General features: G+C 63.2%; 50 protein-coding genes (2 of these 50 only partly in view). 36 read left to right on the top strand and 14 right to left on the bottom strand.

Annotated features, from left to right (window positions below; translation table 11 throughout):
• The 8 genes from J2S96_RS04755 to J2S96_RS04790 form a co-directional block, all read left to right on the top strand.
• On the top strand, positions 1-787 hold the 3' end of the coding sequence (locus J2S96_RS04755) for an ABC transporter ATP-binding protein (RefSeq protein WP_306860428.1). Its footprint begins 947 nt before the window's first position; only the last 787 of its 1,734 coding nucleotides appear in the window; its start codon lies off the left edge, out of view; it ends in the stop codon at positions 785-787.
• On the top strand, positions 784-2,880 hold the full coding sequence (locus tag J2S96_RS04760) for an ABC transporter ATP-binding protein (RefSeq protein ID WP_306860429.1): 2,097 nt from the start codon (positions 784-786) through the stop codon (positions 2,878-2,880). The genes J2S96_RS04755 and J2S96_RS04760 overlap by 4 nt, the downstream gene beginning before the upstream one ends.
• A 26-nt stretch (positions 2,881-2,906) precedes the next feature.
• On the top strand, positions 2,907-3,323 hold the full coding sequence (locus J2S96_RS04765; RefSeq protein WP_306860638.1) for an acyl-CoA thioesterase: 417 nt from the start codon (positions 2,907-2,909) through the stop codon (positions 3,321-3,323).
• Positions 3,324-3,370: 47 nt separating this feature from the next.
• A complete protein-coding gene (locus tag J2S96_RS04770) occupies positions 3,371-4,111 on the top strand; it encodes a copper homeostasis protein CutC (RefSeq protein ID WP_306860430.1) in 741 nt (246 codons plus the stop codon).
• 140 nt (positions 4,112-4,251) lie between these two features.
• Positions 4,252-6,183, top strand: a complete 1,932-nt coding sequence (locus J2S96_RS04775) for a DUF5107 domain-containing protein (protein ID WP_306860431.1) — start codon at positions 4,252-4,254, stop codon at positions 6,181-6,183.
• A gap of 142 nt (positions 6,184-6,325) precedes the next feature.
• Positions 6,326-8,560: an McrB family protein gene (locus tag J2S96_RS04780; protein WP_306860432.1), complete on the top strand. Its 2,235-nt coding sequence runs from the start codon at positions 6,326-6,328 to the stop codon at positions 8,558-8,560.
• A 100-nt stretch (positions 8,561-8,660) separates the two neighbouring features.
• Positions 8,661-9,851, top strand: coding sequence for a 5-methylcytosine restriction system specificity protein McrC (locus J2S96_RS04785; protein WP_306860640.1), 1,191 nt, complete (start codon positions 8,661-8,663; stop codon positions 9,849-9,851).
• Between the two features lie 93 nt (positions 9,852-9,944).
• The gene (locus tag J2S96_RS04790; protein WP_306860434.1) at positions 9,945-10,181 is read left to right on the top strand and encodes a PLDc N-terminal domain-containing protein; all 237 of its coding nucleotides are present in this window, start codon (positions 9,945-9,947) and stop codon (positions 10,179-10,181) included.
• On the opposite strand, the gene J2S96_RS04795 is transcribed toward J2S96_RS04790, so the two are convergent.
• Positions 10,123-10,590: a very short patch repair endonuclease gene (locus J2S96_RS04795; protein ID WP_306860436.1), complete on the bottom strand. Its 468-nt coding sequence runs from the start codon at positions 10,588-10,590 to the stop codon at positions 10,123-10,125. The two genes, J2S96_RS04790 and J2S96_RS04795, sit on opposite strands and share 59 nt — an antisense overlap.
• Before the next feature lie 100 nt (positions 10,591-10,690).
• Complete coding sequence (locus tag J2S96_RS04800; RefSeq protein ID WP_306860438.1) at positions 10,691-12,358, bottom strand: sensor histidine kinase; 1,668 nt, start codon at positions 12,356-12,358, stop codon at positions 10,691-10,693.
• 99 nt (positions 12,359-12,457) lie between these two features.
• On the opposite strand from J2S96_RS04800, the gene J2S96_RS04805 reads away from it, so the two are divergent.
• The 3 genes from J2S96_RS04805 to J2S96_RS04815 all read left to right on the top strand — a co-directional run bounded on the left by J2S96_RS04805 (position 12,458) and on the right by J2S96_RS04815 (position 14,931).
• Positions 12,458-13,201 carry a response regulator transcription factor gene (locus J2S96_RS04805; protein WP_306860440.1) on the top strand — a complete coding sequence of 248 codons (744 nt, stop codon included), beginning with the start codon at positions 12,458-12,460 and terminating at the stop codon, positions 13,199-13,201.
• Positions 13,202-13,402: 201 nt separating this feature from the next.
• Complete coding sequence (locus J2S96_RS04810; protein WP_306860441.1) at positions 13,403-14,671, top strand: glycosyltransferase family 2 protein; 1,269 nt, start codon at positions 13,403-13,405, stop codon at positions 14,669-14,671.
• A 2-nt stretch (positions 14,672-14,673) separates the two neighbouring features.
• Positions 14,674-14,931 carry a hypothetical protein gene (locus tag J2S96_RS04815; RefSeq protein WP_306860442.1) on the top strand — a complete coding sequence of 86 codons (258 nt, stop codon included), beginning with the start codon at positions 14,674-14,676 and terminating at the stop codon, positions 14,929-14,931.
• 30 nt (positions 14,932-14,961) lie between these two features.
• On the opposite strand, the gene bsaP is transcribed toward J2S96_RS04815, so the two are convergent.
• Both bsaP and bioB read right to left on the bottom strand, forming a co-directional pair.
• Positions 14,962-15,195, bottom strand: coding sequence for a biotin synthase auxiliary protein BsaP (gene bsaP / locus J2S96_RS20270; protein ID WP_442319932.1), 234 nt, complete (start codon positions 15,193-15,195; stop codon positions 14,962-14,964).
• Positions 15,192-16,220, bottom strand: coding sequence for a biotin synthase BioB (gene bioB / locus J2S96_RS04820; protein ID WP_306860443.1), 1,029 nt, complete (start codon positions 16,218-16,220; stop codon positions 15,192-15,194). Before bioB ends, bsaP begins: the two co-directional genes overlap by 4 nt.
• A gap of 234 nt (positions 16,221-16,454) precedes the next feature.
• Here bioB and J2S96_RS04825 point away from each other — a divergent pair, with 234 nt between their 5' ends.
• From J2S96_RS04825 to J2S96_RS04845, 5 genes are all read left to right on the top strand, one after another.
• A complete protein-coding gene (locus J2S96_RS04825) occupies positions 16,455-18,206 on the top strand; it encodes a purine-cytosine permease family protein (protein ID WP_306860445.1) in 1,752 nt (583 codons plus the stop codon).
• Between the two features lie 220 nt (positions 18,207-18,426).
• Positions 18,427-19,062, top strand: coding sequence for a DUF6318 family protein (locus tag J2S96_RS04830; protein ID WP_306860447.1), 636 nt, complete (start codon positions 18,427-18,429; stop codon positions 19,060-19,062).
• A gap of 461 nt (positions 19,063-19,523) precedes the next feature.
• Entirely contained in the window at positions 19,524-20,006 is a 483-nt protein-coding gene (locus J2S96_RS04835) for a hypothetical protein (protein ID WP_306860448.1), read from the top strand.
• Positions 20,007-20,162: 156 nt separating this feature from the next.
• Positions 20,163-21,233: an alkene reductase gene (locus J2S96_RS04840; protein ID WP_306860450.1), complete on the top strand. Its 1,071-nt coding sequence runs from the start codon at positions 20,163-20,165 to the stop codon at positions 21,231-21,233.
• 316 nt (positions 21,234-21,549) lie between these two features.
• The gene (locus J2S96_RS04845; RefSeq protein ID WP_306860452.1) at positions 21,550-23,286 is read left to right on the top strand and encodes an MFS transporter; all 1,737 of its coding nucleotides are present in this window, start codon (positions 21,550-21,552) and stop codon (positions 23,284-23,286) included.
• A gap of 1 nt (position 23,287) precedes the next feature.
• On the opposite strand, the gene J2S96_RS04850 is transcribed toward J2S96_RS04845, so the two are convergent.
• The 3 genes from J2S96_RS04850 to J2S96_RS04860 form a co-directional block, all read right to left on the bottom strand.
• A complete protein-coding gene (locus J2S96_RS04850; protein ID WP_306860454.1) occupies positions 23,288-26,935 on the bottom strand; it encodes a TM0106 family RecB-like putative nuclease in 3,648 nt (1,215 codons plus the stop codon).
• A 134-nt stretch (positions 26,936-27,069) separates the two neighbouring features.
• Entirely contained in the window at positions 27,070-28,155 is a 1,086-nt protein-coding gene (locus J2S96_RS04855; RefSeq protein ID WP_306860456.1) for a DUF1648 domain-containing protein, read from the bottom strand.
• Positions 28,152-28,544, bottom strand: coding sequence for a GntR family transcriptional regulator (locus J2S96_RS04860; RefSeq protein WP_306860458.1), 393 nt, complete (start codon positions 28,542-28,544; stop codon positions 28,152-28,154). Before J2S96_RS04860 ends, J2S96_RS04855 begins: the two co-directional genes overlap by 4 nt.
• A 78-nt stretch (positions 28,545-28,622) precedes the next feature.
• On the opposite strand from J2S96_RS04860, the gene J2S96_RS04865 reads away from it, so the two are divergent.
• The 4 genes from J2S96_RS04865 to J2S96_RS04880 all read left to right on the top strand — a co-directional run bounded on the left by J2S96_RS04865 (position 28,623) and on the right by J2S96_RS04880 (position 33,823).
• A complete protein-coding gene (locus J2S96_RS04865; RefSeq protein WP_306860460.1) occupies positions 28,623-29,081 on the top strand; it encodes a nucleoside deaminase in 459 nt (152 codons plus the stop codon).
• 132 nt (positions 29,082-29,213) lie between these two features.
• Positions 29,214-29,651: a CBS domain-containing protein gene (locus tag J2S96_RS04870; protein ID WP_306860462.1), complete on the top strand. Its 438-nt coding sequence runs from the start codon at positions 29,214-29,216 to the stop codon at positions 29,649-29,651.
• Positions 29,652-29,775: 124 nt separating this feature from the next.
• Positions 29,776-32,208, top strand: coding sequence for a Tex family protein (locus J2S96_RS04875; protein WP_306860464.1), 2,433 nt, complete (start codon positions 29,776-29,778; stop codon positions 32,206-32,208).
• A 118-nt stretch (positions 32,209-32,326) separates the two neighbouring features.
• Positions 32,327-33,823: a sensor domain-containing phosphodiesterase gene (locus tag J2S96_RS04880; RefSeq protein ID WP_306860466.1), complete on the top strand. Its 1,497-nt coding sequence runs from the start codon at positions 32,327-32,329 to the stop codon at positions 33,821-33,823.
• Between the two features lie 39 nt (positions 33,824-33,862).
• On the opposite strand, the gene J2S96_RS04885 is transcribed toward J2S96_RS04880, so the two are convergent.
• On the bottom strand, positions 33,863-34,768 hold the full coding sequence (locus J2S96_RS04885; RefSeq protein WP_306860468.1) for an MSMEG_6728 family protein: 906 nt from the start codon (positions 34,766-34,768) through the stop codon (positions 33,863-33,865).
• Between the two features lie 177 nt (positions 34,769-34,945).
• Between J2S96_RS04885 and J2S96_RS04890 the strand changes: the two genes are divergently transcribed.
• From J2S96_RS04890 to J2S96_RS04905, 4 genes are all read left to right on the top strand, one after another.
• A complete protein-coding gene (locus J2S96_RS04890; RefSeq protein WP_306860470.1) occupies positions 34,946-35,302 on the top strand; it encodes a ParB N-terminal domain-containing protein in 357 nt (118 codons plus the stop codon).
• Between the two features lie 200 nt (positions 35,303-35,502).
• A complete protein-coding gene (locus J2S96_RS04895; RefSeq protein ID WP_306860472.1) occupies positions 35,503-36,528 on the top strand; it encodes an adenosine deaminase in 1,026 nt (341 codons plus the stop codon).
• 180 nt (positions 36,529-36,708) lie between these two features.
• Positions 36,709-37,515, top strand: a complete 807-nt coding sequence (locus J2S96_RS04900) for a pullulanase X25 domain-containing protein (RefSeq protein ID WP_306860474.1) — start codon at positions 36,709-36,711, stop codon at positions 37,513-37,515.
• A 123-nt stretch (positions 37,516-37,638) separates the two neighbouring features.
• On the top strand, positions 37,639-37,992 hold the full coding sequence (locus tag J2S96_RS04905) for a GNAT family N-acetyltransferase (RefSeq protein WP_306860476.1): 354 nt from the start codon (positions 37,639-37,641) through the stop codon (positions 37,990-37,992).
• A 17-nt stretch (positions 37,993-38,009) separates the two neighbouring features.
• Here J2S96_RS04905 and J2S96_RS04910 read toward each other — a convergent pair whose 3' ends face one another.
• From J2S96_RS04910 to J2S96_RS04920, 3 genes are all read right to left on the bottom strand, one after another.
• The gene (locus tag J2S96_RS04910; protein ID WP_306860642.1) at positions 38,010-38,765 is read right to left on the bottom strand and encodes an ArsR/SmtB family transcription factor; all 756 of its coding nucleotides are present in this window, start codon (positions 38,763-38,765) and stop codon (positions 38,010-38,012) included.
• An 85-nt stretch (positions 38,766-38,850) separates the two neighbouring features.
• Positions 38,851-40,530, bottom strand: a complete 1,680-nt coding sequence (locus J2S96_RS04915; protein ID WP_306860478.1) for an HNH endonuclease signature motif containing protein — start codon at positions 40,528-40,530, stop codon at positions 38,851-38,853.
• A gap of 147 nt (positions 40,531-40,677) precedes the next feature.
• A complete protein-coding gene (locus J2S96_RS04920) occupies positions 40,678-41,001 on the bottom strand; it encodes a hypothetical protein (RefSeq protein WP_306860480.1) in 324 nt (107 codons plus the stop codon).
• A gap of 133 nt (positions 41,002-41,134) precedes the next feature.
• Between J2S96_RS04920 and J2S96_RS04925 the strand changes: the two genes are divergently transcribed.
• Both J2S96_RS04925 and J2S96_RS04930 read left to right on the top strand, forming a co-directional pair.
• Positions 41,135-41,473: a hypothetical protein gene (locus tag J2S96_RS04925; RefSeq protein ID WP_306860482.1), complete on the top strand. Its 339-nt coding sequence runs from the start codon at positions 41,135-41,137 to the stop codon at positions 41,471-41,473.
• 58 nt (positions 41,474-41,531) lie between these two features.
• On the top strand, positions 41,532-42,035 hold the full coding sequence (locus J2S96_RS04930) for a mycothiol transferase (protein WP_306860484.1): 504 nt from the start codon (positions 41,532-41,534) through the stop codon (positions 42,033-42,035).
• Positions 42,036-42,044: 9 nt separating this feature from the next.
• On the opposite strand, the gene J2S96_RS04935 is transcribed toward J2S96_RS04930, so the two are convergent.
• Positions 42,045-43,466: an MFS transporter gene (locus tag J2S96_RS04935; protein ID WP_306860485.1), complete on the bottom strand. Its 1,422-nt coding sequence runs from the start codon at positions 43,464-43,466 to the stop codon at positions 42,045-42,047.
• A gap of 115 nt (positions 43,467-43,581) precedes the next feature.
• Between J2S96_RS04935 and J2S96_RS04940 the strand changes: the two genes are divergently transcribed.
• The 7 genes from J2S96_RS04940 (at position 43,582) to J2S96_RS04970 (ending at position 52,051) form a co-directional block, all read left to right on the top strand.
• Positions 43,582-44,130 carry a TetR/AcrR family transcriptional regulator gene (locus tag J2S96_RS04940; protein ID WP_306860487.1) on the top strand — a complete coding sequence of 183 codons (549 nt, stop codon included), beginning with the start codon at positions 43,582-43,584 and terminating at the stop codon, positions 44,128-44,130.
• 237 nt (positions 44,131-44,367) lie between these two features.
• A complete protein-coding gene (locus J2S96_RS04945; protein ID WP_306860489.1) occupies positions 44,368-45,288 on the top strand; it encodes a hypothetical protein in 921 nt (306 codons plus the stop codon).
• Positions 45,289-45,405: 117 nt separating this feature from the next.
• The gene (locus tag J2S96_RS04950) at positions 45,406-46,773 is read left to right on the top strand and encodes an MFS transporter (protein WP_306860491.1); all 1,368 of its coding nucleotides are present in this window, start codon (positions 45,406-45,408) and stop codon (positions 46,771-46,773) included.
• 80 nt (positions 46,774-46,853) lie between these two features.
• Positions 46,854-47,414 (top strand): hypothetical protein, encoded by a 561-nt coding sequence (locus tag J2S96_RS04955; RefSeq protein WP_306860494.1) that lies wholly within the window; start codon positions 46,854-46,856, stop codon positions 47,412-47,414.
• A 414-nt stretch (positions 47,415-47,828) separates the two neighbouring features.
• Positions 47,829-50,390: a LuxR C-terminal-related transcriptional regulator gene (locus tag J2S96_RS04960; protein WP_306860495.1), complete on the top strand. Its 2,562-nt coding sequence runs from the start codon at positions 47,829-47,831 to the stop codon at positions 50,388-50,390.
• A 654-nt stretch (positions 50,391-51,044) separates the two neighbouring features.
• Entirely contained in the window at positions 51,045-51,332 is a 288-nt protein-coding gene (locus tag J2S96_RS04965) for a hypothetical protein (protein WP_306860496.1), read from the top strand.
• A gap of 158 nt (positions 51,333-51,490) precedes the next feature.
• Complete coding sequence (locus J2S96_RS04970) at positions 51,491-52,051, top strand: YceI family protein (protein WP_306860497.1); 561 nt, start codon at positions 51,491-51,493, stop codon at positions 52,049-52,051.
• Positions 52,052-52,094: 43 nt separating this feature from the next.
• Here the strand turns inward: J2S96_RS04970 and J2S96_RS04975 are convergent, their stop codons facing one another.
• Positions 52,095-52,763 (bottom strand): response regulator, encoded by a 669-nt coding sequence (locus J2S96_RS04975; protein WP_306860499.1) that lies wholly within the window; start codon positions 52,761-52,763, stop codon positions 52,095-52,097.
• Positions 52,764-52,989: 226 nt separating this feature from the next.
• Between J2S96_RS04975 and J2S96_RS04980 the strand changes: the two genes are divergently transcribed.
• From J2S96_RS04980 to J2S96_RS04990, 3 genes are all read left to right on the top strand, one after another.
• The gene (locus tag J2S96_RS04980; RefSeq protein WP_306860501.1) at positions 52,990-53,847 is read left to right on the top strand and encodes an ABC transporter ATP-binding protein; all 858 of its coding nucleotides are present in this window, start codon (positions 52,990-52,992) and stop codon (positions 53,845-53,847) included.
• 83 nt (positions 53,848-53,930) lie between these two features.
• Positions 53,931-54,728 (top strand): ABC transporter permease, encoded by a 798-nt coding sequence (locus J2S96_RS04985; RefSeq protein ID WP_306860504.1) that lies wholly within the window; start codon positions 53,931-53,933, stop codon positions 54,726-54,728.
• Positions 54,729-54,794: 66 nt separating this feature from the next.
• The gene (locus J2S96_RS04990; RefSeq protein ID WP_306860506.1) at positions 54,795-55,916 is read left to right on the top strand and encodes an ABC transporter substrate-binding protein; all 1,122 of its coding nucleotides are present in this window, start codon (positions 54,795-54,797) and stop codon (positions 55,914-55,916) included.
• Positions 55,917-56,009: 93 nt separating this feature from the next.
• Here J2S96_RS04990 and J2S96_RS04995 read toward each other — a convergent pair whose 3' ends face one another.
• A protein-coding gene (locus tag J2S96_RS04995) for an S-layer homology domain-containing protein (RefSeq protein WP_306860507.1) crosses the window boundary here: on the bottom strand, positions 56,010-57,392 show its 3' portion. The gene runs 111 nt beyond the window's last position; 1,383 of the gene's 1,494 nt are visible here — the last part of the coding sequence; the start codon falls outside the window, past its right edge; its stop codon occupies positions 56,010-56,012.

A 57,392-nucleotide genomic window follows, 5' to 3' on the forward strand; every position in this document is an offset into this window, starting at 1 on the left:
TTCCATCCACAATCCGCAGGCGCCGGTAGCGCCTGCGGAAATGAAGGGTCGCGTCGAATTCCGCGACGTCACTTTCAAATACCCCGGCGCTGAAGCTCCCGTCTTGAGCAACATTTCCTTCACGGCGGAACCAGGCCAGACCCTGGCCATCATCGGCTCCACAGGCGCGGGCAAGACCACCTTGGTCTCGTTGCTGCCGCGCCTGTACGACGTCGCGTCCGGCGATGTATTGCTCGACGGCGTTCCGGTCACCAGCCTGGACCGCGACGAAATCACCAGCCGGGTGGCCACGGTGCCGCAGAAGCCGTACTTGTTCTCCGGAACCATCGAGCACAACCTGCGCTTCGGCAAGACCGACGCCACGGACCAGGAACTGTGGGATGCGCTGGAAACGGCCCAGGCCAAGGACTTCGTGATGGAAAAGTCCGCCGGCCTCAACCGAAGGGTCGCCCAGGGCGGGACCAACGTCTCCGGCGGCCAGAGGCAGCGCCTCTGCATCGCCCGGGCGCTGGTGACCCAGCCCAAGGTCTACCTCTTTGACGACTCGTTCTCGGCCTTGGATGTGGCCACGGACGCCCGCCTTCGCAGGGCACTGAAGGAAAAGACGCGGGATGCCACGGTCATTATCGTGGCCCAGCGCGTCTCGACCATCGCGGACGCGGACCAGATCCTGGTCCTGGACAACGGCAGAATCGTTGACCGCGGCACCCATGAAGAACTCTTGGAAACGTCACCCACCTACCAGGAGATCGTCGAATCCCAGCTGAGCGCGGAGGAAGTGGCATGAGCGAGCAGGATCAGCAAAAGCGCGGCTGGGCCGCGAAAGCCAAAGCAGCGAAGGCCGCGCGCGAAACCGCGGAAGCGAAGGACGCAGCCGCAAGCGATGCCGTCACGGCGGTGGACGATGACGACATCGAAGAAACCGAATACACCCCTGGCGAAGCCGACGGCGGCATGTTCGGCAGCCTGCCGGCCAAGAAGGCCAAGGCGTTCGGCCCCTCAGCCAAGCGGCTCCTCGGACTGCTCAAGCCGGAGGCTGCCGGAGTGGTCTTCGTCATCTGCCTCGTGGTGGTCTCGGTCGTCCTGAACGTCATCGCCCCGAAGATCCTTGGCAGCGCCATGGACGTCATCTTCGGCGGTGTCATGGGCAAGCAATTGCCGCCCGGCGTCAGCCAGGCAGCCTTCGCCGAAGGGCTCCGCCAGGCCGGCCAGAACAATTTCGCGGACATGGTCTCCAAGATGGAGCTCACCAACGGGATCAACTTCTCCAAGCTCACGTTCCTGATCTCGATCGTGCTCTTGATGTACTTCGTGGCGAACATCTTCCTGTGGGCCCAGGGCTACATCCTGAACAAGATCGTCATGAAGGTCATCAACCGGCTCCGCAACGACGTCCAGGCCAAACTCAACCGCCTGCCCTTGAACTACTTCGACACCCGCCAGCGCGGAGACATCCTCTCCCGCGTGACCAACGACGTCGACAACGTCCAGCAAGGGCTTCAGCAGGCGTTCGCGCAGCTGGTCAGCTCAGTGCTGACGGTCTTCGGAATCACCATCATGATGTTCATCGTGTCCTGGCAGCTGGCCCTGATCGCGCTGGTAGCCCTGCCGCTCTCCGGTGTCCTTGCCGGAGTGATCGGCTCGCGCAGCCAGAAGCTCTTCGCTGCCCAGTGGAAGAACACCGGCTCGCTCAACGGCCAGATCGAGGAATCGTTCTCCGGCCACGAACTCGTCAAGGTCTTCGGACGCGACGCGGACATGCTGGAGCGTTTCGACGAACGCAACGAAGCCCTATACAAGGCCTCGTTCGGGGCGCAGTTTGTTTCCGGCATCATCTTCCCGGCCATGAACTTCGTCTCGTACCTCAGCTACGTGGGCATCGCCGTCGTCGGTGGCCTGCGAGTGGCCTCCGGTTCCATGAGCCTTGGCGACGCCACGGCGTTCATCCAGTACTCACGCGAATTCACCCAGCCCCTCGGCCAGATCGCCGGCATGGCCAATATGCTCCAGTCCGGTGTGGCTTCGGCCGAGCGCGTCTTCGAGTTCCTGGATGCCGATGAGGAAATGCCCGAGAACGCGGCCCGCCACCTGCCTCCGCGCACGGACGGTCATGTCGAGTTCGAGAACGTGTCCTTCAGCTACGTTGCCGACAAACCGCTCATCGAAAACTTGTCGCTGAGCGCGGAGCCCGGACACACGGTGGCGATCGTCGGACCCACAGGGGCGGGCAAGACCACGCTCGTCAACTTGGTCATGCGTTTCTACGAGCTCAACTCGGGCCGGATCACCTTGGACGGCGTGGACATCAAGGAGCTCAGCCGTTCCGAGCTTCGCGCCAAGGTGGGAATGGTGCTCCAGGACGCCTGGCTGTTCGGTGGGACCATCTACGACAACATCAAGTACGGCAACCTTGACGCCACCGAGGAACAGATCATGGAGGCGGCCAAGGCGACGTACGTGGACCGTTTCGTGCGTGCACTGCCGGACGGCTACCAGACCATCATCGACGAGGAAGGCAACAACGTCAGCGCGGGCGAGAAGCAGCTCATCACCATCGCGAGGGCTTTCGTCTCCGATCCCTCGCTGTTGATCCTGGACGAGGCCACGAGCTCGGTGGACACCCGTACCGAGTTGCTGTTGCAGAAGGCCATGGCGGCCCTGCGCACGGATCGCACCAGCTTTGTCATCGCCCACCGCTTGTCCACCATCCGCGACGCCGACACCATCCTGGTGATGGAAAACGGCAGCATCGTGGAACAGGGCAACCACAACCAGCTGCTCTCATTGCAGGGCGCGTACTACCGCCTGTACATGTCGCAGTTTGCCGGTGAGGATGCCGAAGAAACCGTGGTGGATGACTCGACGGCGGTGCACAGCTGAGCGCGCGAATAACCGTCCAGGTGCCGATGCGTTGGGGAGACATGGATGCGTACGGGCACATCAACAATGTCCAGATCGTGCGCATGCTCGAAGAGGCGCGCGTCGCGGCCTTCGGCCCGCCTCGCGGTGCCGGACTCCCCGGAGTGGAACCGCCGGTCTCTGTCTTCGACTCGGTTGAAGACGGGGTCATGAGCCTCGTGGTGGAGCACAAGGTCCGGTACGTCCGGACCCTGGAATACCGGAACATACCGGCAGTCGTCGAGATCTGGGTAGGCGCTGTGAAGGGGGCCAGCTTCGACCTTCACTATGTCATCAAGGATCCCGTGACCGGAGAGGACTGCGTCAAGGCAAGTACCCATCTGGCATTCGTCGACGAGGCCACCGGAAGGGTCCGCCGGCTCACTCCTGAGCAGAAGCAACAGTTGGAGCCCTACCGGGCGTAGCTCCTGTACGACGATCTGGGGACCGCCGGTGGCCGTAGAGTTTCCCCATGAAACTCGAGATCGTCGCCGTCGGTGCCCAGGGCGCCGCTGTTGCCGCAGAAGAAGGCGCAGACCGGATCGAACTGTGCAGCGCCTTGGAGCTCGGGGGACTGACCCCGAGCCAAGGCCTCATGGAGGCCGCGCAGGAGGCTGCCGGTGGGCGGCTGGAGATCCACCCGCTCATCCGCAGCCGGCCCGGCGATTTTCTGTACTCCAGCGCCGATGTGGACACCATGGACCGCGAGATCCGATTCCTGCTCACCCAGGGAGCCCAGGGCGTGGTGATCGGAGTGCTCACGGCCGCTGGCGACATCGACGTGCGGACCACCCGAAAGCTCGCAGACACGGCACTGGAGACCAACCCCAAGGCCCAACTGACATTCCACCGGGCCATCGACCAAACCCCGGACCCGGCCGCCGCCGTCGAGCAGCTCGTGGACCTTGGGTTCACGCGAGTGCTCAGCTCCGGGGGAGCGCCCACCGTTGGGGCCGGGATCGCGACTCTCGAGCGCATGGTCCAGCGGGCAGCAGGCCGGCTTGAGGTCATGGCAGGCGGCGGACTCGCCCTGGACGATATCCCCGCCCTGCACAGGGCAGGACTGAGTGCCGTCCATCTGTCCGCCAAGGCCACGGTTTCCACGTGGAAGAACCCGGCGGGCGCCACCGATAAACCGGCTGCTTCAGACCCGACGGCGTACATGGTCACCGACCGGGAGCTGGTGAGGGCCGCACGCGCCGCGGCGGGGTGAGCTCCGCAGCGGACGCGCACTTTTCCGTTCATAACGACATTAACTGCGAGCCAGTTGGGTAGGGCCCTTTACAAGGCGGTGACTTGGGCCAAAGATGGATGAAACATTGCGATTGAAAATGCCATCCGGGAGTCATAAAGATGCAAAACCTGAGCTTCTCCACTATTACCCTGAACATGGCGGAGTTGGGCCCCAATAGCCCGTTGCCAGTGGTCGCGGCGGAAATGGACCAGCCGTACAGAATCGGCGACGGCGTCCCGGAGGAACTGCAGGCCGCGGCACGCTACGGTCAAGTGCCGAACATGTTCCCCTACTTGATACAGGACGGCTACTCCCGTGAGCGGACCGCCCATGAAGTGCCAGCCGTGGTGCTCGAGAACAGCAAACTGCGTGCCGTCGTCCTCCCCACCTTGGGCGGCCGGCTGTGGGAACTCTTCGACAAGGCCTCGGGAAAGCACCTCCTGCACACCCACGGGACCCTGCAGTTCGCCAACATCGCGCTGCGTAAAGCGTGGTTCGCCGGCGGGCTCGAATGGAACATCGGGACCCGCGGGCACTCACCCACCACTTGCGATCGGCTTCACACGGCCATCGTCAAAACACCCGAGGGCCACGACGTCTTGCGCATGTGGGAGTTCGAGCGCCTTCGCGAGGTGGTTTTCCAGGTGGACATGTGGCTTCCGGAGGACTCGGACGTCCTGCTGACTGCGGTCCGGATCCGGAACCCCCATGACCATGAGGTCCCCATGTACTGGTGGAGCAATGCCGCTGTTCCCGAGACGGCGGAAACGCGCGTGGTCGCGCCCGCCTCGGAAGCTTTCGGCAGCGACTACACCACCGATATCGCCCGCGTCCGGCCCACGGAACACGAAGGCATGGACGCCACCTGGCTGGTCAATAGCACGCACGCCGCGGATTTCTTCTTCGACATCCAACCGCGACACCGGCACTGGATCGCCGCAGTGGACCGCGACGGCGACGGCCTGGCCATGCTGTCCACAAGCCTCCTGCGCGGGAAGAAATTGTTCGTGTGGGGCCAGGGCGACGGCGGCAAGCGCTGGCAGGAATGGCTCAGTCCCGGAGCCGGCCACTACGCGGAGATCCAGGCCGGGTTGGCGCAGACCCAGTTCGAGCATCTGGCCATGCCTGCCGGCGCCGAGTGGAGTTGGGTGGAGGCCTACGGCAACGCCAAGCTGGATCCCGCACGGTCCCACAGCCAGGATTGGGATGCTGCCGTGACCCACGCCAGCGCCCGGCTCGAAGAGCTTGTCCCGGACTCGGAGCTCGAAATCGCCCTCGCGGAAGCCGCGCGGAACTATGCGCTGCCCCCGGCCGAAATGCTGGTTCGCGGCAGCGCTTGGGGTGCTTTGGAAAGTGCCCGATGGCGACACTGGGGCCGCGAGTGGTTGGACGAAAACGGCACTCCCTTTGCCGAAGATCCAACCCCTGAAGCGATCGAGGAAACAGGCCCGTGGCACAGCCTGCTGGATGGAGCGAGTTTCCTGGGCTCCGGGACCTTCGTGGCTGGAGCCGATTGGGAAGAACTGCTGGCCAAGGATGGCGGGGCGGAAGCGCAGTTCCACCTGGCCACCATGAAGCACGCCCGCCAGGACCTCCAGGGGGCGCTCGCCGGATACGGCACGGCTTTGATCGCCGATAACCTTTCGCCACGTTCCACGGTGCTCGCCCATCGGGGACGAGCCCTTGCGCTCCTGGCCACCGGCAACATTGAGGAGGGCGTGGCTGAACTTGCCGCAGCGAGCCGATTGGAACCATCCAACGTCCCGTTGCTCAGCGAAGCCATGACACTCAGCATCCGGCACGGAAACCCGGCCCAAGCGCTCGCCTTGGCGAGCGAGGCACCTGCCGGAATGTCCGACGTCGGACGCATCCGCTTCCTGACGGCGCTCGCCCTCGCGGGCCTCGGCAGGGGCCAGGACGCGGCAGCGGTGCTGCGGTCCGGCGTCGAGATACCCGACATCCGGGAAGGTGAAGACGGGATCGCGGCCCTGTGGCAGGAGGTCTGCCCTGGGGAGCCGGTGCCTGCCGACTACCGCTTCGCAATGCATTGAGTTCCGGGGTGCACTCGGGCGGGACGCGTGCGGCAGGAGACGAGATGTGGGACCCATGTGGCAGAACGCGTGAGGCGGGACGCATGTGGCGGGGGTGCTGGCTTTGCTGATGCCAGCCCCAAGACAAACCATGTAAGTTGGCATGGTGACTCCCTCCACCAAAACCCCACTGACCCGTGCCCCCGGTATCTCCAAGGAGATCGAAGATGCGGCGTGGTTCGTGTTGGGCCCGGGGCTGCAAGGCAAGGCTTCGGCGCTCGACGCCAGCACCCGCACTTGGACGGTGGACGCTGCCGCCGAGCTCTTGGAGCGTTTGGAACGCGGCGTCGGAGATGCCAAGGCGCCCATGATGACCAACCTGCGCCACAACCTGGAAGGCGCCTCGCGCGAGGCCAAGCTGCTCGCCGTCGAACTCCTCTTTCTCCAGTCCCTGCCGCTCGCCCACGAGGTCAAATCCCTCAAGGTGAAGCGCGCCCGCGTTGCCGAGGCGGCGTCCTGGCTCGATCCCGAGCTCGAGCTCCCGAAGGAGCTGTACAAGGGGATGACCGATCACGGCGTCATCCGTGACCGGACTGCCGAATTCAACTGGACGATCTGGGACCACCTGACCTGGTTGTGCCGCTTCGTGGCGCACGTGGATGGCCAGACCAACGCGAGCATCAACAAAGCCCTCAAGGACCCGCTCAAATTCCACGAACTCGCGGCGGCAACCCCCGGCGATCAGCCCGCCATCCGGCGAAGCATCGAATACTTGGCGTGGCCCAGTTACTTCGAGCCCGTGGTTGCCGACGTTGAGCGCCGCGAAATCCGGGACGCTTTCGCTTCGCTCGTTGGCGGTGCCCACGGCGAGAGCGAAACCGACATCACCGCGGACATCCACCGCATCCGCTTGTATCTGGACGAACAGGCCGGCCAGCGGATCGATTGGTACGATCGCCAGCTCGTCAGCCAGTGGCGCAAAGTGGGAGATCCCGGCCGCCGTGCGTGGCTGCTGCGCACGCACCAGGACTCCGCCGAGCTCCTCGCCGCCTGGCGGGACGAGGAAAAGGCGACGCTCGACGCCGAACACCTCCGCGAACTAGCCCCCGGCGTGACGGCAGGCCTGGTCCAGCATGCCGTGGACGAAGACTACAAGCACCTCGGTTACGTGGAACGGGAGGACACCAAGACGGCTGTTTTCGCGTTCCTGACCGTGATGAAGCCCGGCGACCTCGCCCTGTTCCAAAACTCAGGAGCCATCAGGATCGGCGTGGTCCTGGGTGAGCCGGAACACAACGAGGATAATCGCCGGCTCCGCCGGAAGGTGCGTTGGTTCGACGAGACCCACCCGATTGCCGAGGCGCCGCGGCACGTCCAGCGCCAGCTCTCCACCTCGGGGATCGTCGTGGACGTCACCAAGGTCATCCAGTCGCTGCAGGCCCTCCTGCCCGCCGAAGCTGAATCCGACGGCGAGGAAACCGCCGCCCCGGACGCCGTGGGCGAGCCCGTGATTGAAGGGTTCCGACCCCTCACGGAAGAGTTCGCAGCTTCCCTCCACATGGAGCTCGAGCCGCTCACCGAGATCGCCGAGCTCCTCGAAGAGAACCGCCAACTGGTGCTCTACGGCCCTCCGGGAACGGGAAAGACCTACCTCGCCAAGCACTTGGCCGCCGAGCTCGCTGGAGACAGCACCGATGAGCGCGTCAAACTGGTGCAGTTCCACCCGTCCTACGCCTACGAGGACTTTTTCGAGGGATATCGGCCGGACAAGACCGACGACGGCCAGGTCTCGTTCAAGCTCGTGGCCGGACCGCTGCGTCGCCTTGCGGAAGAAGCCGCGAAACCCGGGAACTCCAATAAGCCGTACTTCCTCATCATCGACGAGATGAACCGGGCCAATCTGGCGAAAGTGTTTGGTGAGCTGTACTTCCTGCTGGAATACCGCGACGACCGTATCTACCTCCAGTACAGTCCCAACGAACCGTTCAGCCTGCCGGACAACCTTTACATCATCGGCACCATGAACACGGCGGACCGCTCGATCGCCATGATGGATGCGGCCATCCGCCGTCGCTTCGCGTTCGTGGAATTGCATCCGAAGGTGGAGCCGATCCGCGGATCACTCCGGCGGTTCCTCACGGCCCGCGGCCTGGACACCCTCAACGCGGACCTGCTTGACGCCCTGAACGACTCCATCGACGACTGGGACCGGGACCTGATGATCGGCCCCTCGTACTTCATGAAGAACGCGGCCCAGAACCCCGCCGGGCTGCGCCGGATCTGGAAGTACGAACTCATGCCGCTCCTCGAGGAGCACTACCACGGTCAGCTGAACCGGGCACAACTGGAGGAGCGCTTCGGTCTGGACCAGTTGTTGGGTCGACTTGCGCTCCGCTAAGGCCGCTCCGCCGCGGCCGACCCGGGCTCCCGGGGTCGGATCCCCGGGCAGGCCTGCTATCCGCGCTTCCACGAAGGCTCCGGCTGTGCGGCACCTCGTCATGGACGAGCTCTCCGGCGGCATCGTGGACAAGCTTGATCCGGAAACCGCCGCGGTCCTCAACTCGAGCGGGCTTGCGAAGGCCTCGCCCATGGGGATGGGCCTCTACCGCATAGAGCCTGTGGGCAAGGTCGGCTCGGTGCGGACGCAGACCGTCCAGTTTGAGGTACGGCCCAAGGACCGCCTGGGCTTGAACCGGCTGCTGTTCCTCCTCAGCTACGCCGGGGACCAGGGGTTCCGTGAAGACTCCGTGGCCGCCGTCGAGCACCAGGACCTGTGGAGCGCACTCGCGGAGTCCCTCGCCCAGTTGGCGGAGCGGGCACTCAGCCGGGGTCCGCTGCAGGGTTATCTCACCGTGGACGAGTCCCTCCGGACGGTCAAGGGCCGCATCCGCATCTCGGACCAGATCTCACGCCGCCCGGGGATGCTGGTACCGCTGGAAGTCTCCTATGACGAGTTCACCGAGGACATTGCGGAGAACCGCATCCTGCGCGCCGCGCTTGAGCGGATGGGCAAGGTTCCCGCCGTACGGCAGAATGTCCTGAGCCGCTTGCGGCAACTCATGGGAAAGCTCGACGCCGTCACGCGGCTCCAGTCCGGAGCGCCCCTCCCGAAGTGGAAAGCGAACCGGATGAACCTCCGCTACCATACTGTCCTCCGCTTGGCCGAGCTCATCCTGCGGAATTCCTCTGCCGAAGCGGGGGAGGGCAAGCAGCAGACCGCCTCGTTTGTGGTGGACATGTCGACTGTGTTTGAGGAATTCGTGGGTGTGGCTTTGCGTCACGCCATGCGGGCACATCCAGGTGAAATGCGGCTCCAATACGGCGCCACCCTCAACGAAGCAGTCCGGGATTCGGACCGGCTCACAGTTCGCCCCGACGCCGTGCACTTCCTGGGTGGCAGGCCCGTGGTGGTGTACGACTCCAAATACGCCTCGGCGACGGACTCCGGAGCATCGCTGAACGCGGACCACTACCAGCTCCTGGCCTACTGCACTGCCCTGCAGGTGCCCACTGCGTGGTTGGTCTACGCGGGCAAGGGCGAGATGAAGCTGCGGCGGATCCTCAACACGGACATCGACATTGTCGAGTACCCCCTGGACTTGTCGCTGCCACCGGCGGAGATCCTTGCCGCCGTCACGGATCTCGCCCAGCAGTCCTGGGGAGAAGTGGTGCGGCAGGCGCGACTGTGAGGACGGCCGTGGGACCGGTTCCGTTCGCGGTGGTTCCGTCAGCGGGGCAGGCGGACTAGCCTGAGAGGGCAGTCATTCCCAGATGGAGGCATCATGCACAGCAAGAAAAAGAAGAAGTCCTGGAAGGAAATGACCCCGGGGCAACGGGTAGGCGTGGTGGTGATGGGTGCGGGACAGATGGGGTTGCTCGTCGCGGCACAACGCAGCATCTCCAAGACACCCGCTGCCCAGATCCGCGGCAACAAAGCCCTATGGCGGGCCGCAAGCTTCATCAATTTCTTTGGACCGCTGAGCTACTTCCTGTTTGGCCGTCGTCGAGGAACTGTGTGAGCTGATTCTCCAAAGCCGAACGGTCCCGGAGTCCGCATTCCCACACGGTGAGGACCTCCCATCCCGAGGCTCTCAGCAGTTCCCGCTGTCCGGCGTCGCGCTCCCGCGTGCGGTTGCGCTTGGCTGCCCAGAAATCCGCGTTGCCCGCGGGTGCGTGCTGGCCTGCCTTGCAATCGTGGAAGTGCCAGAAGCATCCGTTCACGAAAATCACCTTGTGTCGGCTGGCAAACACGAGATCCGGGCTGCCGGGCAACTTCCCGCCCGCGGCCCGGCCATGGAGTCGGTAACGGTAACCCTTGGCATGCAGGAGCCGGCGCACCAAGAGCTCGGGCTTAGTGTTCTTTCCCCGGATCTTGGACATGTTCAGGCTGCGTTGCTCAGGCGTCAGTAGGTCGCGGCTCTCGCCCATGTCCTCAGTCTACGCAGCGCCCCCTCCGACGCCCGGTCCGATATGTCGGTTTTTGGCGTGACGCCCGGTCAGATATGTGCGTGCTTTCTCCGACGCCCGGTCAGGCCGGAACGCGGAACGTGAACGTTGTTCCTTCGCCGGGGACACTCTGGAGGTCAATGGTTCCGCCGTGGGCATCGACGATTGCCTTGCAAATGGAGAGCCCCAAACCGACGCCTTGGATGCCCGTATTGCGTACGTTTCCGGCCCTGAAGTACCGGGTGAAGGCGTCCGCTTGGTCCTGCTTACCCATGCCCATGCCGGTGTCTTTGACCCGACACATTACCGCGTTCTCCTCCCGCAGCAGCGTGACGTGGACATCGCCACCGTCGGGGGAGTATTTGATGGCATTGGAAATGAGGTTGTCCAAGACTTGCGAGATGCGGTTGGCATCCACATGCGCCTCCAAGCGTCCCGGTACGTCGACGTGAAGCCGCACCCCGCCGTCGTCCGCTTTCGGCCCGGCCGAGGCGACACTCGACTTGACGAGTTCGCACACGTCTACCGCGTGCGGCTGAACGATCAGGTGGCCCGCGCGCACGGCTAACAGGTCCGAGACCAAGGAGAGGAGCCGGTCCGCGTTTCGTTGCACGATCCCAAGTTGCTGCACCACCCAGGACGGCAGGTTTTCAGCCTCTTCCAGCATAAGGTCCACGTACCCCGTAATGGACGTCAGCGGGGTGCGGAACTCATGGGAAACGTTCGAGACGAAGTCGTCCTTCGCAGCCAGGGCGTCCACCAGGGCAGTGACATCGCCGAAGACGATCACCGAACCCAAGTAGTTGCCGTCGTCGTCGTGCATGGAGCGGGCGCTGGTACTCAAGGCGCGCTGCTCCCCGGCCGTCCCTACCCACACCAGGTAGTCGGTGAATTCCTGTCCCAAGGCGGCCCGCCGCATCGGCCGGCGATCCGCCGCAGTGGGTGTCACCCTGTCCGCGTCGAAAACCAAAAGCTGTGGCCCGCCGTGGTGGTCGGTTTCTCCGGGAGTCGCAAGCACCTGGTTTTCCCGCTGCTTACGGTTTGCCATCATTTCGCGCCCCTCCGCGTCGATGGCCACGACGCCGAGGTGGACGGTTTCAAGAACGGTGTTGAGCAATCGTTCCTTCTGCTGGCTGTCCGCCAGGGCCCGGAGCAACGCGGCGTCCCTCTCCTCGAGGCGCTTTTGCTGCGCGACCATGCTCTGGGTCATCACGCTGATGGACGCCCCGATGCCGAGCATCATGATGGGCAGCAGCAATCCGCGCAGCAGATCCTGCGGCGTGTACGTGCCATGGATGAATTGTGGCGTCCAAATCATGGCGAGCGGTCCGAGGAAGGAAACAGCCAAGGCAGAACGTCGATACAGTCCCGAAGCGCAGAGCCAAATGACGGGAAAGACGGTCAGAAGGCTGATTCCGAGGGGGCTGTCTTGCCCTCCCTCACGTCCTAGCCCGATGGAAATGATATCGAGGAGCGGTATGGCCAGGAACGCCGGAAAGGGGAGTCGGTCCCACGGAACGGCGTAGCAGAGGACCCAGGCTGCAGCTTGGGTGGCCACGAAGATGGCAAAAAGGGGATTGCCGAGGGTCGCGGGGAAATAGAGGCCAACCAGGATCGCCGTGAGGCACACTGTCACGGTCAGCGGCAATTGGCTGAGTGCGACGCGATCCTTGAGCGAGTACTCGTGGAAGGCGTGCTGGAAGAACATCACCCGGCCGCTTTTGGCATCCCACTCAATCGGACGTTTCATCGGGCCAAAATTCGCATTCCTTCAAGGTGGCGTCGCATGCCAGAAAGGATACCGGCAGCCCGATATACTTCCATTCGTAGCGGGCTGGGAGGGCTGCAAATGACTGAATTGCGGGTTGGGCTTGTCATAGAAGACGATCACGACATCCGGGAATTGGTCCGCGTCGTCCTCAGCCAGGCCGGCTTCGAAGTTCATCTGGCAACGAGCGGGGCAGCCGGTATCCGGGCAGCGCGTGACTTGCAGCCACACGTCATCACTTTGGACTTGGGCTTGCCGGACATTGATGGCTTCGAGGTAGCGCGCCAGGTCCGGAACTTTTCCGATGCATATATCGTCATGCTGACGGCCAAGGGCGATGAGCTGGACACCCTCCTGGGCTTGGAATCGGGCGCAGACGACTACTTGACCAAGCCTTTCCGGCCCCGCGAGCTTCGCGCCCGGGTAGCCGCCATGATGCGACGGCCACGCTCCGGAGCGACGGCGGGCCGTCCGATAGACGTTCCGCCTACCCAGCGGACCTTCCGGCACAACGGGTTGGTGTTCAGCTACGCGACGAGGACCGTTTCCATCGACGGCCAGGACGTGCGCCTGACCCCCACGGAGTTCGACCTCCTGTATTCATTGCTTGAGGCAGGCCGCACGGTCTTGAGTAAAGCGGACCTTGTGCGTCGCCTCCGGAACGAAAGTTACGACGTCGGGATCTACACGAGTGACGCCGACGAACGGTCCATCGAGGTCCATATTGGCAATCTTCGCCGCAAGCTCGGCGACGACGCGCAGAACCCGCGTTGGCTGCAAACTGTGCGCGGTGTGGGCTATCGACTGGCGCCGGCAAGGACTTAAATTCTTCACCCGGCGAACGACTGATAGCATTCGCCGGTGAGTCAAGGGATTTTTCAGCGTTTGGTTGGCATTGTTATAGCGGTAACCGCGGGCGGTGCGGCGGCCCTCTTATGGTTCGCCATTGTATTGACGGGGAATTCAGCAGTCGAGTCGCGGGCTGAGGGTATCGTCCTTGGCGTCTGGAGGGTCCTCTATGATTCCGTGGCGCCGCAACCTCGCGTAATTCTCGCGGCCATCGCCTTTGCGCTTCTGCTTTCCGTTGGAGTGGCTTTGTTGGAGCGGCGCATCGCCAACAGATCACGCCGCTCCGCGAATCCGCGGAACCCGCTGGCCCCAAAAATCGTCATGGCGGAAACCCGCGGTGTATATGCTGGCCCGGTCACGGTGACCGTCTTGATCCCCGCTCACAATGAAGAAGCTTCGTTGCCGGCCACCATTTCCTCTCTTTTGTCCCAATCGCATCGCCCGGAACGCGTAATAGTGGTGGCCGACAACTGCACTGATGCAACCGTCGCCCTTGCCCGCGAGGCGGGGGTTGAGGTTTTCGAATCGGTGAACAACACGCAGAAGAAGGCCGGCGCCCTCAACCAAGCGCTGAAGTGGCTGCTCCCTGGCCAAGGGGACAACGACGTCGTCATGGTGATGGACGCCGACACAGCCCTCGACGACGGGTTCCTGGAGGTCGCTGTTGCCCGTATGACCAATGACAGGGCGCTGATGGCCGTGGGGGGCCTCTTTTATGGGGAAGAAGGGCACGGAATCGTCGGCCAGTTCCAGCGCAACGAATATATCCGGTACTCCCGGGAAATCGGCCGACGGCGTGGCCGCGTTTTTGTCCTGACCGGTACCGCCTCGCTCTTCCGGCCCCGCGCATTGCGCACTGTTGCCCAGAGCCGCGGTGAATCGATCCCCGGAATTCAAGGAGACGTTTATGACACGGCGTCATTGACCGAGGACAACGAGCTGACGATTGCCTTGAAGTCCCTCGGTGGCCTCATGATTTCTCCCATGCAATGCACCGTGGTTACCGAGTTGATGCCGAATTTCCGCACATTGTGGGCTCAGCGGCTCCGTTGGCAGCGGGGAGCCCTGGAAAACCTCGGTGCCTACGGAGCCACGCCGCAGACACTTCGCTATTGGGCACAGCAGTTCGGCATTGGCTATGGAGTCATTGCCCTCAGCGCTTATCTCCTGCTGATCCTCTTGATGGTCTTGTCTCTGGACAACTGGGTCTGGTTCCCGTTCTGGCTGGGTATCGGCGTCGTGTTCTCGATCGAGCGTGTGGTCACGGCGTGGAAAGGCGGTTGGCGGGCACGCCTCCTGGCCGCCACGCTCTTTCCTGAGTTGTTCTTCGATATGTTCCTCAACGTGGTTTATATCAAGGGAATCATCGACATCTCCCTGGCCAAGCAAGCCACGTGGAAACACCTCAACCATTCACAGGCCAGTGAATTTTCGAAAGCAGCATGACCATGACTATTTCCGCGTCCCTTCCCGCGGGGATTTTGTTTCCCGAAGGGATTCTCCATTCCGATTGGTTTGCCATCTTGGCGACCTTCGTTGCCATCAATACCTTGATGTATGGCGCGTTGGCCATCGCCAAGATCTTTCCCAAAGTGCACCCTAGTGACTGGATTCGCACCCGGAATCAGCGCTCGGAGACCCGGAGCATCCACCCGGATGCTCCGGCGGTGAACCACGCCACGGACTTTCGCAAAGCCCGACGCTGACCCGTGCGTCGTGCCGGGCATGTAGCGCGCTCAGGGCGTGACCTGTCCGTGGCGCGAGCATTCGGCGGTCCAGCCGAGCGGTGTGACCTGGACTTTCATGCGGCGACGGCATTGGGCGCAATAGCGTGGTGGCTCCATCGCGAGGCGCTGCTGGCAGCTCCGGTGAGCGTCCGACGTCGGGCACTCACCGTGCGTCAACAGCTCGCCTTCTAGCGAGGGTTCGCCGCAGAGGCCGCAGTAACTCTCCGGGATCACTGTGTTCACAGCGACTTCTGGAGTTCCTTGATGGGCATGTTCAGCTCCACGAGGAGGTTGAGGTCTGCATCGGCGGGACGGCCCAGGGTAGTGAGGTAGTTGCCGACGATGACTGCGTTGATTCCGCCCATGAGGCCTTCCCTTGTGCCGAGGTCGCCCAGGGTGAGCTCCCGTCCGCCGGCGTAACGGAGGACGGTCCTGGGCATCGCGAGGCGGAACGCCGCAATCGCGCGGAGGGCGTCCTTGCCATCCATGATTCCTTGGTTTTCCAGGGGCGTCCCGGGGCGGGGATTGAGGAAGTTCAGCGGGACTTCGTGGGGTCCCAGGGCTGCGAGCTGGCTGGCGAGTTCGGCTCGCTGGGCGGTGGATTCGCCCATGCCGATCAAGGCGCCGCAACAGAGTTCCATGCCGGCCGCCTTGACCATGTTGCAGGTGTCCAGGCGCTCCTCGTAGCTGTGGGTGGTGACGACCTCGGGGAAGTAGCTGCGTGCGGTTTCGAGGTTGTGGTTGTAGCGGTGCACGCCCCATTCGGCGAGTTGGTCAACCTGGCGCTGGGTGAGCATGCCCAGGGAGCAGGCGATGTTGATGTCCACTTCTTGGTTGATGCGGTCGATCGCGAACTTGATCTGGTTCATGAGCTTGATATCGGGGCCGCGGACGGCGGCGACGATACAGAACTCCGTGGCCCCGGTGGCGGCGGTTTCCTTCGCGGCTTTGACAAGCTCGGGAATGTCGAGCCAGACTCCGCGGACCGGACTGTCGAAAAGGCCCGACTGGCTGCAGAAATGGCAATCCTCAGGGCATCCTCCGGTTTTGATGGAGATGATTCCCTCCACTTCCACGTCTTCGCCGCAGTGCTTCAGGCGGACCTCGTGGGCAAGCTGCAAGGCGTCGGGGATGGCCTCGTCGGGGAGCTCCAGGATCTCAAGAAGCTGGGATTCGCTGAGTCCTTCGCCTTTCGCGAGGACCTGCTCGCGCGCTGTTTCCAGGATCGGATACGCGGACGTACGCCTCGGGTTTAGCTGGGTGGTCATGATGCTCCTCGGCCGTTTCTTGCTGGGAAAGTGCGTTCCTTCACGACGCTAGCTGGGCCATGGGATCGGGATTTTGTTGGACATCCATAAACCCGGGGCCGCAAACTTGGCGGCCGGCTCGCTGGATAAGTTACAGCGCAGAAACATCGTGGTGACTTCATGGTTTCATCCCGCCGATAGCGTCGAGCGCATGTTCATAGGGGAAACATGCCAAGACGAGGAAAGTTGCGGGGGATGACTGACGATTCGAAGACAACGCAAGTGCTTGAAACCCCGACGGCGGGCGGCTCTCCGGTGGGGGTCGCCGTCGTCGAACCTCCGGAGGCGATAGGTGCCGGGAGCCGCCCGGCGGGCAACGCCGATGCAATGAGCGCGGCGAAGGAGAGCCTGGAGGACTACACGCTCAGGTTCGCCCCTCGCTCCTACCGCAAATGGGGTGCGGGCGTGGTGGCGACAAGTGCGCTTGGCGGGATCGCCTATTTGGCTGATTTCTCCATTGGCGCGAACATCGGTATTTCATATGGCACCGTGAACGCCATCATCGGAATTGTTGTGGCGGCCGTTGTCATTTTCGCCACCGGATTTCCTTTGGCCTACTATGCGGCCCGGTACAACATTGATCTCGACCTCATCACCCGGGGCTCCGGCTTCGGCTACTACGGCTCGGTGGTCTCCAACGTCATTTTCGCGACGTTCACGTTCATCTTCTTCGCGCTTGAGGGCTCGATCATGGCGCAAGGCCTGGAACTCGGGCTGGGCATTCCGCAGTGGCTCGGTTATGCCGCGTCCACACTTATTGTGGTTCCTTTGGTGATTTACGGGATGAAGGCTTTGTCCAAGATGCAGGTATGGACCACCCCGTTGTGGCTCCTGCTGATGGTGGTTCCCGTGGGGTATTTGGTGATTTCGCACCCGGACAGCATCGGGGAATTCTTCGCATTCACTGGCAAATCCGGCGCCGAAGGCACCAACCTGGCCTCCGTGATGCTGGCCGCGGGTGTTTGCCTTTCACTGATGGCCCAGATCGCGGAACAGATTGATTACTTGCGATTCATGCCGCCCAAGACCGCCGAGAACCGCGGGGCGTGGTGGCGGGTCGTGATCCTTGCCGGCCCGGGCTGGGTGATCTTCGGCGCGATCAAGCAGATCGTGGGCATGTTCATCGCCGTCTATCTGATCGCGAGGCTGGATCCAGCGGCCTCCGCGCATGCGAACGAGCCGGTGCACCAATTTCTTGGCGTGTACCAGGAAATGATGCCGGCCTGGCTGGCGATGACCTTGGCCGTGGTGCTCGTGGTCATTTCGCAAATCAAGATCAACGTCACCAACGCCTACTCCGGTTCGCTCGCATGGACCAACAGCTTCACGCGCATCACCAAGAGCTACCCGGGCCGGATGGTGTTTGTGGTGGTGAACCTGGTGATTGCGCTGGTGCTGATGGAAGCGAATATGTTCGAGTTCCTGAACACCATTCTCGGTTTTTATGCGAATTGCGCCATGGCATGGGTGGTCACCGTTGCGTCGGATATCGCGATCAATAAGTATTTGCTCAAAATCTCGCCCAAGGTTCCCGAATTCCGCCGCGGAATGCTTTACGCGGTCAACCCGGTGGGTTTCATTTCGATGCTGGCTTCGGCCATTGTCTCGATTGCGGTGTTCTTCGGTGCTTTCGGCCCGGCCGTGCAGCCATATTCGCCGATTTTCGCCGTCGGGCTGGCGCTTGTGCTGCCGCCCGTCCTGGCGGTGTTGACCCGCGGGAAGTACTACCTGCGCCGATCCGACGACGGAATCGATCTGCCCATGTTCGACGCCGACGGGAACCCGAGCGACGCCAAACTGCTGTGCCACGTCACAGGACTCGAGTTCGAGCGGCCGGATATGGTCCGCTCGGCCCAGGACGGGCCCGACGGCGAGCAGCAGTTCATCTCTTCGCTCGCTTTGTCGACGGATAAGTCGGGGGAGTTGCTCCTGCCGGCCGAGACGTAGGCGGCAGTTCAAAGGTCCCACGGGCCTCGACGACGGATGGGCGGCCTGGCCGCGGTCCCGCCGTCGAGGCCCGTGGTTTGTCTTTGTTGTGTTGGGCACGCCGAAAAGCGATGAGGTGTAATAAACCAGAGCCTGTGGATAACTTTCCCGCGACGAACGGCAATTACGTTACGATTTCTGGAAACGTTTAGTCTTGAAAACTATTTGGGGATAGCAAACCATGACTCCACGCACCTCGATTTCTGCTCGCTCTTTCGCCATTGGCAGCCTCGCAGCAGCGTTGACCCTGACCGCCTGCGAGAACACCACGCAGCCACAGTCCGACAAATCAGCGTCACCCACGGTTTCAACGAGCGCCACGGCTACGCCCACGCCCACCCCGACGCCTGTCTACAAACCGGCCGATGCCAAGGGCAAAGCCGAGAACGTGCCGGTTCCAGTGCTGCCGGCCGCAGCGAAGGAGAACAGCAAAGAAGGCGTGGAGGCGTTCGCGAGGTACTGGTTCCAAGCGCTTTCGTATGCTTACGAGACGGGGGATGTGTCTGCCATTAAGCGGTCAACGGGTCCGAACTGCATTTTCTGTAATGGCCTCCAAGAATCGATTGGCCAGTCCTGGACAGACGGGAAGTGGATCGTCGGCGGACGAATCGAGACACCCGTGGTGGAAGGAAAACCCGGAACCGGAGCAGAGTCTCGGCAGGCGACTGTCCAGGTAATTCAACAGCAAGTCGAGATCCGCAAGGCGGATGGAAGCCTTTACCAAGAACCCACTGAAGCTTCCAACAGTGCTAGCCAGGTCGTCGCCACTTTCAGGGTGGATGGTTGGGTGCTTACGGACCTCGGATTGATCCGCTAGCAATGCGAACGGTAAGCGTCCTACTGATTGGATCTCTAGTCGTCTTGCCGTGGGTGGGTTTCGCAGCCCCGGCAAATGCCGAGAGCAAGGATCCGCCAATCAACATAGGCTACAGAAAAAACGGTGTGCGCCTGGGTTCTGAGAATTGGATCCGTGACCCCCAAACGGGCGCAATCGTTCCCGCCCCTCCAAACTTCGCCAGCGACGACCCCAACCAATACAAGGCGGAGCTCCAATGTCATGTTGACGATGATGTCCTGGACAAGAAGTGCCTTCCTGGACAGATACAGTGCCCGCCCCGCGAGGCCGGTGGGAAGCCTGGAACGCCTGTTATTTGGAAGGTCGCGCCGAAGGCGATTTCAAATCCCACGTGGGTCGACTGGAAATCGGGCAATAACGGCCCGTCTTGCCTGTATGACCAGAAGCCTGAGGATCTCCTGCAGCGCATTGCGGAAAGAGTTGTGAGCGACTTTCGCAACCTTCCCATCAGGCCGGCGGAGCTAACGGCGCAGCCTAGCCCGCACACGCTCAAGGGCGCTGAAACCAACATCTTTGCGGACGCCGTCGAGCAGCAATTCGATGTGACGCTTCTCGGCCAGCAAGTCCATATTGTGGCAACTCCGGTGGAATATACCTACAGCTACGGGGACGGAAACGGTCTGGGGCCAACCCCGTTTGCCGGCGGTCCGCTTCCGGAGGCGGAATGGGGCCAAAAGACGAGAACAAGCCACGTTTACCAACAGACCGGGGACTTTCAGGTCTCAGTGACCACCACCTTCCGAGGCACCTACTCCGTGAACGGTGGTCCGAACATGCCCATTCCGGGCACCGGACAGTTCGCGTCCCCACCACAGAAGGTGAGCGTCTGGCGGTCGATCACGCGCAACTATGCCGACAACTGCGTCGTGAATCCGCGCGGTGAGGGCTGCCCGGGCGTCCCTTAGCTCAGCCGGAGAAAGCGGCCGACAGCGGCGCGGCCCGGACCTGAAGTAAAGCCGAGGCCCCCGCCGTCGTTGTGTGATCCCCATCTCAACAGGAATAGTTGCAGGCGCGTGGCAGTTGCCGCCAGTGGACCTGTTCCCGTTTGAAAGGCACTGCCCATGTTGTTTTCCCCTTTGACCCTCGGCGAGATTGAACTTCCCAACCGTTTGGTCATGGCGCCACTGACCCGTCTCCGTTCGGGAGCTGAAGGCATTCCCGGCCCCTTGGTTGCGGAGCACTACCGGCAGCGTGCCTCGCTCGGGCTGATTGTCAGTGAGGGTACCTACCCGACGCAGGCGGGGCAGTCCTACCCTGGGCAGCCGGGCCTCGTCACGGAGGAACAGATCGCGGGCTGGAAGAAGGTAACCGACGCTGTCCATGCAGAGGGCGGCCGGATCTTCGCCCAGATCATGCACGGTGGTCGCGTTTCCCACCCCGATATCACCGGCGGACGCGAGATCGTGGCGCCCAGTGCCGTGGCCATCGACGGCGAAGTACGCACGCCGAACGGGAAGAAGCCTTACCCGGTACCCCGCGAACTGAGCACCGATGAACTTCCCTCAGTGATCCAGGAGATTGTCACCGCCTCCCGGAACGCTGTCGAGGCAGGATTCGACGGCGTCGAACTCCACTCGGCGAACGGCTACCTGCTCCACGAATTCCTGGCACCCAACACCAACGTCCGCACGGACAGCTACGGTGGTTCCCCGGAAAACCGTGCACGCTTCGTGATCGAGACCGTCAACGCGGTAGTGGAAGCGCTGGGCGCCAACCGGGTCGGCATCCGAATTTCCCCGGAGCACTCGGTCCAGGGCATCGCCGAGACCGACCCCGCCGACGTTCGCGCCACCTATGAAGTCCTCGTGGACACCATCGCCTCGCTCAACCTTGCGTACCTCAGCATCCTTCACCATGACCCCAAGGGTGAGCTTGTCCAAGACCTGCGCGAGCGTTTCAATGGCACGTTCCTGGTCAACACAGGCTTCGGCGTGGTCACCACACGGGACGAAGCCGTGGCACTCGTGGCCGACGGTCACGCCGACGCCGTGGTGGTCGGACGCCCGGCCATCGCCAACCCGGACCTGGCGCGCAGGTGGCGTGAGGGCCTCCCGCTCAACGAGCCGGACCCTTCCACGTTCTACGCTGAAGGCGCAAAGGGCTACACCGACTACCCGTTCTACGCCAACTAGAACACCCCAACCCCGACGGCGGCACCTGCGAAAGGTGCCGCCGTCGCGCTTTAACGCCTTTGCCGCCACCGTCCTGCCCGGATTCCATGCCAGGGCGACGGATTTTGCTGGATGATTCGAGGCGGCACGATCGAGGAGCCCCGCAATCAGGCGGAATTCTCCTGGCACACGGGGAATGATCCAGCAGAATCGCGCGCTCCAGGAGAATCAGAACCAAGTCGTCGCCGCTGGGTGGTTCCCAAGGGCGGCTCCGGGTTTAGGGTTTTAGTGAGGTAACAATCCCGAAGCGGCCCCGGGCCGGGAAGGGGTGGCTGTGATGGCAACAAAGACCCAGCTGGTCAGGAGCAAACGCCAAGCCCGCATCGAGCAGGCGGTTGCCAGCCCGCATTACAAGTGGACGGTCCTGGTCAACGCCACACTTGGCGTGCTGATGGCAACCATCAATTCCTCCATCATGCTGATCGCCCTGCCTGACATCTTCCGCGGTATCCAGGTCGATCCGCTGACCCCCGGCAACACAAGCATGCTCCTGTGGCTGGTTATGGGCTACATGGTGGTCACTGCGGTGCTAGTGGTTACCTTCGGCCGGCTCGGAGATATGTACGGCAGGGTGAAAATGTACAACGCCGGTTTCGCCATCTTCACCGTGTTCTCGGTGCTGCTGTCCCTCACCTGGCTTTCCGGAACCGCGGGCGTCCTCTGGCTGATTATCATGCGCGTCCTGCAAGGCGTCGGTGGCGCCATGCTCATGGCCAATTCAACGGCCATCATTACTGACGTCTTCGCGGTCGAGCAGCGCGGCCTTGCATTGGGCCTGAACCAGGTGGCTGGCATCGCAGGGTCCTTCCTGGGCCTCATTATCGGCGGCCTGCTGGGTCCGCTGGACTGGAGATTGGTGTTCCTTGTCTCTGTGCCAGTGGGACTGGCGGGCACTGTCTGGGCTTACCTGAGCCTGCACGACACCGGGATCAGGCAACCGGCCAAACTGGACTGGTGGGGCAACGCAACCTTCGCGGTAGGCCTGATTGCGGTACTGGTCGGCATCACCTATGGCATCCAACCGTACGACGGCAACACCATGGGCTGGACCAACCCGTGGGTCCTCGCGGCGCTGATCGGAGGCGCCGCGGTACTAGTGGTGTTCTGCTGGGTTGAGATGAGGTCAGACGAGCCGATGTTCCATCTGGCACTGTTCCGTATCCGTGCGTTCACGGCCGGAAATCTGGCCTCCCTGATGTCCGGCATCGGCAGGGGCGGCCTGATGTTCATCCTGATCATCTGGCTGCAAGGGATCTGGCTACCGCAGCACGGTTACAGCTTTGAAACCACTCCGCTCTGGGCCGGGATCTACATGCTGCCCCTTACCGCGGGGTTCCTGATCGCAGGCCCCGTCTCCGGTTGGCTGTCCGACCACCACGGGGCCAGGTTGCTGGCCACTTTGGGCATGGTGGTGGCCGCGGCCAGCTTCCTGTGGCTGCTTGTGCTGCCCGTGAACTTCACCTACCTGCCTTTCTCGCTGGCATTGTTGGTCAACGGCCTGGGCATGGGGTTGTTCGCCGCACCCAATCGGGCCGGCATCATGAACGCACTGCCGCCCAACCGTCGTGGCGTGGGGGCGGGCATGAGCACCACGTTCCAGAACTCGGCCATGGTGCTCTCTATCGGTATCTTCTTTTCGCTCATGATCACCGGGCTGGCGAGGACGCTGCCGCAGACACTGAGCTCGGGCCTGACGGCGCACGGGGTGGCTGCCGCGGACGCCGCAAAGATCGCACAATTGCCCCCGGTATCTGTGCTGTTCTCCTCCTTGCTGGGCTACAACCCCGTGCAGACCCTGCTCGGACCGAAAGTGCTGAGCGCCCTCCCCGCCAAGGATTCGGCCTTCCTGACTGGCCGTTCCTTCTTCCCGAGCCTGATTTCCGGCCCCTTCGCCGAAGGGTTGGCTGTGGCGTTCGCTTTTGCAATTGCTGCGTGCCTGGTGGCCGCATTTGCCTCGGCCCTGCGCGGCGGCAAGTACGAGTACAAGGAACATCCGGCATCACCGAGCAAGTAACCTAGTGCGAGTCAGCTGGGCCGTTGCGCTGGCACAGCCCCACAAAACCGCCCAGCTGCTCCAGCCCTTCCGGCTGGCTAGGCAGGTAGTTGGTCAGCTCAGGTGAGCGGACGACGACGGCGCGCCACTGACCCCGCGATACCGCCACGTTGATCCGGTTGCGTGAGAGCAGGAACTCCATGCCGCGAGGTACCTCGGCGGCAGCTGACGCGGCCATGGACACGATCACCACGGGCGCTTCCTGGCCCTGGAACTTGTCCACCGTGCCCACCCGCACGCCGCGAAGCCCAGCCGCCCTCAGTTCGTGCTGGATGAGCTGTACCTGGGCGTTATAGGCAGCCACCACGAGGATGTCCTTTTCACGCAGCGGCCGTTCTTCCGCTGATTCCCCCGGGTCCAGCCACGCCAGGCCAAGGTGCGCCCTCACTTGGCGGACTACCTCCACCGCTTCTTCCGGAGACTGCGTGGAATTGCCGCTGTGCGGGACCAAGACGCACTCGATCCCGGCCGGAACTCCGGAGAGGCGCCGCATGGAGGCGGCCGGTGCTGAACGCAGCCGACCATCGTAGGACAGTTCCGATACCGCAGCGCACAAATCCGGGTGCATGCGCCACGAGGTTGCCAGGAAGTAGCCGAGCTTCGCGGGCAGCGTGTGCAGGCCGTGGGCAAGCCAGCCGAGGGCAGACTCATCCACCGGTTCGGGGTGCTTGCCCTGGGTGACTTGGGGAAGTTGCTGTGGGTCGCCGAGGAGCAGTAGTCGCTTGGTTGCCCGGCTTACGGCGAGGGTGTTGGCGAGCGAGAACTGGCCGGCTTCGTCGATCACCAGCAAGTCCAAGGATCCCGGAGGAACCGCTCGGCCTGTCATGGTCCACGCGGTGCCCCCGATCAGGCAACCTCCCGGGGATCCAAGCAGTCGCGCAATGTCGTCCTTGGCCTGCTGGCTCCACGGAACGGGGTCATCATGCTTCATTTCCTTGGCGATGAGCGCAGGGTCCACCTCGGCCTTCACCGCGGCATGGAGCATGTTCTCGACGACGGCATGGGACTGTGCAACAACCCCTACCTTCCAGCCGGCACGCACCAGCCGCGCCACAACGTGCGAGCCAACGTAAGTCTTGCCTGTACCGGGTGGGCCCTGCACGGCGAGGTAGGACTGGTCCAGATCGGATACGGCGGCGGTGATCGCGTCCACATATGCATCATCACCGGAGCCGACGGCGGGCAGTTCCGGAAGCGTGGCCAGCCTCGGGGGGACCCGGCGCAACAGGTCCAACGCCGGATCCTTCAGCCACGACGGCAGATTGGAATGAACCTTGGCGGCCAGTTCGCTCAAGGCCTTCCTCTGCCCGTCGGTGTTGACCGGAGCATCCGGCGTCAAGGCCATGGGAAGCTGCCAGTATTCGCCGGCATTCTTGGGCAGTCGCTCCGAAATGGTGACAACGTCCGAGACGACGTCCCCGGGCCCCGAAAGCGTGCTGCCGTCATCAAGGTCGTCAGGACCAACAGCCTCGATCACTTCCGTGCCGGACATTCCCGATCTGCCGAGGGCGCTTTCGTTCTTGCCGAGGAAGGCATCGGGGAGGGGTGGCTCATACATCCGGAAGTACTTCTTGCCGGGCGCGAAACCGGATCCGTCGGCAGCGTGGCCGGACAGCCGGACTTTCCGCGCCGGGTTGCTGCGGGGAGTCGGCTTGGCCCAGTCCTCCACAACTTCCCCGCCCTCCACGATGAAACAGTCCCGGGTGTCTTCCCATTCGGAGACCGGCCGGTCCAGACGGTCGAAGTGCCCCCACCAGAATTGCTTGTCCTCACGCCGGTGAAAGCCCACCGCGGCAGCCACCAAGGCCACCGCCCGGTGGTCGTTTGATCGAAGTGAATCGTCCGGCAATTCCGCAAGGTAGTCGAGGAGGGCTGTTTCTTCGGGCGCGGCCTGGTATTTGTCCGGCTCTGTTTCCGCGGGTAGCTCGGGGCCCGAAGCAAGTGGAAGACCGGGGTCGATGGAGCGTTCCGCGGCCAGGCCCAGCAGCCAATTGCGCAGTTCCAGCGTGGAGAGGCAGTCGTACTCGTTGTAGTCCGAAACGCCGGCCAAGATTGTTGCCGCTTCATCTTCGCGGTTCGCGTCCCGGGCCATGCAGTAGTTGGCGTAGGCAACCACGGAGGCTCCGGCGTCGGTCACGTCGCCCGAACGCAAATGCTCGCCCATATACAGCGGCTCAAGTTTCTTGATGCTGTACGAATCTTCGGAGATGCGGATGCTGTGCCGCACGGTGTCGTAGAGGTCCACGAGCACGCCTTCGCGGAGGAGGTTGTCCACGGCTGCTTCGCCCACGGTGTGGATGACAGACAAATTGCGCAGCGCGGTTTTCTCGTAGGCGGCGTAGTGGTAGATCCGCATGTCCGGATACTTCATGCGGCGTTCTTCCACGTACTCGAGGAAGTCGATGAACGCCTGCCGCTCCTCAGCCCGGGAGTGCGCCCAGAAGGGTTTGAACACGGGCTTCCCACCCGGCTCCGTGGGGTTCTCGACCACGCCGAACAAGTACTCCAATCCCCAGCGGCCGGTTAGCGGGTCTTGCCAGAGCGGGTCCCCTTCGAAGTCGAAGAAGATGTCTCCCGCATCGGGCCGGGGGAGCCGTGCCAAGGAGTTGGACTCCAGAACGGAGTAGCTGATGCTCTTGGCTTGGCCGGATTTGTCCGTGTAGTTGACGGTGCCGTCGGGCGTGGCTGTTCCGGTCTGCAGTCGGGCTTGTTCCTGCAGCCGCCGGGTGGCGGAATCGGCGGCGTCGGGCATCTCAGCGAGAGCGTCTACGGTGAAGATGCCGTTTTCCATGAGCTTCTTGCGCCGGGTCATCCTCATCCCTGCCACCATCAGGAGATCCCGGTGGAGGCGCACTTGCTCTTTGCAGTAGTCGCACCGACCGCAAGCGGTGACTCCGGGCGTGCCCCACTGGACAGGCTCCAAGCGCGATCGGTGCGCGTCCGTCAACGCGAGGAAGCGGTCCCGGCGTTCACGGAACACCGGGAGGACATCGGCGAGCCGGTGGTTGCTGTGCACATAGTCGAAGCCGCCAGCGTCCCGCTGAATGGTAGCCCCGAGGACAAGCGTCAGCTCCGCGGCAGGAGTGATTCCCGCCTTGAGAAGCTGGTCGCCGTATGCAGCCAGTTGCAGCAGGGCCGTGACCTTGGCATGGCGGGCGAGCTTGGTGTCGTAAACCGCGTAGCTGCCGTCCGGTTGCTTGACGAGGAAATCGGACCGTCCGTGAAACTGACCGTCGAAGAACGCTGCCTGGAACACCACATCCGCGCCCGATCGCAGCGCCTCGATCGATTCCGCATGCTTGGCTTGGAGGGTGGTGCGGTCCATCGCTTCGGCGGGAACGACGTCGAACACGCCCTTACGTGCCAACGGATCCCAGGTGCCGAACTCGGCCACGAAACGGTCCAGCACCCTGTGCTCGTGAACGTCGCCCAGGGCGGCGGTGCGTACCAGCATTTCGTCGACGGCGAAGGCCGGCTTCGGCGAACGGCCCAGCTTCTCGTCCAACTTGCGCAGCAACTGATACTCGCAGGTGGAGGCCGTCACGAGGTCGCTGGCAGAAAACACCAAATCCTGCGCTTGCCCTGCAACTACTGAATCGAGAAAAAACACCGTTCCCCTAGACTTTTGAGGCCCCCAGACCGTTGAGCTGATGAAGCCAAGCTATCAGTGCGGTCCGACAGTAAGGCAGCCCCGGCGTGAGTGCCAGTAAGGCAGCCCGGATGGGTTGGGTCAGCGCAACGGGATCAGCCGCCGAAACGGATGGTGATCAGCAGGACAACCAGGGCGACGATGCCGGCCAGGAGCATCGTTGCCCGGGGATTGCCGAAGTTGAGGGTCCACCCCAGGCCGAAGCGCCGCGGAACCATCAGTGCGCGGTCCTCGCGGTTGACGTAGAACAAGCCACTGCGCCAGTACTTGTCGTCCTCCCGGTGGGCCAGGCCGGTGTCGTCCTCGCCCTCGTCCCGCGCGCGGTTGTTCCGGGCGAAGACTACGACGGCCACTGCGACGGAGGCCAGGATCGGGAGCACGACCGCCAGCGACGCCCATGGCGTGACCGTGCCGGTCCACATCAGCAACGATGATCCCAGCATCGCCAGGTTGATCATCGCGAGCAATCCGAGGAGTGCCTTGGCACCCAATAACATGTAACGGCGGTGCCAGTGCGCGGAGCCTGCCGGGTGCGCAGGGTCGATGTCGGGCCGGCTGCCGAAGATGATGGCCGCCGCGATTCCCACGAGTACGGCCGAAACGCCGATCTGCACGAACACCAGCGAGAAGGCGGTGGCGACTGATTTGGCGGCCAGCCGGTCCGGTATGCCGTTAGCGCCGCGGTGCACCGCGAGCACGTCAGGCATCGACGGGTAGGCGATCATGCCGATCACCGCGGTGGCGATAATGATGATCAACCCAGGCGCCAGCCAGAGCCAGGGGAATCGCGGGGGATTGGTCCGCAGTCCGGTATCCACCGCGATGCCTTGGCGTACTCCCTCATACCAAGCTCCGGCGGCCTTGGCGGCCCGGATCTCGTGGTTGGCCAGGAAGAAGCATCCGTACCAGAAGCCGACGAGCACCAGCACCGACAGCGGCAGGAGCAACGTTTCGCCAGTCATTGCGTAAATGGCAAGGCAGACGCCGGTGGTGACGATCCCGCTCAGGAGAACCCGCCAACGGTAGATGCGGGTCTGCCTCACCACGGCAGGGTCCTCGGCACGCTGGGCCGGCACACGGACCCCGAAGGGAACCGTCGGACTGTTGATCGAGGGCAGGGCCAGGGCGATGGCAAGCACAAGTGCTGCCAACGCGAAGCTCAGGACGATGGCGATGGTCATGGTGTTTCCTTTGGCCGGGTGGTTCCAAATGACTCGAGTATCGACTGACAGTTCTTGAGGACTTCGTCGGCCGCTTGTCCCTTGGCGAGGGCCTCAGCCAGCAGGGTCCGTGCCCTCGCCGCCCACTCGGCGCTGAACGGCGGGTCCGCGACCGTCGCGGTCACCACCGCCCCGGTCTTGCGGTTGAGCTGGATCAGGCCCTGTTGGCGCAATAAGTCATAGGCTTTGTTGACGGTGTGGAAATTGATCCCGAAGTCAGCGGCGAGCGTCCTGGTGGACGGCAACGAGCTGCCTTCAGCCAGCACGCCGTCGGCGATCGCCTCCACGATCTGGTCCCGGATCTGCTGGTAGATCGGCACCTCGCTGGCCAGGTCCACGTTGAGGATCATCGCTCCACCTCCGTCTTTATTATATAAGTTATAGAACAAGTAGCGGTAGATCATCGTCTCCCGGAAAGCAGGCTTCGAATGACCCAGTCTGACGCCCAACCTTCCCAAGATCCGGCCTTCGAGGCCGCGTACCAGGCAGCCCGGGAGGGCCTTCGCGAAGGCGGCATTCCCATCGGGGCTGCGCTCGCCCGTGGAGGGATGGTGATCGCGAGCGGGCACAACGAACGGGTCCAGAACGGGGATCCCATCGCGCACGGGGAAATGTCTGCCCTCCGCGCAGCCGGCCGGCAAAAGAGCTACCGGGACACCACCCTCTATACGACCCTCGCGCCGTGTGCCATGTGCGCGGGCACCATCATCCAGTTCAAGATCCCGCGTGTGGTGGTGGGGGAGGCGCGCACGTTCGGGGGCGAGTTCGAGCTGCTGCGGTCCCGGGGAGTGGAGGTGGTGGTCCTCGATGACCAGCGGTGCGTGGACATGATGCGCACGTTCCAGGAAGAGAATCCGGAACTGTGGGCCGAGGATATCGCCGAGTAATCCGGGGGGATTAACGGGGTCATCCAGTGGAACAAACAGCATCTGGCCACGGCTGATCTCCAAGCGTAGGCTGACAGCATCGGCGTCGGTGCCGGGGGTCCGCGTCGATACCAAATCGATCAAGGAGGACTCATGAGTGTTGTGCGCGAATTCATGACCACCAATGCCCAGTGCGTCAAGGAAGACCAGTCGCTGCGTGACGCAGCGGTCCTGATGCGCGATCTGGACGTCGGTTCCCTGCCGATCTGCGGCAACGATGGAAAACTCAAAGGATTCATCACTGACCGCGACATCGTGGTCAGGTGCGTTGCCGAGGGATCGGATGCTGACCGGCTGACCGCGGCAGATCTCGCCCAGGGCACGCCGATCTGGATCGAAGCCGATGCCAGCATCGACGCAGCCATTGACCTGATGGAAAAGCACCAGGTCCGGCGCCTTCCCGTGATCACCGACCATAAGTTGGTGGGCATTATCAGCCAGGGCGACATCGCCCGGAACTACACCGAGGAGCGCGTAGGCGAACTGGTGGAGCACATCTCCGCCAAGACTCCCATGGCGCAACTGGGCTAACCGCAGTTTTCGCATCCATCAAGCGTCACGGCCCACCGGCCGTGGCGCTTCCGCATGTGGGCCCCGGACTTCAGCGCTGGACGCCCCCTTTAGTGAGCGCAATTCCGTAAGGCAAAATGTCAGGGTGAGTTATCTTTCCCAAACCCAGTCAGCAGATGCCGCCATCCACGCCCTGATCGCCGAAGAACTCGGTGTGAAGGCCTGGCAGGTCAAGGCAGCGGTTGAACTGCTCGACGCCGGATCCACCGTCCCGTTTATCGCCCGGTACCGCAAGGAAGCCACCGGTACGCTCGATGACACCCAGCTGCGCGAGCTCGAGGAACGGCTCCGGTACCTGCGGGACCTCGAGGACCGCCGTCGAACGGTCCTTGAAGCGATTGCCGCCCAAGGGAAGCTGACTCCGGAACTGGAGGCCGCCGTCGTCGGCGCGGATACCAAGTCCCGCCTGGAAGACATCTACTTGCCCTTCAAGTCGAAGCGGCGCACCAAGGCGCAGATCGCCCGCGAAGCCGGCCTCGAGCCGCTCGCCGACGCGCTTCTTGCCAACCCGCAGCTCGAGCCGGAACGTGAGGCCGCCAAGTACCTGAACGCCGAACACTCCATCGATGACGCCTCCGCGGCGCTCGCGGGAGCGCGCTCGATCCTCGTGGAACGGGTATCCCAGGACCCCGACCTCGCCGAGGAGCTGCGCGAGCGGTTGTGGACCCAGGGCCGCATGGTTTCGAGGGTGCGGAAGGGCCAGGAAACCGAGGGGCAGAAGTTCAAGGACTACTTCGAGTTCACCCAAGTGCCGTCCGGGATGCCCGGCCACCGGGTGCTCGCGCTCTTGCGCGGCGAGAACGACGGAGTCCTCGAGCTCGATCTCGCCGAAGCGGAACCAGCCGACGACGACGCCCTGGCCGCCGCGCGCGGCCGGTACGAGAACGCCGTGGCCAAGTGCCTTGGGGTCGCCGAGCGCGGCCGGCCCGCCGATTCGTGGCTTGTCCAGACCGCGCAGATCGCCTGGCGCTCTCGCATCCTGGACCGGCTGAGCAACGACCTGCGCAGCCGCATGTTCGCGCAGGCCGAGGATGAAGCCGTCCGGGTTTTCGCCGCCAACCTGCGCGATGTGCTTCTTGCGGCTCCAGCCGGAAACCGCGCAACGCTGGGCTTGGACCCGGGGCTCCGCACGGGCGTGAAGGTGGCCGTCGTTGATGGCACCGGCAAGGTCGTGGCCACCGATACGGTGTACCCGCACGCCCCTGCCAAGAAGTGGGACGAGGCACTGGTGACGCTGGAGCGCTTGGCGCGGCAGCACGGCGTCGAGCTCGTGGCGATCGGCAACGGCACGGCGTCCCGCGAAACAGACAAGCTCGCCGTCCAGCTCATCAAGAATGTGGCCGCGTCCGGTGGCCCCACGTTGCAGAAGCTCGTGGTTTCCGAGGCCGGGGCATCCGTTTACTCGGCGTCCGCGCTCGCCGCCGCGGAACTGCCCGGCATGGACGTGTCCCTCCGCGGTGCCGTGTCCATCGCGCGGCGTTTGCAGGATCCGCTGGCCGAATTGGTGAAGATCGAACCAAAGTCGATCGGCGTCGGGCAGTACCAACACGATGTCACGGCTGCGAAGCTGGACCGTTCGCTGGACGCCGTCGTCGAAGACTGCGTGAATGCGGTGGGTGTGGACGTGAACACGGCGTCGCCCGCCCTGCTGGCACGGGTGGCCGGCGTGGGGCCGCTCTTGAGCGAAAACATTGTGGCGTACCGCAATGAGAACGGCCCGTTTGCCAAGCGTACCGACCTCAAGAAAGTGCCTCGGCTGGGTGCCAAGGCGTTTGAGCAGTGCGCGGGCTTCCTGCGGATTACCGGGGGAGCGGAGCCGCTCGATGCCTCGAGCGTCCACCCGGAAGCGTATTCGGTGGCGAGGAAGATCGTGGCTGCCGCCCGTGGAGTTGCCGTGTCCTCGCTGGATCCCCAGGCGTTCGTGGATGGGACGTTCGGCCTGCCCACGGTGCGAGACATCATGTCGGAGCTCGAAAAGCCGGGCCGCGACCCCCGTCCGGCATTTGCCGCGGCGACGTTCTCCGAAGGCATCGAGAAAATTTCCGATCTCAAGCCCGGCATGATTCTGGAAGGCACGGTCACCAATGTGGCGGCGTTCGGGGCTTTCGTGGATGTCGGGGTGCACCAGGACGGCCTGGTCCACGTGTCCGCGCTGGCCAACAAGTTCGTGTCCGATCCCCGCGAGATCGTGAAATCCGGACAGGTGGTGCGTGTGAAGGTCCTGGAAGCGGATCCGGAACGTAAGCGGATTTCGCTCACCCTGAGGCTCGACGACGAACCCGGCACCGCGGGCGGCTCCGGGTCGGGAGGCAATAGGCGTGACCGCGGCCCGCGCGGCAGTGAGCGGGAGCGAGGCGAGCGTGGGAGCGGCGGCGCGCGCGGTGATCGCGGCAGCCAGGGGCGTCCGGCGTCGGGCTCACGGAACGGCGGGGCTCAGCAGAGAACGCAGGCGGCTCCCAACCCGCCGGTGAATACCGCCATGGCGGAAGCGCTCCGGAGGGCCGGCTTGGGGAAGTAGGAGAGTAGGATCCTCCTACGGCATTCTTCGGCTGCGAAGATGTGCCGTGGCGCACGGACGCGAGGTGGCAAGTCAGGGAAGATAAGTAGTCTTAGTTTCTTGCTTGGGGGATCTCCGAATGAACTTGCACAGCATGAATGGCGGCGGGAAGCAGCGCGGCGCCCGCGGCGCCCGCGGCGCCCGCGGCGCCCGCGGCGCCCGGAGCGCCCGCGGCGCCCGCGGCGCCCGGAGCGCCCGCGGCAAGCCTAAATGGTGGCTCTCCGTCATCATCGTTCTGCAGGTAGTCGTTGCGTTTGCCCTCGGCCTTTCGTTGGTTGCCGCAGACGATTTTTGGGAGGCTTCGGGCTGGCCCGCTTGGCTTCCCGAGGTCATCGCCCTGATCATCATTCCCGTTGTGCTTTACGGATCGACGTCGCTAGTGCGGCAGCAACTCCGCGAACGGGCTGAAGCCTCCCAAACCAATCGGCTCATGGACACGGTGCTGACCACCAGCAAGGAGTGGCTATGGGCCATTGGAGCCGATGGGCGTTTCACCTTTTCCAGTCCGGCGTCCGCGGAATTGACCGGATATGAGCCTTCCGAACTGCTGGGTAGGCATTTCAGCCTGATCATCGATCCCCATGACCTAAGAGATGCGGTGGAGGCAAGGACCACCAGCGAGGGCTCTGCCCGCCGGTGGGCAGTCAGCGCAGTGTGCCGCCACAAGGACGGTCATAGGGTCCTGGTCGAAGTCTCCGGACGGTCACTGGGCACTGCCGGCGGAAAGCCCGGCGGTTTCGAGGGCACCAGCAGGCTTCTTGACGCTGGAGGAGCCGACGAAGCGGCATTGGCCGAGATGGCCGCCCGCATCGAACGGATGGTGGACGAGCGTTCCTTCCTGACTGCGTTCCAACCGATCCGCTCACTGGAAACCGGCTCCATCATCGGCGCCGAGGCGCTGGCCCGGTTCCTGAGCTCTCCGGGAATTTCGCCGGAGGTTTGGTTCGTGGAAGCTGCCGAGGTCGGGCGGGATGTCGAGCTTGAACTCCTTGTGTTGAAGAGCGCCCTTGCCTCCGCGATCGAACTGCCCTGCTCGTTGTCGGTTTCGGTCAACCTTTCGCCAAAGGCGTGCCTCGACAAACAGCTCCCGGAGATCCTGGCCTACTCAGGGATCTCCATGGACCGGATCGTGCTCGAGGTGACGGAACGCCACCAAGTGGCTGACTACGGACCACTCGCTGCGGCGCTCGCGCCCATGCGCGGCGCCGGTTTGAGGATCGCCGTCGACGACGCCGGTGCGGGCTTCGCGTCCATGCGGCACATTCTTTTGCTCAAGCCGGACGTTATCAAACTTGATCGGGGCATCATCGCCGGTATAGACACCGACCCGGGCCAGGCCGCCCTGGGCGCCGCCATGGTTGGCTTCGCCGGGGAGATCGGCGCGCAACTGATAGCCGAAGGCGTCGAGACCGATGGCGAGTTGGCCGTGGTCACCCGCTTGGGCATGACGGCGGCCCAGGGCTACCTCCTGGGGCGCCCGTCGGTAAAGCCTGAGGACTGGGTGAGGTGGGGCGGCGGGTTGCCCCACGAGGAACGGCCGAGTACGTCGCTGAATGGGCACTCGGTGGATCAGTAGGAACCCGGGCGCTCATTCGTCGGGGTTGAGCTCGGGCCGCTAAAGTGCCGGGATCGGGAAGAACGCCCGCGGATCCTGCAACAAGGCCGGGTAGTCGAAGTCCTTGCGATCCATGATCTTGGTGACCTCGAAGTTGCGAGCGAAACTGCCGTCTTCCAGGGTGATAGGCCGCCCGTGGATCTTGCCCAGGGCAAACTTCGCACCGCCCTCGACGGGGACGAGGACAGGCGTGTTACCGGGGAGCGTCCGGAACGCCTCGTCCTGGCGTTGGCGGTTGCGGGTGGGCTTCTTCACCTTTTGGACGGGGGCCTTGCGGGCGGTCTTGCCCGGACGGCGGGAGCTTTCCGAAGCGTAGACGAATTGGTAACCGTCGCCGTCGCTGTTGGCAGCCTTGGCCTTGCCTGCCGCCGGCATCCCCACCTTGTCGATCTTCTCGGGTTCAACGTCGCCCACCGGGGCGCGAAGCACCCAGATGAAGTCCTCGTAGGGGTCTTCGGGGATGAACTCGTGCCGGGGCTCGGGCCACAGGTATTCGAGGTCCTTCGGAGTGTCCGGGAAGAGCTCGGCGTAGAACCGGGGCTCCTTTTGGAGCAACTTGGAGCGGTGGCTCAGGTGGAAATCGGCGTCGCCCAGCCATGGCGGCATCGGAATCTTGGAGGCGTAGTCAGGGTGGGCGGCCTGGGGTGCGAACTCGGTGATGCTGGCGCGGGTGTTGTCCGGATTGCCCCGGGCCTCCCATTCGTCCACCATGGCCAGTGCGTAAAGAGTGAGCGCGGGGACGTAGCCCATCCACATGCGGATAGCGGGGTGCGAGGGACGGCCGAACTCGGGGATCACCAGTGCGCGAAGGATTTGCAGTGCTTCGACACGCTGCTTGCCAAGTCTTGCGGTGTCCAAGACGGCAGCACTTTGCTTGAAATCGGGGAACGGGAGGAAGGTCTGCACCCTTTCAGTTTGAGGGCCGAGGGGCGTAGATCCAAGTTGACGCCGTGTGGTCTTGCACTCGCTGCCGCTAAAAGCGCTCGACCGCAGCCGTTACGGAACGCGCCACCACTTACTTACGGCAGGGCCTGGCGCGTCCACGTAATGTCGCTGAGAGGTTGTCGAGTGCAAGAATGTGCCATGATGCCAATCACGGAGGTTCCGCTGGCCGATCTTGATCAGGAGCCGATCGTAGAGGGTCACCCTCACCTCGATCCAGAACGCGTGGCGTACTACGTGGAACATCTCGACGAATCGCCTCCCGTGATGGTCTACAACATTCACGGACGCCTCCTGCTCGCCGACGGCTACCATCGCGTGGCGGCAGCGCAGCGGCTTGGCCGCGGGGCAATCCGGGCGGAAGTGCATCAAGGGGAGCGCGGCGACGCGCTCCGCTTCGCCGTCGAGCACGGCAAAGAGCAGCGTGGCTTGAGCGAGCACGAAATCATGGAAGCGATCGCCAGGCGTTCTCGGGACCAGGAACCGCCAATGCCGTGATCTGGTCGTTCCGGTCAAGGCCCCCAGCGAACTCCAGCCAAGCAGACCCAATACTCTCTTTCGAACGGTGGACCGCGCCCGGGGTGCCGTCATGAGGCGCCGTTGGCAGCGCCATCCGGTCTTTGGGGCGCTATTGCGGGGGATTAACCGGTATCTGCCCTGAAAAGCTGAGCGAAGGTGGCCTGGCCTACTCTTGTCGGGTGGAAACTTTTGGCGAATCGACGACGACGGCGGCTCTTCCGGTTGCCGAACTGCACCTACACATCGAGGGGACGCTTCAGCCTGAGCTGATTTTCGCGCTCGCGGAACGCAACGGGATTGAGCTTCCGTACGCGGATTTGGACGAACTGCGCGCGCGGTACGAGTTCACGGATCTGCAGTCGTTCCTGGATCTGTACTACGCCAACATGGCCGTGTTGCGCACGGAGCAGGACTTTGCGGACATGACCCGGGCTTATTTGGCACGCGCCGCGGCCGGTGGCGTGCGGCACGTTGAGGTCATGATGGATCCGCAGGCCCACATCTCGCGTGGGGTGGCCTTGGAGACATGCGTGAATGGTGTGGCGTCGGCACTCGCGACGTCGGTGGAGGAGTTCGGCGTCTCGACGCTCCTGATTGCCGCGTTCCTGAGGGATATGTCCGAGGAATCTGCGCTGGAGGTTTTGGAGCAGCTTCTTGCCATGAAGGCGCCGATTGCGGGCATAGGCCTGGACTCAGCAGAGGTGGGCAATCCGCCGTCGAAGTTCGAACGACTGTACCGCCGCGCGGCGGAGGCCGGACTGCGACGCATCGCCCACGCGGGCGAGGAAGGTCCTGCTTCCTATGTGTACGAAGCCCTCGATCTGCTGGGCGTCGAGAGGATTGATCACGGCATCCGCTGCATGGAGGACCCGGCCCTCGTGGAAAGACTGGTAGCTGAGCAGATTCCGTTGACAGTGTGCCCCCTGTCCAATGTCCGGCTGCGCGCCGTGGACACCCTGGCCGAGCACCCGTTGCCCGCGATGCTGGCAGCCGGGCTGAATGTGAGCGTGAACTCGGACGATCCCGCATACTTTGGCGGCTACGTGGACGACAATTTCGAGCAGCTTGTCGCCGTGCACGGGTTGACGGTCGCTGACCGGGCGCGTTTGGCGGCGAATTCGGTGCGTTCGTCCTTCGCGGACGAGGCCCGGAAAGCTGAACTATTGGCCGAAGTTTCGCAGTGGCAGAAAGTCTTGGGAGAGTAGGGTTCGCAGCAGGGTACCCGAGCGCCTAGTTACCGTCCGGTATCCGAGACCCCTCCATCGCTTGTTGCTGTTTGCACGTAATAGTGGGACACGACACACGGTGTTTACCAAGAATAGTCGCCAGAATTTACAGAACATTGGCAGACTGCTGAAGGAATGTTCGCCGTTGAAGGAGACCCAGTGGCCAAGTCCACCGTCGAAAGAAGCAGTGCCCGCCTCAAGACCGTCCTGGACGTATTGGCTGAGGTTACGTGGTCCGAGAAGTCGTTGAATGCCGGCGAGATCCTGGCAGAGGCGATTGTGCGTGTGCCGCTGGATGAGCGCGAGAGTGAGCTGCTCAGTGGAGGCATCCCTCGCGGTCATAAGAGCCTGACGACGGAGACCGCCAAGCTGGTCAAGGCCGGCTGGTTGGTCAAGGGCCGTTCGGGCTGGACCATCACCGAGGACGGCCTTCGTGCCACGGTTGCTTTCGCCACGCCGGAGGAGTTCGCTACTGCCTTGGCTCAGGGCACCCCCGTTCCGGCAGACACCCCGCTTCCGACGGCCCCTGTCGCGGAGGCACCGGTCACGCAGGCGCCGGTCAAGAAGGCTGCTGCCAGGAAGCCCGCAGCCAAGAAGGCCCCGGCCGCCAAGGCAGCCCCGAAGGAAGCTGCCGCACCCAAAGCGGCTGCCGCCGTCGACAAGCTCGAGCAGCCATCCGCCGTCGCGATCGCTGGTGACTTCAACACGATTCTCGGCGCGCCGGAGGACTGGGCCCCGCAGTACGACGAGGTGCAGATGAAGTTCAACTCCCGTCGCAAGGTGTGGACCCTCACCGCAACGCTCCCTGCCGGTTTCTATAACTACAAGATCGCGCTGAACCGCTCGTGGGACGAGAACTACGGCGCGTTCGGCGTGCGTGACGGTGCCAACCACGAGCTAAAGCACGACGGCGGCAAGATCACCTTCACGTACGACCACGCCACGCGCGACATCGTCACGGCCTAGCCGTAACTGCCAGGTTTTCTCCAAGTCCCCGTCTGGGCTTGGAGAAAACCTGCGTCTGGGAACAAAGCGCCCGTGCCCCGAAGTTAGCTAAGGTCAAGAGGACCCCGATGCAAGGAGCTATCCATGACCGACGCCACTATCCGCCACAACGTTGACCGGGAGCGCTTTGAGGTGCTCGCTGACGGCCACGTGATCGGTAAGGCCGCTTACAAAACGTACGACGACGACGGGTCCCCGCAGCGGATTTTCTACCACACCGTGATCAACGAGGAGTATGGCGGACAAGGGCTCGCGGGCAGGCTCGCCGAAGTTGCGCTGAAGGAGACTGTGAGCGAAGGACTCGGGATCGTACCGGTGTGCCCGTTCATCCAGAAGTTCCTCACCAAGCACCCGGAATATGCGGCGAACTCGACTGCACCGACGCTGTCGCACCTGGAGTACCTCAACGCGGCCCTCGCTCCCGCCGCCCGGTCCTGAAAGCGGCGCGGTTGACCTTACGAATACAGCAATGAACCCGGAGTCGTGAGGACCTCGCCGGTCTCCAGCCACGTCTTCAGGCCGGAGAGGATCATCGGCCAACCGCCGTAGATCTGGTCGTTGCCGCCTTCGCGAAGGTCGCTGTGGGTGACGGTCAGGTGGCATGAGTCGCCGACAGGTTCGATCTCCCACGTGACGCGTGATGTGCCCTCGGCTTTGACGTCCTCGCCCCAGAGCGCGCGCATGGTCTGTACGAGCCGGCGCGGGGGATCGACCTCCAGGTTTTCGCCCTCGCCGAGGACCATTCCGTTGGCCTTGGGATTGTGCATCTCGTAATGCCCGCCCGGCGTCCAGTCAGCGGTGTGGGTGTTGCCGAACTGGTACTTGCTGCGGGTGTCACTGTCCGTGATGGCTTCCCAAAGCCGTTCCGGCGTGGTCTTGATGTAGATTTCGAAGATCTTTTCCACGGGACTTTCCAATCTGGTTTTGAGGTCGCTCAACGCAGCGGCCCATGGTTCTGCATATTTGCTCACCCAGCGATCGTGGACGAGCCTGATGGGTACCGGATTCAGGTAATGGAGCTTTTCGCGACCACGACGGCGGGTCACAACCAGCCCGGCCTCCTCAAGGATCCTGAGGTGCTTCATGATCCCGAAACGGGTCATGTCGAACCGTGCTTCAAGCGCGCTGAGCGTCTGTCCATCCTCGCGGAAGAGCTCATCGAGCAGATCCCGGCGGGTGGGGTCGGAGAGTGCCTTGAACACGGCGTCCATGGCTTCAGAATAGGTGACCATATGGTCACACGTCAATGGTTTCGGGCGGTCTCCCGTCCGAAACCGGCTCATCTCCCGTGCAGGCTCACGTCCGTTCGGGCCGGAAGTACACGTTTCGCCTGGGTGTCTGGCGGGGATCGACATGGGGTGGGGGTTTGAACCATGGCACACCGGACTCCACGGTGATCTTCCAGCGTTCTTTGTGGATAACGTGATGATGGTGGCTGCACAACAAGGTGCCGTTGTCGGTTCCTGTGCTGCCGCCGTCTGACCAGTAGGAGATGTGGTGGGCTTCGCACCAGGGCGCGGGGATAGTGCAGTCGGGGAAGGCGCAGCCTTGGTCCCGGGCGATGATCGCTTTGCGAATGTGGGGCGGGAACACCCTTGTGGTGCGGCCGATGTCCAGGACGCGGCTGTCGCTGCCGAGCAGGACGGGAATGATGTCCGCGTCGCAGGCGATCTTGCGGATGACCGAGGGGTGGATCGGACCTTGGAATGTCGACGTACTGGTGCTCAGTCGGGCTCCACCGGCGGTGAAGGCTTCGTGTTCGAGGCGGTCCAGGAGCTCGCGGTAGTCGATGGTCACCATCACCTGTGGCCGGAGACCACCGTTCGACGGCAGCTCTCCCGTGGACAGCGCCACTCCGCAGGCCCCGACCAGTCCATCTAGCAGCTTTTGCGCCCGCGAGCGGCGATCCAGCGAGGGGTGGGCGTCGGCGTCGTGCCCCGAGACCACCGGTGAGCCGCCGGGATTGGGCCCCGAATCCGGATCCTGGGGGCCGTCAGTGTCGTGGCGGAGTCGTGGGTTGGTGGCGGTGTTCATGACAGTCGTGAGGGTCTCGAATTGTTCCGCAGTAGCGAAGATCTCCACGTGATGTAGGCCGCGGCGGGGTTTGCGGATGAACGCTCCTTGGCGGTGGCGGAGTTCCTCCTCGCTGGGTTCGGATCCGTCCTGGTCAATGGCATCAACCCAGCGTTTCGCCATCCGGGACACGAAATCGGGATCGCTCTGCACCGCGGTGTGGGTCAGCGACTGCTCCATCTTCAGGGCGGTTTCCCCATCGGCGATGTGTCGCACCTGATCCAGGGCCACGTTGATCACCGTGGCCGAACGGGACGGTACGCCTGCCGAGGCGAGAGCCTCCGCGAGCACCCCGTGCCGTGCGGGAACTTCCTGCCCCGCGATCCCTGTCTGCGGGAGCGTGCCGGCGGCGAGCGCGAGCCGGCGCCGTGCCTCGCCGATTCCGATGCGCAGCGTGGCCCGCAGGAACTCGGCCGCATTCCGGTAACCGTCGTCGGCCACGTCGGGTGCGGCGGCGAGCCCGGACGCTGTGGTTGCGGCATCGGCGGTGGATTCAGCCCAGCCCGTCCTCCACCCTGGCGTCGACGGCGACTGCCGTGCCGCTTGGGCTTCGCTCCGCGTCCGCTCCACGGCCCCGGCTGCAACGATCTGCAAAAACTCAACCGTCCGCGAGAACTCTTCGACCTTGCTGGCGAAATCCGCGGCATCAAGGAAACCAAACACGCGGGCGTCTGAGATTGCGGTTGAACGCAGCGCCTCGATCGCCGCCACGGCCTGATCAAGGCCACTTTGCGGCGACGGTACGGCGGCGGCCCGGTTGGGAAGCTCGGCGTGCACTGGAGCGAAGGACTTTACGTTTACGGCAGCGACTGGCTTTAGGCGGCGCGAATGGCGTCCCAGCGACGCAATCCCGCCGTCGGGCCGGGTTGCCCGATGTGCCACGAGTTGACCGATGCCTTCCATGAATAAACCCTGTCACGGGGGTCTGACATTATTAGGCAGCCGCGAACCGCCGACGGCGGGAAGCCGCGAACCGAGCCATCAACCACCAACCACCACCCCCCAACCGACGTCGCGCAGGGTGGGGCTGGGGCAAGGCGGCCTTAAGAATCAGCTGTTCAGATCCCAGTGAATCCGGATCGCTTCGGCGATCGGGCCGGCGGTGACGTCCACCTGGAAGGCGACCGGCGCGGTCCCTGTCTCTTCAATGGTGGTGTCGTGGTAGACCCGGCCGCATGAAGGACACAGGGTGTAGAGATCCTCATCGTCGGGCCACGAGGCTAGCCCGGCGGGGACCGGAGTGTTCGCATCCGCGTAAACAGGGATGCCCTGCGAATTGGCCTGGATCAGTCCCTCTTTGCTGACGGTGTTTCCGCAGAGGCAAGTGATCGTCGTGACATCATGACCGATGACATCGGCGAATTCAGTGTCCATGATGAGCTCCCCGGCGTCGGAAGGGGTTCTGCTTGTAGTTTATGCCCGCCGCTCCGCCGCATGTTTGTCCGGCGGGCGGATCGGTTGGCGGTTCACGGTTGTTCCCGGGGACCCTGGGCGGGAAGATGGTCCCATGCTGCCTGAGGAGCGTTTCGCCGTGCTTATTGAGGAATTCAGGGCCAGCGAGGGCGTGAGCGTGCCTGGAGAACCGGGTCAGCGTGGATTCGGTTCGAACGCGTTGAAGGTCCATGGCTCGATCTTTGCGATGCTCTCCGGAGGCAAGCTTGTTGTGAAGCTGCCGCACCAACGTGTGGAGGCGCTGATCGGGACCGGAGATGGCGCGCCGTTTGATGCCGGAAAGGGCCGTGCGATGAGGGAGTGGCTCACCGTCACGGCCGACGATGAGGAGTCGTGGTTGGCACTGGCGCATGAGGCCCGGGACTTCGTGGCGTCCCAGCGAAGAACGCAGTGAGAAGAACCCAGCGAAGAACACACTGAAAGGACGCAATGAAGAACACTGAAAGGACGCAATGAAATCCAACGAACTTTTGCTGGATGCCTTTGCCCGGATCCGCGACATAGTGGCCGCCACTCTTGAGGGGGTCGACGCCGAGTCCCTGCTTCGCCGGCCCGAAGAAAATGGCAACTCGATTGCGTGGTTGATCTGGCACCTCAGTCGAGTGGAGGACGTGCAGCTTGCCTCCGCCGCCGGCGTCGAACAGGTGTGGACGTCCCAGGCGTTTGCCGGCCGCTTCAACCTGCCGCTGCCCGAACGCGACACCGGCTACGGCCACTCGAGCGATAAAGTGGACGCCGTTCAGGCCTCGCCGGAGCTGTTGCTCGAATACTACGACGCCGTCCACCGGCAGACGGAGGCGTTCGTGAAAACGCTCGGCGACGAGGACCTTGATCGCATCGTCGACACACGCTGGGATCCGCCGGTCACCCTAGGCGTCCGCTTGGTCAGCACTATTGCCGATTGCCTTCAGCACGCGGGACAGGCCGCCTATGCCAAGGGCCTAGGCGGCCTGTGAGCGCACCCCTCATACCGCTGTTCGAGGTTTGAAGACCAATCCCAGAACGGCCGCCATGGCGAGCGCCGAAAGGATGGTCGCCGACCAGAACCCGGCCCGGCCGCCGGTCAGGAAGTCGCCCGGGGTGGCAAAGGCCGCATAGATCGAAGCCACGATGGCCAGCCCGACGGCGCCGCCCAGCTGCTGCATTGTCTGGAAGAGTCCGGCAGCGGACCCCGCGTGCTCGGGTTCGACGTTGCGCAGCGCGAGCGTCGTGAGCGGCATGAAGGTCATGCCGGCGGAGAGTCCAGTGCCCAGAAGCGCAAGCAAAACGAGGGCGAACGGTGTGTCCGTCTTCAGTTGCGTGAGCGGCAGGAAAGCGAGGATGCGAAGCGCGGTGCCGAAGATGACCAGCCGGACGGCCCCGAACCGCTCGAGTAGCCGTGGAACGATCCGTGACATCGCGAAAATGCTGAGCGGCATCGGCAGGAACGACAGTCCGGTCACCAGGGGGGTGAGGTGCAGATCGTCTTCGAGGTACTGGACCATGAGGAAGAACATCGCCAGCATGCCGCCATAGGTGGCCGCCATCGCTGCCAACGCCGCCACTCGGCTCGGGCTTCGCAGTAGTTGGGGTCGGAGCAGGGGGTGGGCCACCCTCCGCTCGGTGACGGCGAGAATCGCTATCAGCGCGGCCCCGACCACCAGGCCGCCGATGGTCCGCGGACTGGACCAGCCGACGTCGCCCGCTTGGATGAGGCCCCACACGATGGCGACGGCGCCGCCCGTCGCGGTCACGGCCCCGAGGATGTCGAAGCGCCCGGGCCGCCGTGGAGTTTCCGCGACCAGGCGCGGCACTGCGACGAGGACCACGACGCCGATAGGCACGTTGATGAAGAGGGTCCACCGCCAGCTGGTGGTGTCGGTGAGCAGGCCGCCGAGGATAAGCCCGAGCGCGCCACCCATCGAGGCAATCGCGGAGAACAGGGCGAGTGCCCGGTTGCGCGCGCCGTCGTCCTTTGCGCTGGTGGTGATCAGAGCGAGCACGCTCGGGGCGGCGAATGCAGCGCCGAGGCCCTGGAGCGCGCGTGCGATGACGAGGAGGAGGGGTGAGGTGGCCAAGCCGCCAAGCAGTGAGAAGAGCGTGAAGGCTGCGACGCCCACCAGGAAGGTGCGACGGCGTCCGATGACGTCGCCGATCCGCCCGCCGAGCAGGAGGAGGCCGCCGAAGGCGACGGCGTAGCCGTTGAGGACCCAGCTGAGCTCGGCCCGGTCGAAGTGGAGGTCGGTGGCGATGTGGGGGAGTGCGACATTCACGACAGTCGCGTCGAGGACAAGCATCAGTTGGGCCAGCATGACCAGCCAGAGGCCGATGCTGCCGGCGCGGCCGCGCGGACTTCCGCTTCTGCGGATGATTCCGGCGGGTGCACGTGTGGCGATTGTGGGTGTCATGGGAGGTGTCCTGTTCTAGCCGAGGGGGCTGACGTACACTAAGAGGAGAGTTGCTCCGCTTAGAACTATACGGAGACACTCTCCGTTTTGCAATGGTGTATCGAAAGGTGTTTCTGTGCGCGCTGACGCTCAACGCAACCGCGACCGGATCGTGGAGGTTGCGCGTGCGATCTTCCGTGCCAAAGGCTTCGAAGCCGTTTCGATGGACGAAGTCGCCAAAGCGGCCGAGGTGGGACCGGGAACGCTCTACCGGCACTTCGCAACCAAAGAATCGCTGTACGACGCGGTCCTTGAGGCGTGGGCAGATAAGGTCAACACCGCCGTCGACCGGGCCATCTCCCTCGACGCTCCTGCGCGGGAGCGGTTGCTGAATTGGTTAACCGACTATGCCTCGATGCTGACGGAGCACAAGGGCGCGGCCGCGAGGATTACCGCCGCGCTGGGGGACCCTGGTTCCCCGTTCGCGGCAAAGTGCCAGACCTATCTGGGCGCCAATCAGCGCGTAATCAATGCGTTGGATTCTGCCTTGCGCCCGGGAGTCGAGGCAATCCAGATCAGCAGGCTCGTCGGCGGCGTTGCCGCAGTGGTTGATACCAGCGAACTTCCCGCCGACGCAGCGGCAGCGATGCTCGGGGTAGTGGCCGACGGACTCCTCGCTCCCTGACCCGTGCAGGAACACTCGCGACGACCGTCCCCAACAGTGGCCATCCTCCGGGTGCAAAACCGGCCCACACTCGCATAATCGTTAACTAAGTCGAGTAGGGATCACTCAAGGCGCCTCCGAAGCGCGTCCGTAGGATCCGTAGTGAGCCGAAGATGGCTCACTGCCATTGCTTTTGGAACGCAATGTGCGGCAGTACAGCCCCGGCAGGGCCCTGGAACCATGCCAAGGACGCACATCATGAAAACCGCAAAACTCATGGCCGTCGCTTGCCTCTTGTTTGCTTCGGTAGCCACCCCGTTCTCCGCCGCGAATGCCGCACCCATGCAGGCTTCGGGCATCGTCTTGGGCAACGACATTTCCTGGCCGCAATGTGGTGGCGGACTTCCTTCGGGCCAGGCGTTCGCGATCGTCGGCGTGAACGGTGGCATGCCGGGCACCGCGAATCCCTGTTTCGCCGAGCAGCTGGGCTGGGCCAGCGGCTCGGCGGGCGGGACAAGCCAAGCGGCGGCCGCCGTGTACGTCAACACCGCCAATCCAGCGCAGTACGGCGGGTGGTGGCCGGCATCCAATGCGGACGTGGGCCTTTCCCGTCCAAACCCGTATGGGAACTGCGATGGGTCAGCGTCGGCGGCGTGCGCCTACCTCTACGGTTACGGCATGGCCTTCGACGACGTCAACCGGTACGGGGTACCCGACCCTGCCAAGCACATGTGGTGGCTGGACGTCGAGACCGGCAATGCGTGGTCCTGGGACACCGTGGCCAACGCCGCCGATCTTGAAGGGATGGCCGCCTACTTGCAGAGCATTGGCGCGGCGGTAGGCATCTACTCAACCTCGTACCAATTCGGAGTCATCGCGGGCCAGCTTCGTCCCAACAGCAATCTGAACGGGCTCAAGAGCTGGCTTGCCGGAGCGACGTCACCGGAGTCCGCCGTGGAACTCTGCTCGGCCCCGCCGCTGACAGCCGGCGGTGTGGTGGCACTCACCCAATTCACCACAGACTTCGACTACAACTTCTCCTGCATTCCGCCCGCGCCGCCGCCACCGTCACCCCCTGCGCCTGCTCCGGTAGTGGCCCCGCCGAAGCCCCCGGTCCCGACGCTGACCCACGACGCCAACGGCAAGCGGAAGCCGGAACTGTCCATACCGCAGAGCTGACGGCTCCCCGCCGGGGTTCGTGACCGGCAGGGTTCGTGACCGCCGGGGCTCGTGACGCGCGAGGTTCGTGACGCGCCGTTTCGTGACCTCAGGCAACGATGTACCAGACTTAGGGACGTGAGCAACAAATCCCGCCCCGGCCTAGCGATCGCTGCACTGAGTCTCGGGACGGCGCTGAATCCGCTGAACTCGTCCATGATTGCGGTGGCCCTCGTGGTTCTGCGCCGGGATTTTGCGCTCGACGTCGCCACGGTCACCTGGGTAATCACGTCCTTCTATCTCGCCTCGGCCGCCGGCCAGCCGCTCATGGGCCGGCTGGCGGACCGATTCGGTCCGCGAAGGTTGTTCACCTTCGGCATGGCAGTGGTCGCCGTTTCCTGCGCGCTGGCGCCGTTCTCGCCGAACTTCGTGTTGGTCTGCGTGGCCCGCGCGCTCATGGCTGTCGGGACCGCGACCGCGTACCCGTGCGCCGTCGTGATGGTTTCGACGCTCAGCCGGCAGGCGAACATCAGCTCCACCCGGCCCTTGGGGCGGATCCAGATGGCGAACACCTCCGCCGCTGCGGTGGGACCCGTCGTCGGCGGCCTCCTGGTGAGCCTGGTCGGCTGGCAGGCGCTGTTCGCGATCAACGTGCCGATCTCGCTTGTGGCCCTGGTTGTGGTGTGGCGGGTGGCACCGCCCGACGTCGGACGCGAAAGCGGCAAGCTTTCCGCCCTCCTGCGGGATTCGGACATTCCGGGCATCCTCGCGTTCATCGCTTCGTTGACGCTGGCGATGATGGCGCTGCTCAACGTGATGCCGTCCTACCGTTGGTGGTTCCTGGCAGTCGCGGTGGTCCTGGCAGCGCTGTTCGCGTGGCGCGAGTTGCGGTTCGCCCCGCCGTTCCTGGACTTGCGGCTGCTCGGGAGGAACCGACCGTTGCTGCTGTTGTACCTGGGTTTCGCGGTGTTCAGCGCGGTCTACTATTTTGCGTTCTTCGGCCTTCCGCAGTTACTGCAGCAGGCGGGAAAGTACGACGCCGGCGTGGTGGGCCTGCTGATGCTTCCCCTTGCTGCCATGTCGGTTTTCATGACGCCGGTGACGGTGCGGTTCATTGAGCGGTTCGGCGTGCGGTCCGTGATGATCGTCGGGGTGTTGCTTTTGGCCCTGGCGTCCGGCGCGCTCGGGTTGCTGACACTGTCCTTTTTGCCGCCGCTGGTCCTGGTGCTCACTGCGCTGATGGGCGTCCCGTATGGTGTGGTCAGTACGGCGTCCAACCAGGGTTTGTATGTGTCCGCGCGGCCGGAAGACAGGGGAGTGGCCGCCGGAATTTTCCAGACCTGCAGGTACCTCGGAGCCATCACGGCGACGGTACTCATTGGTGTCCTGTACGGGCCCGGGGTGAACCAGGCGAACTGGGGGCTCATGGTGTTGGTGATGCTCGGATTGAGCGCGGTGGTGTTCGGACTGGCGTTGGCTTGGCGGAAGCCGGGGGCGGTGGGTTAGCCGGACATTGCGCTGTGCGGGTCGGCCATGCGGGGTCGTAGAATATTCGATACCTCTCTATCAGTTTCGTGGATTGCGAGATGATCTCCGTGAACCGCATGACCTTCGTTGGGCGCCCAAGCATAGTCTCTGCGATGCTGCTCTCCGGAGCCGCGTTGACGGCCTGCGACGGAGGCGTCCAGCGTCATGCCGGCTCAATACAAGCTACCGATCCGGTCCAAATTACCGAAGCGGCACCGCAGGATGGGACGCTGTCGTCGGCGGCCGGCCTCATCACCAAGGAACTAAGCGGCGACCCCAACTTCGGGTCAGTCGTTCTGGAGCAAGGGAAGCTCGTCATCCTGTGGCACGGCCCGGAGAACGACAGCATCTCAGGCTTGCGCGACCAGCTCCCTGGTACTGACATCTCGATCCGTTCGGCAGCATGCGTTCCGGGAACTGTCATGGACCGTGCGGGAACCCTTTTGACGGAAGAGGCAAGGGTCCGGGTGGTGGCTATGGCCAATGGCGGATCCCATGTCGTGGTCACGGTCTCAGATAGCGCAGACAGCAGTGCCCTGGCTGCCGCCTACGAAGCGCGCCTCGGCTGCCCGGTGCGCCTAGAGAAGGGGGACGTGGTCCCGGCTACAGGGAGCTTTTGACATCCGAGCGGTGAGCCGGGGAGTCTGATCGGCCTGCTGATGCTTCCCCTGGCTGCCATGTCGGTTTTCATGACGCCGGTTGCCGTGCGGTTCATAGAGCGGTTCGGCGTGCGGTCCGTGATCATCGCCGAGGTGGTGCTTTTGACGCTTGCTTTCGTTGTTTGTATTGGCGCTGGCCTGGCGGAAGCCGGGGGCGGTGGGTTAGCCGGACACCTACACCGAGGCACCGCTACCACTCATTTTCTGTGCATGACCACTCAATTTAGGTGCAATGCACACTCCGTGATCATTTTCACCCGTAGCGTTGAATAGATAGATTGCCAGGCTTGGGCTCCGGGGGCGCTCTCTCCTCAGATTTGGATGGCCGCCAGGCTCACACGTCGAAGTTGGGGTGTCTGCGTTAGGAGTTCGGTAGTGTTCGATGAGGAAACCCGCCGGGCACTTGCCCACGTGGCGCGCGGCGTGAGTGTCCGGATCGTGGGCGGGCGCGGAAGTGGAAAATCAACGGTCCTGCAGTCGATCGCCGCTGGCCTCGAAAGGGCCGGGGTCACTGTCTACAGCCTCTCGGGCTCGCGGCTTCTGAATGAGACACCGTTCGCAGGGATCGGCGCACTCGGACTGGAAGGGCGGGGGCAAGAGAATGGGCCGATAGGCGTCGCGAACGTGCTCGCCGAACGGTTGGCTCGGCGAGGCCGCCGGGCAATCGTTGTGGATAATATCGATGAGCTCGACAAAGAATCAGCCGCAGTGATTGACATTGTTCAGGACCGGACCCAACGGCCGCTGGTGGTGACGATGGACGATGCCCCGCGGTACTCGGCGGCCTCGGTTTTTACGCCTGCCCGGTGGCCGGAGGCAACAATACGGCTCAGTCCTCTTCACTACGATCAGGTCAACAAACTCCTTGCCCAAACCCTCGGGTCGCCGCCGGACGTGGATTTAACCACGGCCGTGCTCATGAAATCTGGAGGCAACCCGCGAATAGTGGTCAGGATCGCCCAAAGTGCGGAACTGAGCGGGCAGCTTGTTCAACATGGCGGACAGTGGAGCATGAGCGGGCACACTCTCTGGAACGAATATCTCCAGAGCACCGTCCAAACGCTCCTTCACGGACTCAGCGCCGATGATTGGACGGGACTGCACACCTTGTCCGCACTGGGTGCCCGGCCGCTGTCATCCCTACAGCCAATAGTTGAGGCAAGCGTCCTTGACCGGCTCGAAACGCTGGGACTCGTCGCGCTCACCGAGGACAGCAGCGGGGCCATCTGGGTGGACGTCACTCCGCACATTGTTGTCGACTATTTCAGAGACGCGCACCCGCGATCGTCCCGCAGGGTATTGGCGGATCGGGGGAACCGGAAAATCGATTCCGGCGTCCGATCGGTGAAGGGTTCTGCTCCTGAGGTTCTGGCCGAATTGATCACGGACCTGCGGAGTGAAGCCGGGGGCGGACCGGCTGCGACACGGCTTTTCAAAGAACAGCTCAGCAATCTGGAAGAATCACAATTCCGCGTGTGGGAGTCCGACGGGACCATGTCCGCTGCCGCGGGATTCCTTAAGTTCTACTGGGGTGGTCCGATCGATTCCTCACGCATCGAGCGAGTCTTCAGTGAAACCGATGCCGTGGGAGCTGATGCCGGAGATCACTTCTTCTTCGGAATGACCCAGGCGCTCTGGGCCATCGTCAACGGCGGGCCACTAACGGCAGCGATCGGTATAGTCGAGGCGATCGGCCACGCCCACCCCGATTGGAAGGCGGAAACCCAAGCGTTCGCGCTCTACCTCGAAGCCTCCTTCGACCGAATGCCCTCAAACCTCGACGAAACCTTGGCCGCGGTGAGCAGCCGCCACCCCGAGAGTGGCGTTCTACCGGTCATCCGAGGGATTTTGGAGCTGTACCGCTTCGACGCGCAGGCGGCCCTTGTTGCCCTTGACTCAGCAAATGGCCTTGAAATCGCAGCGGGTATGGAACCGTTCGTCCGTGGACTAGCTCTCCATATCGCCGGCCGCGGCGAGGAAGCACTGATCTTCTCCCTCAGCCAACGCGCCGCGGCGCGGCGCCGCCTTGATCAGTTTGGGTTCGTCGCGAACAGTTACGTGGCCGTTTTGGGGATGGCCGAGCGGGGACTCAGCAAGGAAGCTGATCGGGTGATGGCAAGCGTCTTCGCGCTCGGACGGCCCGGCTTCTTGGCGAACTTCCTCCATGACGCCTTGCTCAGAATCGCCGGCCTTCGCGTATTGGCCAGCTCCGGTAAGAACCTCCACTCGCTGGGGATTCAGGCACGCAAAGACGTTGCTGACATCGGACCTCTACCTGGAACCGGCAAAGCAGTCTATGAGCTCGTTACGCGCAAATACGCGGATCCGACAGACTTTGACAAAAAGGCTGCCGAGCTTCTGGACCAACAACTGGAGCGGGGCTACGTAACCGAAGCCGTCTATGCCTCATTGTTCATGTTGTCGCTTTACCCCGGACACAAGATCTTGGAGACCACGCAACAGCTACTGCACAAACACGGCGTGCACTCCCATGCCCAGTTCCTCGCCGTCGCCGGTGCCATTCGTGACCGCAACCATCAACTGCTGAAGATTGTCCTGGACAAATACGAAGCCGACTCCGACCTTCCAGCGATCACTAGGCTCCTGAAAAGCACATCAAGGCGTTATATCCACACGCGACACCATAGCTTGGCCAAGAGCCTTCAACAGATCACATCTGTCTTCGAAAACCGTTTCCCGTCGCAAGGAGAACAACTGACCCTCGACACCGGAGGTCATCCCCAGGGTCTGACTCCTCGGGAAAGGGAAATCGCCATCCTGGCGGGCAACCAACGCACCCCCGAAATCGCTGCCCTCTTGGGGATCAGTCCCCGGACCGTAGAAAACCACATCTCCAGAGCACTTGGCAAGACCGGAACCACCACGCGCCAAGACCTTTATGAGCACGCTCGAATCTCCCAAACACACGGCGAATAGATGCAAGGCGCGGATGAACACGCGCACCTCAGGCCGCAGCTACAAGTGTCAAGTGTTTTACTTTTATTGAGTGGTACATGCTCGAAATTGAGTATTCAAAAGACCCTAAATTGAGTGTGTATCTGTCGGAATTGAGTAGCTTCGAAGCATGCACGGATGCGCTAAGTGATTCTGGGCTTTGCCTTGAATTTAAAGTCTTCGGACCTGTTTATTAAAATCTCTTGACTGCTTTATCCTGAATGCATACTTTCGGCGTGAAGCGTTTGCTTCGCCGGGCGCCCTGCCCGCCACCACTTGCAGGAGGAAAGTGTGAATTTGAGATCAATAGCCTTGAAGACGGTCGGTGCAGTTGCTGCCGCCACCGCTGAGAATGTCAGTCTGATTGGGACGCCGGGGGATGAAGCCGATGTTTCCTCAGTGCCCGTCCGCTTGGGCCGCCCTATGGGCCTGGTGGGGCACAAACGCGGCTTTCTGCGGCGCGATGGGCTTCTTCGGCCCCATGGCCGCATTGGGGTGCTCGGCAGCGATGGCGATTGCCGGATCGGTTATTGACTTCAACCGGGGGTGCCGATGAATATCAAGCCGGATTCGATCGCACGCAATTACTGGCTTGCCCTCTCAGCCTTATTCGGGGTGACAGTCAGCGTGGTGTCGATGACTGACCCGCCATGGTCTTTGATCATGGTCGCGGCCTTCATCGTCTTTGCAGTCCTGCAAGCCATCCGCTACCGCCAGCTGGGGCGCGAAATCCAAGGCAAACTGGCTACGGCCAATCCTGGCGTTGGAGCGGTCGCTGCCGTTTTCGGGGGCGCTGCGGTGCTCATCCACGGTACACCTGTTGCCTTCTGGGCCGGGCCCGTTCTTGGCCTAGTGACGTTCGTGGGCATCTACCTCTTTCTACGCCGGTACGGGCGCTTCCACGAGGGCGCGGCCTCGAATTAGCTAATATCTTGAACGGCACGGAAGTGACGGCCGGAATCACCTGCTTTTACATGGGAGTTCGCTGCAAGCCCCCTTTGAATCCTTGACTTCAACTTCGGGCTCAACAAGGGTGGAAGGGACCCATCCACGCGAGACTCTTTCGAACCAGGAGATCCACCATGACCCTTCCCAAAGGTATGACACCCGGCGTCTGGATGCTGGACATGTCCCACAGCGAAATCGGGTTCAGCGTCCGGCATGCCGGCATCAGCAAGGTGCGCGGCCGCTTCACGGAAGCGACCGCCGAGGCCCGCGTGCGCGAGTCCTTGGCCGACGCGTCCCTCCACGCCACCGTCAAGACCGCGAGCTTCGATTCAGGGGACGCGAACCGTGACGCCCACGTCCGCGGTGCCGACTTTTTCGACGTCGAGAAGTACCCGGAAATGACCTTCCGCGCCACGAGCGTAGAGGGCGACGGCGAGGACTACACCCTCACGGGAGACCTCACCATTAGGGGGATCACCAAGCCGGTGGAGCTGGAAGTGGAGTTCACCGGCGTCGCGGTAGACCCATTCGGCGCGACGCGCGCCGGGTTCTCGGCCGAAACTGAAATCAGCCGGAAGGACTTCGGGCTGACCTGGAACGCCGCCCTCGAGACCGGTGGGTTCCTGGTGAGCGACAAAGTTAAGATCAACCTCGAGGCCGCCCTCGTGAAGCAGGGCGAACCCGCAGCCGAGTAGTCAAGCAGCCGGTAGGCCAAGAGAAGCACCGGCCGCTCCCGACTCAACTCACGGTGTAGGAGTTGAGGGGGCGGCCGGTGCTTCCGTATGTGAGGTCCAGGACGAGAAGGCCCTTTCGCTCCAGGACGCTGAGGTAACGCTGGGCTGTCGGGCGGCTGACACCGAGCTGCTCGGCGATCTCGGCGGCGCTGATGGGACCCCCGGCGGCGCGGACGGCGTCGAGCGCTTTCTGCATGGTGGGCTGCAGGCGCGGTGCCGGGGCAGCGGGCCTGACCCCGGCCGCGCGCGCGTTGTAGAGGCTGTCAATAGTCTCCTGGTCGGCAGTTGAAGCGGAATCGAGCTCCTGCCGCCACTTCCGGTACGCCTCCAACTGTGTGCGGAGCCGGTCAAAGTTGAAGGGTTTGACCAGGTAATAGACCGCACCACTGCTCATCGCTGATTTGACGGTTGCGATGTCCTGGGCCGCGGTGATGATGATGCTATCGACGTCGGTTCCGGCCGCTTGCAGCGATCGCAGCAGCGAGATGCCGTCCTCGTCCGGAAGGTGTACATCAAGCAAGAGCAAGTCCGGGTTGAGGCGCTTGATCGCCTCCCGCGCGGCTGCGGCGCTGTACACCTGTCCGACGGATTCGAAACCGTCAACCCTGGCCACCCGGGCAGCGTGGATTCCGGCGACCCTGAAATCGTCGTCCACCACCAACGTCCTAATCAACGCGTGCGCTCCTTTTCCCGCCCGCGACGGTGCGGGCTTCCCCTGCAGTTGGCGCGACGGCAGAAAATGCACAAAACGTGCACATTTGCGGCTAAGGCGCACAACTTACTGAAGACTTCTGGCCCGAATGCTGCCTTCCTAAGCTTTACACAGTTGCCGTGATCTACATCACGAATTCGAAGGGCTCCCAATGGTGGGACTCCAAAGACAGAGAGGTCTTAGCGTAATGAATGCTAACCATCCCAACCGGCCGCCAGGCGCCCACGAGGGGGCAGAGGTCGCCGCGGGCATCGACATCGTCGGGTTGACGAAGCGTTACCTCACGCCCAAGCATGAGACATTCACTGCCATCCGCGACGTGACGCTGAGGGTCGAACCCGGCCAGTTCTGCGCGATCGTCGGACCTACCGGCTGCGGCAAGTCCACCACCCTGGCTCAGGTTTCCGGCCTGGAACGGCCAAGCGCCGGCTCGGTGAGGGTCCACGACCAGCTCGTTGACGGCATCACCAACGGCGTCAGCTACATGTTCCAGGCAGATGCGCTCTTCCCATGGAAGACCGTTCTCGCAAACGTGTTGATCGGGCCGGTACTGCTCGGAACCCCCAAGAAGGAAGCCACCTTGCTCGCAAGGGACTGGCTGCGCCGCGTGGGCCTGGCCGGCTTCGAGGACCGGTACCCGCACCAGTTGTCCGGCGGCATGCGCAAGCGCGTCGCCATGGCTGCCGCGCTGATCAACAACCCGCGGATCCTCTTGATGGATGAGCCGTTCGGCGCCCTCGACGTGCAGACGAAGGCCATCATGCAGAACGAGCTGCTGCAGCTCTGGGAGGAACTGCGCCCCTCTGTCCTTTTCATCACGCACGACCTCGACGAGGCCGTGGCGCTCGCCGACAAGGTGGTCATCATGACCAGCAGCCCGGGAACCATCAAGGATGTGTTCGACATCGATCTGCCCAGGCCGCGTGGAGATGTCCAGAAGATCCGGCACGAGGAGCGATTCCTGGAGCTGCAGGGCCAGATCTGGGAGTCCTTGAAGGACGAAGTCACCCGTGCCTACAGGCAATCGGCGGGTGAAGCAGCATGACAACCACAATCAGTAGAGGTGCTCCCGTGCAAGAGCAAGCACAAGCGCAAGCGAGCGAGCTTAAGGTTTCAGCGAGGCGTGCCATGACGCGCCGTACCACTTGGGTTTGGACCGGCCGCGCCATCCTCGCGGTCATCGTGATCGGTGGCTGGCAGTGGTTCACCACCGAGGGCTGGGTGGACAAGTTCTTCTTTGGCCAGCCGTCCGAAATCTGGAACAGCCTGGTCAAGCTCTTCACCGAGGGCACCGCATTCGGCACCATTTGGGAGAACCTCTGGGTCACCATGCAGGAGGCGATCTACGGCTTCTTGCTCGGCACGCTCGTCGGCGTAGTGCTCGGGATCCTCCTGGGCTCCAACAAGTACCTGTCGGAAGTCGTCGGCCCGTACATCCGGATAGTGAACTCAATCCCCAGAATCGTGCTCGGGTCCATCTTCATCGTGGCCTTCGGCCTCGGAGTCTTCCCGAAGGTTCTGCTCGCAGCCGTACTCGTCTTCTTTGTCGTCTTCTTCAACGCCTTCCAAGGCGTCCGTGAGGTGGACCAGAACCTGGTCGGGAACGTGCGGGTCCTGGGTGCATCGCCGCTACAGGTCGCGATCCACGTGACAATTCCCTCGGCAATGACCTGGATCATCGCGAGCTTGCACACGGCATTCGGCTTCGCGATCATCGGCGCGCTCGTCGCTGAAGTGCTTGGCGCCCAGCAAGGAATCGGCCTGATCATCAGCCAGGCACAGGGGACCTTCGATCCCAACACGGTCTTCGCTTGCATGGTCATCATCGCAGTGATCACGCTCGGCGCGGAATACCTCATCAGCGTGCTTGAACACAGGCTGCTGAAGTGGCGTCCACCGAACCGCTCTGAGGCACAGGCAATCTGACGCCCGCAGCCTTCCCCCCCACTTAACCAACGCTCGAATCCTCACAATAGAAGGAAAAGCACAACCATGATGAAGAACAAGATCTACGCCGTCGGCGCTGCCGGAGTGGTCGCACTGAGCCTCGCTGCTTGCGGCACCAGCTCTGCAAGTAGCACCAGCACCTCCAGTGGCAGCACCTCGGGTGGCAGTGCATCTGCGGACGCCGCCTCGATGCCAACCGTCAAGATGATGGTCGGCGGCATCGACAAGCAGATCTACCTGCCCTACCAGCTCGCGGAAAACCTGGGCTACTACCAGAAGTACGGCGTCAAGGTGGAGCTCTCTACCGAGCAGCAGGGCGGCGTCGGCGCCGAAGACGCGATGGCCTCAGGCCAGGTGGACATGGCCGGTGCATGGTACGTCCATACCGTCGATTTCCAGTCCAAGGGCAAGAACGTCATCAACCTCGTGCAGCTTTCCGGCGCCCCGGGTGAACGCGTCATGTGCAGCCCCAAGGCCAATGTGAAGTCGGGCGCAGACCTTAAGGGCAAGACCGTCGGTGTGACCGACCTCGGATCCGGAACCGATGAGCTCACCCAGTTCATCGCTGCGAAGGCCGGCATTTCGAAGAACGATTACCACACGATCGCCGTCGGGGCCGGTGCGACCGCCATCGCGGCCATCCAGCGCGGTTCTGCCGACTGCGTCATGACCACGCAGCCGACCGTCGGGGCGCTCGAGAGCAAGAACCTCGCTGTTCCCGCGATCGACCTCGCTACCTCTGACGGTGCCAAGGCTGCCCTCGGCGGCACCCTGCCGTCGGCTGGGCTCCTTGCCCAGGCAGACTGGGTCAAGACGCACGAGGACGCTGCCCAGAAGGTCGTCAACGCCCTCGTCGACACGATGCACTGGATCAGCACGCACTCCGCGCAGGACATCGCCGACAAGCTGCCCCAGTCCTTCGTCCAGAACAGCACTATCACCAAGGACCAGTACGTCTCCGCGCTGAACCAGGACAAGGGCCAGTTCCTCCCGGACGGCATCATGCCTGCGGGCGGCCCGAAGACCATCTTCGACGAGGAGAAGACGATCGGGGTTGACACCTCCAAGGTCAACATCGCCGACACGTTCACCCAGAAGTACGCCCAGGCCGCACTCAAGCTCGAGGGCTACACCGCCACCACCACCCCGGCCGGCAACGACGGCTAAGCTCTTCCCGCTATAGCTCGACCCCAAACAATCGGCCTGCGTGGTTCTCCACGCAGGCCGATTGTTTGTGTGCGGGTGTCTGGGGGCCTGAAACTACTGGGTGCCCAAGTACCAGCCGGTCTGCCAGCGGTAGAGAAACGCAGCCATGGCGTCACGGTTGACCGGGCTCAGGGGGTGGAAGGTTCCATCCGCGTAGCCCGTGCTGATCCTTGCAGCGGCCAGCCAGGTCATCTCCTTGTAGAAAGGCGAGATCGGGGTGATGTCCGTGAACGGCGAGGTGGCGGGCGCATTCCAGTTGGGTGTTCCGCTGAAGCGGTAGAGGAAGGCTGCCATGGCATCCCGGTTGATGTTGTCACCGGGATGGAAGCTTCGCTGCCCGTTGTTGGGGTCCACCCACCCCGTGGTGATGCCGTAATACGCCAGCCACGTGACTTCCTTATAAAAGGCAGAATTGGGTGTCATGTCCACGAACGGTGATGTTGCGGGCGGCGTCCACGACGGTGAGCCGGCCTGACGGTAGAGGAAAGCGGCCATGGCATCCCGGTGTACGGCGAAGGTCGCCCCGTAGCTTCCGTCCGGAAAACCTGTGGTGATGCCCTGGGTGGCGAGCCACTGGATCTCGCGATAGAAGCTGCTGTTGATGGGTACGTCGGAGAAGCGCTGGGTGCACTGGGGGGTCCCCAAAGCGACCTTGCCAAGGGCGTAGCGCGCTGAGTCAATCGCTCCATCTGCGACGCCGAGAATGAAGGATTCCGGATGTGTGGAGCACACCTGCGGGATGGAAGCGGTAGGCACTGTGGCGATCGCCTTGCTTCCGTCGGCGCTGTAGTTCACCTGGGCGTCGGTACGGGTTCCCGGAGCGCCCTGTTTCCAGAAGAAGCCGTAAGGGAAGGCGTTGGTCCAGGTCTTGTCCGGGCCGGACGTGAAATACCCTGGCACACTGCGGAAGATCAGTTTGTCCGTGTAGGAGGCAAGGGAGGTGCTGGAATCCTTCTGGATGAAGAACGTCAGTGGCAGGGCCTGTGGAACGCCCAGGTCAATCGAAACAGTCGAGGACCCGGTGGGGCCTCCGTTGGTCAGGGCACTCTGGACGAAGATCCCGCCGTTTCCCGGTGCGACGGGCGTCCCCGTCACCACCACTACAAAGCCCGAATAGGCTTGGGCCGGCACGGTGGTGTTTGCGCAGCTCCCGGTGGCGTCATGACAGTACTGCATGGACCCTGAGGCGAAGCTCGCCAAACCTTGCGGGATAGGGACCGAGACATGGAGGGTTGACGGGTCGGCCACGGCGTCGCCGGAGAGAAGCGGTGTGGCCGTGTTGTCTTCAGTGTTGTAAATCCGGTAGTGGAGTGTGCTGCTCACGCTCTTGCCGAGGAGCGCGGCGGCGTCGGACGGGAGCTTGAGGTCCAGGGACGTCGTCGACGTCGAGAGCTGTACCGGTGGGTTGTTGGCGTAGATCTCGGCCCAAGCAGGGGT

The sequence above is a fragment of the Arthrobacter bambusae genome (genome assembly GCF_030812595.1).
Taxonomy (GTDB): Bacteria; Actinomycetota; Actinomycetes; order Actinomycetales; family Micrococcaceae; genus Arthrobacter; species Arthrobacter bambusae_B.

Excerpts from the sequence above, each read along its gene's own strand:
- J2S96_RS04760 (WP_306860429.1), top strand. The coding sequence starts at position 784 with ATGAGCGAGCAGGATCAGCAAAAGCGCGGCTGGGCCGCGAAAGCCAAA.
- J2S96_RS04765 (WP_306860638.1), top strand. The coding sequence starts at position 2,907 with ATGCGTTGGGGAGACATGGATGCGTACGGGCACATCAACAATGTCCAG.
- J2S96_RS04770 (WP_306860430.1), top strand. The coding sequence starts at position 3,371 with ATGAAACTCGAGATCGTCGCCGTCGGTGCCCAGGGCGCCGCTGTTGCC.
- J2S96_RS04775 (WP_306860431.1), top strand. The coding sequence starts at position 4,252 with ATGCAAAACCTGAGCTTCTCCACTATTACCCTGAACATGGCGGAGTTG.
- J2S96_RS04780 (WP_306860432.1), top strand. The coding sequence starts at position 6,326 with ATGGTGACTCCCTCCACCAAAACCCCACTGACCCGTGCCCCCGGTATC.
- J2S96_RS04785 (WP_306860640.1), top strand. The coding sequence starts at position 8,661 with ATGGACGAGCTCTCCGGCGGCATCGTGGACAAGCTTGATCCGGAAACC.
- J2S96_RS04790 (WP_306860434.1), top strand. The coding sequence starts at position 9,945 with ATGCACAGCAAGAAAAAGAAGAAGTCCTGGAAGGAAATGACCCCGGGG.
- J2S96_RS04795 (WP_306860436.1), bottom strand. The coding sequence starts at position 10,590 with ATGGGCGAGAGCCGCGACCTACTGACGCCTGAGCAACGCAGCCTGAAC.
- J2S96_RS04800 (WP_306860438.1), bottom strand. The coding sequence starts at position 12,358 with ATGAAACGTCCGATTGAGTGGGATGCCAAAAGCGGCCGGGTGATGTTC.
- J2S96_RS04805 (WP_306860440.1), top strand. The coding sequence starts at position 12,458 with ATGACTGAATTGCGGGTTGGGCTTGTCATAGAAGACGATCACGACATC.
- J2S96_RS04815 (WP_306860442.1), top strand. The coding sequence starts at position 14,674 with ATGACTATTTCCGCGTCCCTTCCCGCGGGGATTTTGTTTCCCGAAGGG.
- bioB (WP_306860443.1), bottom strand. The coding sequence starts at position 16,220 with ATGACCACCCAGCTAAACCCGAGGCGTACGTCCGCGTATCCGATCCTG.
- J2S96_RS04825 (WP_306860445.1), top strand. The coding sequence starts at position 16,455 with ATGACTGACGATTCGAAGACAACGCAAGTGCTTGAAACCCCGACGGCG.
- J2S96_RS04830 (WP_306860447.1), top strand. The coding sequence starts at position 18,427 with ATGACTCCACGCACCTCGATTTCTGCTCGCTCTTTCGCCATTGGCAGC.
- J2S96_RS04840 (WP_306860450.1), top strand. The coding sequence starts at position 20,163 with ATGTTGTTTTCCCCTTTGACCCTCGGCGAGATTGAACTTCCCAACCGT.
- J2S96_RS04845 (WP_306860452.1), top strand. The coding sequence starts at position 21,550 with ATGGCAACAAAGACCCAGCTGGTCAGGAGCAAACGCCAAGCCCGCATC.
- J2S96_RS04855 (WP_306860456.1), bottom strand. The coding sequence starts at position 28,155 with ATGACCATCGCCATCGTCCTGAGCTTCGCGTTGGCAGCACTTGTGCTT.
- J2S96_RS04860 (WP_306860458.1), bottom strand. The coding sequence starts at position 28,544 with ATGATCCTCAACGTGGACCTGGCCAGCGAGGTGCCGATCTACCAGCAG.
- J2S96_RS04865 (WP_306860460.1), top strand. The coding sequence starts at position 28,623 with ATGACCCAGTCTGACGCCCAACCTTCCCAAGATCCGGCCTTCGAGGCC.
- J2S96_RS04870 (WP_306860462.1), top strand. The coding sequence starts at position 29,214 with ATGAGTGTTGTGCGCGAATTCATGACCACCAATGCCCAGTGCGTCAAG.
- J2S96_RS04880 (WP_306860466.1), top strand. The coding sequence starts at position 32,327 with ATGAACTTGCACAGCATGAATGGCGGCGGGAAGCAGCGCGGCGCCCGC.
- J2S96_RS04890 (WP_306860470.1), top strand. The coding sequence starts at position 34,946 with ATGATGCCAATCACGGAGGTTCCGCTGGCCGATCTTGATCAGGAGCCG.
- J2S96_RS04905 (WP_306860476.1), top strand. The coding sequence starts at position 37,639 with ATGACCGACGCCACTATCCGCCACAACGTTGACCGGGAGCGCTTTGAG.
- J2S96_RS04910 (WP_306860642.1), bottom strand. The coding sequence starts at position 38,765 with ATGGACGCCGTGTTCAAGGCACTCTCCGACCCCACCCGCCGGGATCTG.
- J2S96_RS04915 (WP_306860478.1), bottom strand. The coding sequence starts at position 40,530 with ATGGAAGGCATCGGTCAACTCGTGGCACATCGGGCAACCCGGCCCGAC.
- J2S96_RS04920 (WP_306860480.1), bottom strand. The coding sequence starts at position 41,001 with ATGGACACTGAATTCGCCGATGTCATCGGTCATGATGTCACGACGATC.
- J2S96_RS04925 (WP_306860482.1), top strand. The coding sequence starts at position 41,135 with ATGCTGCCTGAGGAGCGTTTCGCCGTGCTTATTGAGGAATTCAGGGCC.
- J2S96_RS04930 (WP_306860484.1), top strand. The coding sequence starts at position 41,532 with ATGAAATCCAACGAACTTTTGCTGGATGCCTTTGCCCGGATCCGCGAC.
- J2S96_RS04935 (WP_306860485.1), bottom strand. The coding sequence starts at position 43,466 with ATGACACCCACAATCGCCACACGTGCACCCGCCGGAATCATCCGCAGA.
- J2S96_RS04945 (WP_306860489.1), top strand. The coding sequence starts at position 44,368 with ATGAAAACCGCAAAACTCATGGCCGTCGCTTGCCTCTTGTTTGCTTCG.
- J2S96_RS04955 (WP_306860494.1), top strand. The coding sequence starts at position 46,854 with ATGATCTCCGTGAACCGCATGACCTTCGTTGGGCGCCCAAGCATAGTC.
- J2S96_RS04965 (WP_306860496.1), top strand. The coding sequence starts at position 51,045 with ATGACTGACCCGCCATGGTCTTTGATCATGGTCGCGGCCTTCATCGTC.
- J2S96_RS04970 (WP_306860497.1), top strand. The coding sequence starts at position 51,491 with ATGACCCTTCCCAAAGGTATGACACCCGGCGTCTGGATGCTGGACATG.
- J2S96_RS04980 (WP_306860501.1), top strand. The coding sequence starts at position 52,990 with ATGAATGCTAACCATCCCAACCGGCCGCCAGGCGCCCACGAGGGGGCA.
- J2S96_RS04985 (WP_306860504.1), top strand. The coding sequence starts at position 53,931 with ATGACGCGCCGTACCACTTGGGTTTGGACCGGCCGCGCCATCCTCGCG.
- J2S96_RS04990 (WP_306860506.1), top strand. The coding sequence starts at position 54,795 with ATGATGAAGAACAAGATCTACGCCGTCGGCGCTGCCGGAGTGGTCGCA.